This is a genomic window from Nocardia sp. NPDC059195, from assembly GCF_042754695.1.
Taxonomy (GTDB): domain Bacteria; phylum Actinomycetota; class Actinomycetes; order Mycobacteriales; family Mycobacteriaceae; genus Nocardia.
Window position 1 is genome coordinate 1 of sequence record NZ_JBHZBG010000007.1, and the last position, 57,671, is coordinate 57,671.

General features: G+C 66.5%; 50 protein-coding genes (1 of these 50 running past the window's edge). 21 read left to right on the forward strand and 29 right to left on the reverse strand.

What is annotated here, in order from left to right; genetic code table 11:
• Positions 1–150: 150 nt before the first annotated feature.
• Positions 151–1,473 carry an FHA domain-containing protein gene (locus tag ACFXKN_RS11665; protein ID WP_379432935.1) on the reverse strand — a complete coding sequence of 441 codons (1,323 nt, stop codon included), beginning with the start codon at positions 1,471–1,473 and terminating at the stop codon, positions 151–153.
• Positions 1,474–1,684: 211 nt separating this feature from the next.
• Here ACFXKN_RS11665 and ACFXKN_RS11670 point away from each other — a divergent pair, with 211 nt between their 5' ends.
• Positions 1,685–2,233 (forward strand): hypothetical protein, encoded by a 549-nt coding sequence (locus tag ACFXKN_RS11670; protein ID WP_379432936.1) that lies wholly within the window; start codon positions 1,685–1,687, stop codon positions 2,231–2,233.
• 20 nt (positions 2,234–2,253) lie between these two features.
• Here the strand turns inward: ACFXKN_RS11670 and ACFXKN_RS11675 are convergent, their stop codons facing one another.
• From ACFXKN_RS11675 to ACFXKN_RS11685, 3 genes are all read right to left on the reverse strand, one after another.
• A complete protein-coding gene (locus ACFXKN_RS11675) occupies positions 2,254–2,421 on the reverse strand; it encodes a hypothetical protein (RefSeq protein WP_378954156.1) in 168 nt (55 codons plus the stop codon).
• Positions 2,422–2,607: 186 nt separating this feature from the next.
• A complete protein-coding gene (tnpB, locus tag ACFXKN_RS11680) occupies positions 2,608–3,936 on the reverse strand; it encodes an IS607 family element RNA-guided endonuclease TnpB (protein ID WP_379432937.1) in 1,329 nt (442 codons plus the stop codon).
• Positions 3,933–4,508, reverse strand: a complete 576-nt coding sequence (locus ACFXKN_RS11685; protein WP_378954284.1) for an IS607 family transposase — start codon at positions 4,506–4,508, stop codon at positions 3,933–3,935. The genes tnpB and ACFXKN_RS11685 overlap by 4 nt, the downstream gene beginning before the upstream one ends.
• Before the next feature lie 143 nt (positions 4,509–4,651).
• On the opposite strand from ACFXKN_RS11685, the gene ACFXKN_RS11690 reads away from it, so the two are divergent.
• The 7 genes from ACFXKN_RS11690 (at position 4,652) to ACFXKN_RS11720 (ending at position 12,258) form a co-directional block, all read left to right on the forward strand.
• Positions 4,652–5,851: a hypothetical protein gene (locus ACFXKN_RS11690; protein WP_379432938.1), complete on the forward strand. Its 1,200-nt coding sequence runs from the start codon at positions 4,652–4,654 to the stop codon at positions 5,849–5,851.
• Positions 5,848–7,080, forward strand: a complete 1,233-nt coding sequence (locus tag ACFXKN_RS11695; RefSeq protein ID WP_379432939.1) for a hypothetical protein — start codon at positions 5,848–5,850, stop codon at positions 7,078–7,080. The genes ACFXKN_RS11690 and ACFXKN_RS11695 overlap by 4 nt, the downstream gene beginning before the upstream one ends.
• 93 nt (positions 7,081–7,173) lie before the next feature.
• Positions 7,174–8,712, forward strand: coding sequence for a serine/threonine-protein kinase (locus tag ACFXKN_RS11700; protein WP_379432940.1), 1,539 nt, complete (start codon positions 7,174–7,176; stop codon positions 8,710–8,712).
• Between the two features lie 16 nt (positions 8,713–8,728).
• A complete protein-coding gene (locus ACFXKN_RS11705; RefSeq protein WP_378954138.1) occupies positions 8,729–10,000 on the forward strand; it encodes a hypothetical protein in 1,272 nt (423 codons plus the stop codon).
• Positions 10,001–10,026: 26 nt separating this feature from the next.
• The gene (locus ACFXKN_RS11710; protein ID WP_378954135.1) at positions 10,027–11,256 is read left to right on the forward strand and encodes a hypothetical protein; all 1,230 of its coding nucleotides are present in this window, start codon (positions 10,027–10,029) and stop codon (positions 11,254–11,256) included.
• Between the two features lie 342 nt (positions 11,257–11,598).
• Complete coding sequence (locus ACFXKN_RS11715; RefSeq protein WP_378954132.1) at positions 11,599–11,922, forward strand: WXG100 family type VII secretion target; 324 nt, start codon at positions 11,599–11,601, stop codon at positions 11,920–11,922.
• Between the two features lie 33 nt (positions 11,923–11,955).
• A complete protein-coding gene (locus tag ACFXKN_RS11720) occupies positions 11,956–12,258 on the forward strand; it encodes a WXG100 family type VII secretion target (RefSeq protein WP_378954125.1) in 303 nt (100 codons plus the stop codon).
• Between the two features lie 125 nt (positions 12,259–12,383).
• Here ACFXKN_RS11720 and ACFXKN_RS11725 read toward each other — a convergent pair whose 3' ends face one another.
• Positions 12,384–13,235 (reverse strand): hypothetical protein, encoded by an 852-nt coding sequence (locus ACFXKN_RS11725; RefSeq protein WP_378954123.1) that lies wholly within the window; start codon positions 13,233–13,235, stop codon positions 12,384–12,386.
• Between the two features lie 839 nt (positions 13,236–14,074).
• Between ACFXKN_RS11725 and ACFXKN_RS11730 the strand changes: the two genes are divergently transcribed.
• Positions 14,075–14,326, forward strand: a complete 252-nt coding sequence (locus ACFXKN_RS11730; RefSeq protein WP_378954118.1) for a hypothetical protein — start codon at positions 14,075–14,077, stop codon at positions 14,324–14,326.
• Positions 14,323–14,736, forward strand: coding sequence for a type II toxin-antitoxin system VapC family toxin (locus ACFXKN_RS11735; RefSeq protein WP_378919013.1), 414 nt, complete (start codon positions 14,323–14,325; stop codon positions 14,734–14,736). The genes ACFXKN_RS11730 and ACFXKN_RS11735 overlap by 4 nt, the downstream gene beginning before the upstream one ends.
• A gap of 15 nt (positions 14,737–14,751) precedes the next feature.
• Here the strand turns inward: ACFXKN_RS11735 and ACFXKN_RS11740 are convergent, their stop codons facing one another.
• Both ACFXKN_RS11740 and eccCa (ACFXKN_RS11745) read right to left on the reverse strand, forming a co-directional pair.
• Positions 14,752–16,182 carry a type VII secretion-associated protein gene (locus tag ACFXKN_RS11740; protein WP_379432941.1) on the reverse strand — a complete coding sequence of 477 codons (1,431 nt, stop codon included), beginning with the start codon at positions 16,180–16,182 and terminating at the stop codon, positions 14,752–14,754.
• A complete protein-coding gene (gene eccCa, locus ACFXKN_RS11745; protein ID WP_378954110.1) occupies positions 16,179–20,219 on the reverse strand; it encodes a type VII secretion protein EccCa in 4,041 nt (1,346 codons plus the stop codon). Before eccCa (ACFXKN_RS11745) ends, ACFXKN_RS11740 begins: the two co-directional genes overlap by 4 nt.
• 210 nt (positions 20,220–20,429) lie before the next feature.
• Between eccCa (ACFXKN_RS11745) and eccD (ACFXKN_RS11750) the strand changes: the two genes are divergently transcribed.
• The 3 genes from eccD (ACFXKN_RS11750) (at position 20,430) to ACFXKN_RS11760 (ending at position 24,111) form a co-directional block, all read left to right on the forward strand.
• On the forward strand, positions 20,430–21,872 hold the full coding sequence (gene eccD / locus ACFXKN_RS11750) for a type VII secretion integral membrane protein EccD (RefSeq protein ID WP_378954281.1): 1,443 nt from the start codon (positions 20,430–20,432) through the stop codon (positions 21,870–21,872).
• Between the two features lie 59 nt (positions 21,873–21,931).
• Complete coding sequence (gene mycP / locus ACFXKN_RS11755; protein ID WP_379432942.1) at positions 21,932–23,287, forward strand: type VII secretion-associated serine protease mycosin; 1,356 nt, start codon at positions 21,932–21,934, stop codon at positions 23,285–23,287.
• 62 nt (positions 23,288–23,349) lie between these two features.
• Positions 23,350–24,111, forward strand: a complete 762-nt coding sequence (locus ACFXKN_RS11760; RefSeq protein ID WP_378954100.1) for a potassium channel family protein — start codon at positions 23,350–23,352, stop codon at positions 24,109–24,111.
• On the opposite strand, the gene eccB (ACFXKN_RS11765) is transcribed toward ACFXKN_RS11760, so the two are convergent.
• Positions 24,108–25,589 carry a type VII secretion protein EccB gene (gene eccB / locus ACFXKN_RS11765; protein WP_378954094.1) on the reverse strand — a complete coding sequence of 494 codons (1,482 nt, stop codon included), beginning with the start codon at positions 25,587–25,589 and terminating at the stop codon, positions 24,108–24,110. The genes ACFXKN_RS11760 and eccB (ACFXKN_RS11765) overlap by 4 nt on opposite strands.
• Positions 25,590–25,703: 114 nt before the next feature.
• Between eccB (ACFXKN_RS11765) and eccE (ACFXKN_RS11770) the strand changes: the two genes are divergently transcribed.
• A complete protein-coding gene (eccE, locus tag ACFXKN_RS11770; protein WP_378954088.1) occupies positions 25,704–27,347 on the forward strand; it encodes a type VII secretion protein EccE in 1,644 nt (547 codons plus the stop codon).
• 36 nt (positions 27,348–27,383) lie between these two features.
• Here eccE (ACFXKN_RS11770) and ACFXKN_RS11775 read toward each other — a convergent pair whose 3' ends face one another.
• Positions 27,384–27,944 (reverse strand): NADPH-dependent FMN reductase, encoded by a 561-nt coding sequence (locus ACFXKN_RS11775; RefSeq protein WP_378954085.1) that lies wholly within the window; start codon positions 27,942–27,944, stop codon positions 27,384–27,386.
• 103 nt (positions 27,945–28,047) lie between these two features.
• Between ACFXKN_RS11775 and ACFXKN_RS11780 the strand changes: the two genes are divergently transcribed.
• Positions 28,048–29,031 carry a GAF domain-containing protein gene (locus ACFXKN_RS11780; RefSeq protein ID WP_379432943.1) on the forward strand — a complete coding sequence of 328 codons (984 nt, stop codon included), beginning with the start codon at positions 28,048–28,050 and terminating at the stop codon, positions 29,029–29,031.
• On the opposite strand, the gene ACFXKN_RS11785 is transcribed toward ACFXKN_RS11780, so the two are convergent.
• Complete coding sequence (locus ACFXKN_RS11785; RefSeq protein WP_379432944.1) at positions 29,032–29,838, reverse strand: S-methyl-5'-thioadenosine phosphorylase; 807 nt, start codon at positions 29,836–29,838, stop codon at positions 29,032–29,034.
• A gap of 134 nt (positions 29,839–29,972) precedes the next feature.
• On the opposite strand from ACFXKN_RS11785, the gene ACFXKN_RS11790 reads away from it, so the two are divergent.
• On the forward strand, positions 29,973–30,308 hold the full coding sequence (locus tag ACFXKN_RS11790; protein ID WP_379432945.1) for a metal-sensitive transcriptional regulator: 336 nt from the start codon (positions 29,973–29,975) through the stop codon (positions 30,306–30,308).
• Between the two features lie 31 nt (positions 30,309–30,339).
• On the opposite strand, the gene ACFXKN_RS11795 is transcribed toward ACFXKN_RS11790, so the two are convergent.
• From ACFXKN_RS11795 to infA, 14 genes are all read right to left on the reverse strand, one after another.
• Positions 30,340–31,215 (reverse strand): nitrilase-related carbon-nitrogen hydrolase, encoded by an 876-nt coding sequence (locus ACFXKN_RS11795; RefSeq protein ID WP_378954070.1) that lies wholly within the window; start codon positions 31,213–31,215, stop codon positions 30,340–30,342.
• Between the two features lie 110 nt (positions 31,216–31,325).
• A complete protein-coding gene (locus tag ACFXKN_RS11800) occupies positions 31,326–32,291 on the reverse strand; it encodes a helix-turn-helix domain-containing protein (RefSeq protein ID WP_379432946.1) in 966 nt (321 codons plus the stop codon).
• 217 nt (positions 32,292–32,508) lie between these two features.
• Entirely contained in the window at positions 32,509–33,459 is a 951-nt protein-coding gene (locus ACFXKN_RS11805; RefSeq protein ID WP_378954061.1) for a nitrilase-related carbon-nitrogen hydrolase, read from the reverse strand.
• Positions 33,460–33,779: 320 nt separating this feature from the next.
• A complete protein-coding gene (locus ACFXKN_RS11810) occupies positions 33,780–34,727 on the reverse strand; it encodes a helix-turn-helix domain-containing protein (protein WP_378954057.1) in 948 nt (315 codons plus the stop codon).
• A 245-nt stretch (positions 34,728–34,972) separates the two neighbouring features.
• Complete coding sequence (locus ACFXKN_RS11815; RefSeq protein WP_378954053.1) at positions 34,973–35,950, reverse strand: helix-turn-helix domain-containing protein; 978 nt, start codon at positions 35,948–35,950, stop codon at positions 34,973–34,975.
• A 10-nt stretch (positions 35,951–35,960) separates the two neighbouring features.
• The gene (locus ACFXKN_RS11820; protein ID WP_378954050.1) at positions 35,961–36,116 is read right to left on the reverse strand and encodes a hypothetical protein; all 156 of its coding nucleotides are present in this window, start codon (positions 36,114–36,116) and stop codon (positions 35,961–35,963) included.
• 222 nt (positions 36,117–36,338) lie between these two features.
• Positions 36,339–37,151 (reverse strand): tRNA pseudouridine(38-40) synthase TruA, encoded by an 813-nt coding sequence (gene truA / locus ACFXKN_RS11825; protein ID WP_378954278.1) that lies wholly within the window; start codon positions 37,149–37,151, stop codon positions 36,339–36,341.
• 102 nt (positions 37,152–37,253) lie between these two features.
• Positions 37,254–37,769: a 50S ribosomal protein L17 gene (rplQ, locus tag ACFXKN_RS11830; protein ID WP_378954046.1), complete on the reverse strand. Its 516-nt coding sequence runs from the start codon at positions 37,767–37,769 to the stop codon at positions 37,254–37,256.
• A 21-nt stretch (positions 37,770–37,790) separates the two neighbouring features.
• On the reverse strand, positions 37,791–38,849 hold the full coding sequence (locus ACFXKN_RS11835) for a DNA-directed RNA polymerase subunit alpha (RefSeq protein ID WP_056818293.1): 1,059 nt from the start codon (positions 38,847–38,849) through the stop codon (positions 37,791–37,793).
• A gap of 91 nt (positions 38,850–38,940) precedes the next feature.
• The gene (gene rpsD, locus ACFXKN_RS11840) at positions 38,941–39,546 is read right to left on the reverse strand and encodes a 30S ribosomal protein S4 (protein WP_067448178.1); all 606 of its coding nucleotides are present in this window, start codon (positions 39,544–39,546) and stop codon (positions 38,941–38,943) included.
• A 24-nt stretch (positions 39,547–39,570) separates the two neighbouring features.
• Positions 39,571–39,984, reverse strand: a complete 414-nt coding sequence (rpsK, locus tag ACFXKN_RS11845) for a 30S ribosomal protein S11 (RefSeq protein ID WP_019045110.1) — start codon at positions 39,982–39,984, stop codon at positions 39,571–39,573.
• 9 nt (positions 39,985–39,993) lie between these two features.
• Positions 39,994–40,365 carry a 30S ribosomal protein S13 gene (rpsM, locus tag ACFXKN_RS11850; RefSeq protein ID WP_378954032.1) on the reverse strand — a complete coding sequence of 124 codons (372 nt, stop codon included), beginning with the start codon at positions 40,363–40,365 and terminating at the stop codon, positions 39,994–39,996.
• 180 nt (positions 40,366–40,545) lie between these two features.
• The gene (gene rpmJ, locus ACFXKN_RS11855) at positions 40,546–40,659 is read right to left on the reverse strand and encodes a 50S ribosomal protein L36 (RefSeq protein WP_056818299.1); all 114 of its coding nucleotides are present in this window, start codon (positions 40,657–40,659) and stop codon (positions 40,546–40,548) included.
• 145 nt (positions 40,660–40,804) lie between these two features.
• Positions 40,805–41,026 (reverse strand): translation initiation factor IF-1, encoded by a 222-nt coding sequence (infA, locus tag ACFXKN_RS11860; protein WP_003418601.1) that lies wholly within the window; start codon positions 41,024–41,026, stop codon positions 40,805–40,807.
• A 367-nt stretch (positions 41,027–41,393) separates the two neighbouring features.
• Between infA and ACFXKN_RS11865 the strand changes: the two genes are divergently transcribed.
• Complete coding sequence (locus tag ACFXKN_RS11865; RefSeq protein WP_379432947.1) at positions 41,394–45,005, forward strand: AAA family ATPase; 3,612 nt, start codon at positions 41,394–41,396, stop codon at positions 45,003–45,005.
• Between the two features lie 42 nt (positions 45,006–45,047).
• Here the strand turns inward: ACFXKN_RS11865 and ACFXKN_RS11870 are convergent, their stop codons facing one another.
• On the reverse strand, positions 45,048–45,548 hold the full coding sequence (locus ACFXKN_RS11870; protein ID WP_378954019.1) for a DUF4254 domain-containing protein: 501 nt from the start codon (positions 45,546–45,548) through the stop codon (positions 45,048–45,050).
• 173 nt (positions 45,549–45,721) lie between these two features.
• Between ACFXKN_RS11870 and ACFXKN_RS11875 the strand changes: the two genes are divergently transcribed.
• Positions 45,722–46,531: a GntR family transcriptional regulator gene (locus tag ACFXKN_RS11875; protein WP_378954015.1), complete on the forward strand. Its 810-nt coding sequence runs from the start codon at positions 45,722–45,724 to the stop codon at positions 46,529–46,531.
• Positions 46,528–47,115: a GNAT family N-acetyltransferase gene (locus tag ACFXKN_RS11880; protein WP_378954010.1), complete on the forward strand. Its 588-nt coding sequence runs from the start codon at positions 46,528–46,530 to the stop codon at positions 47,113–47,115. Before ACFXKN_RS11875 ends, ACFXKN_RS11880 begins: the two co-directional genes overlap by 4 nt.
• Position 47,116: 1 nt before the next feature.
• Here ACFXKN_RS11880 and eccCa (ACFXKN_RS11885) read toward each other — a convergent pair whose 3' ends face one another.
• The 3 genes from eccCa (ACFXKN_RS11885) to eccD (ACFXKN_RS11895) are packed head-to-tail and all read right to left on the reverse strand — an operon-like array spanning position 47,117 to position 54,056.
• Positions 47,117–51,178: a type VII secretion protein EccCa gene (eccCa, locus tag ACFXKN_RS11885; protein ID WP_378954004.1), complete on the reverse strand. Its 4,062-nt coding sequence runs from the start codon at positions 51,176–51,178 to the stop codon at positions 47,117–47,119.
• Positions 51,179–51,189: 11 nt separating this feature from the next.
• Positions 51,190–52,599 carry a type VII secretion-associated serine protease mycosin gene (mycP, locus tag ACFXKN_RS11890; RefSeq protein WP_378953996.1) on the reverse strand — a complete coding sequence of 470 codons (1,410 nt, stop codon included), beginning with the start codon at positions 52,597–52,599 and terminating at the stop codon, positions 51,190–51,192.
• The gene (eccD, locus tag ACFXKN_RS11895; RefSeq protein WP_378953991.1) at positions 52,596–54,056 is read right to left on the reverse strand and encodes a type VII secretion integral membrane protein EccD; all 1,461 of its coding nucleotides are present in this window, start codon (positions 54,054–54,056) and stop codon (positions 52,596–52,598) included. The genes mycP (ACFXKN_RS11890) and eccD (ACFXKN_RS11895) overlap by 4 nt, the downstream gene beginning before the upstream one ends.
• Before the next feature lie 157 nt (positions 54,057–54,213).
• On the opposite strand from eccD (ACFXKN_RS11895), the gene eccA reads away from it, so the two are divergent.
• On the forward strand, positions 54,214–56,040 hold the full coding sequence (gene eccA, locus ACFXKN_RS11900) for a type VII secretion AAA-ATPase EccA (protein WP_378953985.1): 1,827 nt from the start codon (positions 54,214–54,216) through the stop codon (positions 56,038–56,040).
• 7 nt (positions 56,041–56,047) lie between these two features.
• Here the strand turns inward: eccA and eccB (ACFXKN_RS11905) are convergent, their stop codons facing one another.
• Positions 56,048–57,547, reverse strand: a complete 1,500-nt coding sequence (gene eccB / locus ACFXKN_RS11905; protein WP_378953979.1) for a type VII secretion protein EccB — start codon at positions 57,545–57,547, stop codon at positions 56,048–56,050.
• Positions 57,548–57,664: 117 nt separating this feature from the next.
• On the opposite strand from eccB (ACFXKN_RS11905), the gene eccE (ACFXKN_RS11910) reads away from it, so the two are divergent.
• Positions 57,665–57,671, forward strand: partial view of a type VII secretion protein EccE gene (gene eccE, locus ACFXKN_RS11910; RefSeq protein WP_378953971.1) — the beginning only. 1,820 nt of this gene lie beyond the right edge of the window; only the first 7 of its 1,827 coding nucleotides appear in the window; its start codon is at positions 57,665–57,667; its stop codon lies off the right edge, out of view.

Consider the following 57,671-nt stretch of genomic DNA (forward strand, 5'->3'; position numbering starts at 1 on the left):
CGCGGCCCCCTGGGGGCCGCGAGTTAGCCACCGTTGCTGGCGGCTGCGCCGCGGACGCAACGGCGGCTAACTCGCGGCCGGGCCGCTACGCCGCTTCGCGGCGGACCCTCCTCGAGGTCGGGTCGTACGGGGTTGGGAATGCGGTAGGTGTCAGCCGAAGGGGGGTGGGGCGGCCGGTTCGTAGCGCAGCACCCGGTTGCCGATCATGACTTCTGTGCCGGGGACGAGCACCATCGGCTGATTCGGCGTGAGGCGGATCCAGTCGCGGTAGCCGGGGTGCCTGCTGCGAGTTCCGTTGGTGGAACCGCGATCGATGAGCTGCACATCCCAATTCACCAGGTGCACTTCGGCATGCGCGCGTGACATGCCACCGGAGGTGTCGTCGATGCGCAGCGGGATGAGTCCGCGCAGGGCGGCGTCGGAGTTCTCCGGGTCACGCCCGATCACCGCGTCGGCGGCCATCAGGTAGGTCATGCCGTCGTCGAGCACGAGCATGCCCAGCGGTGGGCGAACCACCTCGGCGAGCGCTTGAGTCTGGTCGACCGGCATGCCGCACACCGTGCAGAACGCCGAGCGAGGATCGCTGGGATGCGCACGCGCGCACTTGAATCCCATCACCCGCACCGCCAGCACCGTCGACTTGGCCGTTGCCTCCAGCCTGCGCTGCAGGTCGGGATCGGGTTCGGGCGCGGGATTGGTTCCGGAGTGCCGGGTTTCGGCGGTGTGCGGGTCGACGACAGGTGTGTCGACGGTGCCGTACGCGGTGCCGGTGACAGCGTCCAGCATCGACGTAGCCGGTTGCATCCCGGTCGCCGGCTGCTCGACAGGTCGTGAATCCGGTTGCGGCGCACGTGGTTCCCGGTCGATGCGCGCGGTAGGCGGTGGTGGCCTGCGGGTCTGACCCGCCGGTTCCGCGGTCCGCACCCGGCTGCGCACATCGTTGGACCACATCACGGCACCGCCCGCCTGCGCGATTCCCTCGACAAGCCAACCGATTCCGCGTTCCGGCGGCAGATCCGGGATGCGCCCCTTGGCATCGTCGACGAACAGCGCGACCGCCTTCGCCGGCTCCGAGGCCACCCGGTCGACGGTGAACGCCGCGTCACTACCGCGGTAGTACTCCGGGCCCCGATCGTCGGTGAGGACAGCAGTCACCGAACCGTGCAGGAAGATCGCCACGCCACCGTTGTCCGCGGCCGAGAGCACCCCGAAATCGATCGGCACACCCGGCGAGATCTGCTCGGCGTACTTCATGAGCCATCGGGTTGCCTCACGCGCCACCACCGAACCCGGCCCCGACGGCGCTTGCTCGTGCGCGTCACGCACCAACTCCGCCAGCGATTCCAGCGCGATCGCCGCGGTATCACCGGGCGTGATCTTGCCCTGCCCCCGATGGGCGACCACGATCACCGCGCCCGCGACCCGCGCGACAGCGTGACTTCCGAGCACCACTTCGACCTGCCGATCCCTCACAGGTATCGGCCTCTACCGGAACTGCGCAGCAGGGGGGTCGCCATGTCATCCAGAGTATGGCAAGCACCCCACATCGGTCCCCCTGGGCGGGTTCGGTCCGGTAACTTCATACCTAGTGGGCGCAGCCGCGAAGCGTTCCTCACCCCTCTTGCGCATAGCCGCAGCGATGGCGAAGGGACGCATATCGCGGGAGGACATCAAGGGGCTTGTGATGATCGATTCGACCAAAATTCGCATCGCGCTCGCCTTGGGTGGCGCCCTGATCACCCTCACCGGCTGTGCCGTCAGCGGCACACCGGTCGCCGGTGAGCCCGATGTGCGTGGTCTGGAGACCGGCACCTTCGCCACCGACCGGCACACCTACCCCGACACCGCGGGCAACAAGGGCGCGCTCGTCGAGGGTGCGCGGATGTCGGCTGCGGTAGTGCCCGCGGTGGGGATCGATCCAACGCTCTCGCACGGACGAGGCGGTGTTGTCGTTCCCGATGTCGAACGCGCGCTGGATTTCGTCGCCAATGTCTCCAAACCTGTTCTGGAGAACCGCGAATTCATCACCGGCTACGTCGCGCTCGGCGCCGATAAAGCCGATCCCGACGGCGAAACCCGCCCCGGCCCCGACGCCACGGCCCTGACCACCGCCCTGTTCCGGTTCCCCACCGCGGCCGCCGCGACGCTCGCCGCGCGCGAACTCGAGGACGTCGACCTGGCCGTCTCCCCCGAAAACCGCAAACTCGCCTCCGCCGAATACCCCGACGCCTAACTCCTTCGCCTCCTACCCCCTCACAACACCTCGTCAACAAGGCAGCCGACCTCACCGCGCGCCAAAATCTGGTCCACGCAACAGGAGTCGAAGCCCACGCGGTCGTCGACGGCGGCGCCGTCACCCTGGTAGGCGACCAGTTCGTCGGCCAATCCCGCATGCGGGGGCTCATCGATTCGGCTGGCCATTACGACCCAATCACCGCCCCAGCCGTCGTTCCCACCGCGACCTGCCTGAGACAACGACAACGACAACAAAGACGACTACGTCTACCGCTGCTACGTCGCCTACAAGCGCTACCTGGCGATGGTCACAGCGCCGACGGTGACCCGCGGTCCGCCAGAAGAGAAGAAGATCACCGCCCAGTACGCCGTTCACGAAACGAGTAATTCTGTCTCGTGATCCATGCTCTTGCGAACATGGCCTTGGCCGCTTCGCGGCCTTCCCGTGGCAGTCTCACTGCCCGGCGCGGAGCCAGGTCTGACATGAGTTCCAGCGGGCTGCTCCCGAAGCAACTCTCCGGGGGTTCCGCCAGCGAGGGCGGCGAGGTTCTGCGCGGCGTTGTGGTCCCGGTCGAGCACCAGGCCACACGCCGTGCAGGCGTACATCCGTTCGGAGAGAGCCAGCTTGGCTTTCGCTGTGCCACACCCGGAACAGGTCTTGCTGGAAGCGAACCATCGGTCCGCGACGACAACACCGACACCCGCAGCGTCCGCCTTGTAGGTCAGTTGGCGCCGGAACTCGGCCCACCCGGCGTCCGTAATGTGCCGTGCGAGACGACGGTTACGCACCATGCCAGCGACGTGCAAGTCCTCGATTCCGATGACATCGAACTCGCGCACCAGTCGCGTGGTGATCTTGTGCAGGCTGTCCCGACGTTGGTTCCCGACACGGGCGTGCAGCCGGGTGACCCACGCCTGTGCCTTGCCCCATCGATTCGACGGTGTTTGCCCTGTGCGCCTGTCCGGCCCCTGCCGGCGGGCTGTGACTCGCTGCGCCCGCCGCAGCGCCTGCTGCGCCTTGTCGAGGTGGCGAGGGTTGGCGATCTTCTCGCCGGTCGACAAGGTTGCGAGCGCCGAGATGCCGAGGTCGACACCAACCACCCGTTGCCCGCCACGCGGGGCAGCATCGGTGTCGGGCAGCTCGACCGAAAACGAGATGTGCCAGCGCCCCCGCTGGTGCGAGAGCGTCGCCGACATGATCCGGGCGGTACCGGTCTCGATCCTTCGGGAGAGCTTGCGGGTCGACTCGTGCGTGCGGATCTCACCGATCCGCGGCAGCTTCACATGTCGACGGTCGCGGCCGATCCCGAACGCTCCGGTGGTGAACCGGCACGACTGGCGGGCGTGTTTCGACTTGAACCGCGGCATCCGAGCGCGACCGTCGCGGCGGTTGCCGAGCGCGGTCGACAAGTTCGCGCAGCCGGAGGCGTAGGCCTCCTTGCTGTTCTCCGCCCACCACGGCGCAACCTCACCCTTCGCCTGGTTCCAGGCTTTGCGCAGGCTGTACGCGGAGGTGTTGATCCACGGCGTGCGGTCCGCGTCGGCGATCCCGTAGGACTCCTCGGCCTTGCGCTGGTTCCAGTTCGCTTTCACCTGCGCAAGCGCCCAGTTGTAGGTGTACCGCTGTGCCCCGCAGTGCGAACGAAACTGATGTTGCTGCTCGGCCGTGGGGTCCAGCGCGAACAGATACGCCCGGATCACTCAGTATCCCGGTGGGCTTCGGTCGCGGCGATCGCCGCCTCGGCTCGGCGTCGGGCGGACCTGCGGCCATATAGCCTGGCACACATGGACGTGAGCACGTCAACCATGTCCTGTACCAGGTCGTCGGGCAGTTCGGCCTCGTCGAGGACGACGAGAGTGCGCCCGGACGCAGCCAGGGCTTGCTCGACGTACTCGACCCCGAATCGTGCGAGCCGTTCGCGGTGCTCGACCACGATTGTTTCGACGGTCGGGTCGGCCAGCAGCTTCGCCAGCTTGGGGCGGTGCCCGTTCAGTCCCGAACCGATTTCTGAGACAACACGATCCAGGACGAGCCCCCGCTGCGAACACTCGACCGCCACCCGGCCGACCTGTCGTTCGAGGTCTTCGGTCTGGTCACTGCTCGGCACGCGGCAGTACGCGACCGTCAGCCCGGTCGAGGCTTGCGGCGGCTCGACCAGGATCGTCCCGGTCGGCAGTTGACGGGCAGGAACCGGCAACGTGCCAGCGTGGAACCATTTCAACGCTGTCCGATAGGAGATGCCTTGCACCTCCGCCCATGCCCGCAATTTCATGTCGTCATTTTTACATAGAAGAACATAGAACGACACATATTGACCTACAGCATCGAGCCCTGCTGGCCAGCTTGTGAGTTCGCTCAGCCCCACTCCTCGGAAGCGGTGAAGTAGGATTCCGCCGATAATCGTTTCGGGGAGGAATGATCGCGTTGCGAGCCACGAAAGTCGTCGGAGTCCTGGCGACCGCACTGTTGACCGCTGTCGTCACCGCCTGCGGTGGTCCCGACGAGATCGTCGCCACCGACGTTCCCGTGGACCTCGCCACCCTCGATGTCGGCAACTATCCGACCCAGCCCCGCCAGATCGGCACGGTCGCGAACATCGACCAGGGCCGCTTCATCGAGGCCGAACGCCTCGGCGACTTCGTGCCGACGCCCGCCGATATCGATCCCCGGTTCGTGCACACCAATCCGTCGATCGCGTCGGTCTTCCTCGATGCCGAAGCCTCGCTCGGCAAGATCATGGCCGTCGACCGCTTCGCCGAGATCGCCCCCGATTTCATCGGCGGATTCGTGAGCTCAGCGGAGACCGAGCCCAACAATATGGGACTCGACATGGTGAACGCGGTCATGATCTTCCCCGACGCGCAGAAAGCCACCAACGCCGCCATCGAGCTGGAGAAGCTCGACTTCGGCTACGCCCCGAACAATCAGCGCATCGAGATCCCCGGTTATCCCGCGGCGATCGCGCATTGGCAGCCCGACCAGCAGTCGATCGGATCCTGGTTCGCCACCGGTCATTTGGTGATCTACACCTGGTTCTACGACTACCTGAAGATCTGGCTGGAGAAGGTCGACAAACAGGCCATGCTCGATCTCACCCGCAAGAGCCTCGACACGATCGTCCCCTCGGTCGCGAAGTTCACTCCCACCACCGGCGACCTGATGACCTTGCAGCGCGATCGCGACGGCATGCTCGGCCGCACCGCACCCCGCCCCCGCGAGGATTCCTGGATCAACCCGCCGGGTGTCTACGCGGGCCGCACCGCCCGCCATTTCGTCTCCAACCCGGTGAGCGCCGCGAAAATGATCGACGACTACGGCATCGACCTCTACGCCAACGACGGCGCCGAGGTGTACCGCGCCCGCGACATCGCAAGCGCCCAGGGTGTCCGTGACGAGCTCGGCGGCGTCACCCGCAAATTCACCGCCTCCGCGGCACCGAAGAACCTGCCCAGCGCCCAGTGCAAGGAATACATCGGCAGGCAACAACGGATCGCGATCCGCTTCTATTGCGCGGTGTCCTACGACCGCTACGCCGCCTACGTCTGGTCGAATCAACTCCTCGACGCTCAGCAGCGAATCTCCGCCCAGTACGCATTGTTGGTGAACGCCCGATGAGAATCAGATACGTCTTGCTCGCCGCCGCCCTGGCCACCGTCCTGACCGCGTGCGGCTCAACTCTGTCGGGGCAGGCGCTGCCCGGCGAGTTGGATGTCCGCACCCTCGACGTCGGCTCGTACCCCACCGAGCCGCTCAATGCGCACGACGACGATCCCGTTCCCCCTTTCTACGAGATGTACGAGGTCGCGGCGATGCGGATCGCCGACTACGTGATCAACTCCGGCGACGTCGACGCCCAGATGATCTACGGCAAACGCGCGACCACCCTCTCCGCCGGCCTGATGCCGTCAGCCCTCGGTGACGAGCCAACGATGTCGGACATCGCGAAGAAGCACAAAATGCTGTACGGCTTCGAATCCAGCGGTGCCGCGAAGGATTCACTCGTCACAACTTCTGGCGACTGGCCGACGAAGAAGGCAGATAACAGGCTGACCGCCACCACCATGGTCATGCAGTTCCCGGACGTGGACCGCGCGGCCGCCGCGGCGAAAGAGTTCTATGACGCCGACTTCGGTAGGCAGGAAGGCCGCAACCAACCAGTCGCGCTCCCCGCACACCCCGCGGCACTGTCACATTGGCGTCCTGACTCACCGTTCCTGCGCACAGTCCTCCCCCACGGCCCCTATGTGATCGCCTTTCTGCTGTCGGTGCCCACCCCTGACCAACAGGAGCTCGCCGCCCTCGCCTCGAACGCCTACACCGAGCAGATCGAGGCACTCGCCAAAACCACTCCGTTGACCGACGAACAGGTCATGGCCCTGCCCTGGGACCCCGACCACCTGCTGATGCGCACCCTCAACCCGGACCAACTGGCCGGCCCCGATGGCTCGGGCTACTACGTGGTCACCGGCAAACACGGCATCCTGCACTATTCCGGCGACCAACTCCCGACCGATCGCCACTACGTCGACGAACAGCTCACCAAGATGAGCGCCCAACAGGTAGCCCTCGTCTGGCGCTCGATCGCCATCCGTACCCCCGACGAGCAGACAGCCCGCCGCGCGGTCACCGAGAAGATGTTCCCGTGGAAGGCGGAAGGCGAAGCCGCCAGCCCACCCAACCTCCCCGATTCCGCCTGCGTGGAGAACAAACGCCCAAGCGCCTACAAACGCTTCAGCTGCATCCTCGCCTACAACGAATACGTCGGAATAGTAAGCGGCAACCAGCTTTTGGATGCCCATCAACGTGCGGCCGCGCAATATGCGCTATTCGCCAACAGCCGATAATCCCACACCGGCCGACCCCTACGGAGTCCTATATGCTCCAGCCGGGAAAGCGGCAGTGTGCGGCATTGAGTCAGGAGATCGTAAAAGATGGTGATGAGCCACGGCACCATCGTCGGCGGGTACCGCGTGCAGCGGGTGCTCGGCGCCGGCGGCATGGGCACGGTTTACCTGGCCAAGCACCCCAGCTTGCCACGGATGGACGCACTGAAGGTGCTCAGCGCCGAACTCAGCCGCGACCCCGAGTTCCGTGCCCGCTTCGAACGCGAGGCCAACCTCGCCGCGGGCCTGGACCACAACAACATCGTCTCGGTCTACAACCGCGGTGAGGAACACGGCCAGCTGTGGATCGCCATGCAGTACGTCGACGGCACCGACGCCGCCGCCGAACTCGCCCGCGACCCGCACGCCATGACCCCGCTGCGCGCCCTGCGCATCACCACCGAGGTCGGCAAGGGCCTGGACTACGCCCACCGCCGCGGCCTGCTGCACCGCGACGTGAAGCCCGCCAACTTCCTGCTGTCGAACAGCGACGAAGACGAAGAACGCGTCTTCCTCACCGACTTCGGTGTCGCGAAGTCCACCGACGACGCCACCGAACTCACCCAAACCGGCAGCTTCCTGGCCACCATCGCCTACGCCCCACCGGAACAGCTCAGCGGCGCCGCCCTCGACCACCGCGCCGACATCTACAGCCTCGCCTGCGCCTTCTACAAACTCCTGACCGGCCAAAACCCTTACCCCGCAGCACAACCCGCCATGGTCATGATGGGCCACCTCCACGAGCCCCCACCCCAGGCCACCCGAATCCGCCCCGGCCTCCCCCACGCCATCGACCACATCTTCGCCCGCGCGATGGCCAAAAACCCGGCCGAGCGTTTCGCCACCTGCCGCGAATTCACCGACGCGGCCGCGAACGCGCTCACCCCCGGTTTCAACCCGACCGGACATCACACGTCGCCGACGTATCCGATCCAGGTGATGCCGCCCCGCGAGCACACCGATCCGCGGGCGGCAGCGTCGTTGCCTGGTCTGACAGCTTCCACACCGAACGCCCGCAGCACGACCAAGCGCGCGGCAGTGATCGGCGCAGCGCTCGTACTCGTCGTCGGAATCGGCACCGGCGTTGGCATTTGGGCCGCCGGCGGATCCGATCCAACGACCGGCACCACGACCAGTACATCGGCTTCGGCGCTGCCGCCGATCGAGCAGGAACGCAAGGACAATCCCCAATTTCTGGGCAAGACTGTCACGCTCCTCAACGTCACGCAGCAACCCCACAAATTCGGAATCTATTTGACCGGCAGCCCGCAGACGCAGTTCCTGGAGAAACTCGGTTTCGTTTACAACTTCAAGTACACGAATACCGAAGGGGTTCCGTCACCCAAAGAGGTATCGGACAGCTCGAGCGCACTCGAAGCACCGGACGATAGCTACGTCATCGTGCTGCGTAGCGACGAGAAAGCCGGCGGTGGCGGGCTCCTCGGTCTCCCGTACGGAATAACCAGTTCGCGCGCAATTGTCATCCCTATCGACGATCCTAGTACGGTATCTGCCATGCAGAATTGGTCGCCCGAATCCGAGGAACTGATGATCAGCAAGCTGGTTCCCGTGCTTAAAACAAAGATCAGATAGAATTTCAATAACCACAATGGGGGATGCTTTGCGTTCTGAACTGAAATCATCAACCGCGCCGAGAAAGCGAGCATATAGAGCTGCAGTAGGTGCTACAGTTTCTGTCGTATGCCTGCTGGCGACAGGTTGCGGGGGCAGCGAAGCGATCCCGGTGGCCGCCCCAGAGGTGCAGGTCGACCTGAGTCGGCTCGACGTGGGAAACTACCCGAGCAAACCAGTTCCTTTGGGAATGGCCAAAACCGACGACGAGGCAGCCTTGGTCGAAGCGCGACGCATCGCCGAGGTTATGCCCCTACCAATAGACATCGATCCAGCGCTGAATTTTACGAACAGATTCAATCAGAGTCGCACCTTCACAGATGTATCGCAGTATCCATTGTCGCGTGATCTACTCATGAGCCGCGAAGATTTCAACACTTTCGCACCTGGATTCATTTCCGGCTATTACACCGAGGGAAGAACGAATTTCAACACAAATCTCTCGTGGTCGTTGAATAACTACACGCTTCTGTTCACGGACGCCGAGGCAGCAAAGAAGGCCGTGGGCGCCTTGGGCGCCAAGCACCAGGAAATTCTCGGGGTGAACTATGAAGGCACTCGACTCGCACGATTTCCGGAATCTCATGCCGTATGGACGCCGCGAGCTGATGCAATCTACGTATGGCATTCAGTAGATAAATTCTTGGTACTGACTATCATCAGAGACACCCTCAGTGATCAGATCGGATCCGACGACCTGCCCGGGATGCAAGCCAGAGCCGAGAAGGTCATCGCGGCTATTCAACCGCGTTTGTCGAAGTTCACGCCGACTCCACGCGACAAATGGGGGACACTGGACCGTGATGTCGACGGAATGCTCGCGATAACAGTCCCTGCCACTAACGACTCCGTGACCAATAGCGCCACGATACCTACTGCATATCAGAAGTACGGCGCATTGCAGGTATCGCTCAACATCACCGAAGACCAGAAATTGTTCGACGAAACAGGCGTTGACGTGGCCGCTTTCAATGGCGGGGAGCTATACCGAACCAAGAATGCAGATTCCGCGCAACTTTTCGAGAAGCGACGGGGTGAACGCGGCCGGATGTTCATTGTTGCACCGAGCCCCCCCGGGCTGCCGTCGGCCAAGTGTCACGAAAATCGTGAGAAATTCCGCGGCACCAATCCCCGATACTACTGCACAATTAGTTTCGGTCGATATGCAGCCGAGATTTCCGCAAATCAACTTACCGATGCACATCAGCGCATTTCGGCCCAGTACTCACTATTGGCGAACTCCAAATAGAAGCCAGGCGGAAGCTAGGACAGGCTATGCATAAACACATTGCTAAAGCGGCAGCCGTGGCTATTATTTCGTCACTTTTTGCGTCAGGCTGCGGATCTCACGTCGGCGGAACAGCGGTTGCTGGCGAAATCGATGTCCGAACCCTGGATGTTGGCAAATACCAGACACTCCCGGTTAGCGCCTACTACGAGTACAGGCACGGCTACAAGAACGGCCAGGAACTCGCAGCTATGCGACTCGCCGACCATCTCGTGCTCGGCACGGAAGTTGATCCGAGTTTGAAATACGGATCTTGGGGTTCATTTACATCCGAAAGCTTATTGAGCGAGTTCAGCGACACGGTGAAACCTACGCTCAAGCAGCACCGGTTGCTATACGGATTCAGCACCGGTAGCACCGATAAGGAGCACTTCGATCTGTTCACACTGTCGCCCGGCGATGATGTCCTCGCAGATTATCAGCGCTCGCTCAACCCGACATATTTTGGGATGCGTGTCATGCAGTTTCCCGACGAGGACGCTGCACGGCGTGCGGCCGAATCGGTCGAGCTCCTCGACTTCCAGGTAGCCCCTGACCAGAACCAGAAGCTGACTATCGACAAGTACCCAACAGCACATGCACACTGGCGGCCCGGGGTCCCCAGCATGGCCGCGATTATCGCGCGAGGCAGCTACGTAGTCAGTCTGCAGGTTGGCCTGCCGTCTCCCGATCTGTCACAAATGAAGGATCTCGCCAGTCGAGTCCTGGATGCCCAGTTGCCGCGGCTCGACAAATTGCCGCCGCTCACGCCGATGGAAATACTGATGCTCGAAAACGATCCAGCCCACGTGCTGGAACGCGCATTGAACCGCGAACAGTTGGGCGGGCCGGAAGACACTCGGTCAGCATCCTATGGCCTCCAAGGCTTCCTCCAGGTCCAACGTGCGGAACAGGAACATCAGGCCCTCTACCAAGAGACCGGCGTAGAGCACATCGGGATCGGTTGGGACGCAACCGTTTTCAAGGCACGCGACGCCTCAGCTGCGGAGAAGTTCCAGGCTGGGATGTTCGAGGGCCCACGCTTCGGTCCAGCGAACTCGCCTTCGGCGGTGCCCGCTACCACCTGCATCGAGAACAAGGTCACCTCCAGTGACATCAAGCGGTTCTCCTGCTCGGTGCGTTACCGGCAGTACGTCGGGGTTGTCAGCAGCCACCAGATCAACGACGCGCACCAGCGCTCGGCTGCGCAGTACGCCGTCTTCGCCAATGCCCAGTAGCTGACGTTGCATACCTGCTCCTGTCCAACAATGACGGCGGGAGCGGGGTGTGCAGACGGCGTCGCGATCGGTATGGTGATACGCGAAGTGCCGCTGGCCTTGTGACTCGGGCTGTGGCAGGGGAAGGAGGGGGACAGATTCGCGGACATGTAGGCCTCGTGTCGCCGAGCGACGGCGGGGCCTGTATCCGCAGGTACAGCAGGGCGGACATCAACGTCATCCCGGGGGCCGAAAAAATCTCGGAAGATGTGGGAACCGATTCGCCCTGGCTCGCGTCCAATCATATGAACGGGTCGACCGGAGCAGTTGCTCTCGACTCCCAGCAACCGGAAGGAACACACCATGGCGGGTCAGCTCAGTGCCAGTGCAACCGAAATTGACAATTTCGTGAAGACCTCCGAGTCGAAGCACCAGGATCTGCTTACCGCGATCACGGCGCTGAAGGCGCTGGAGGACCAGACCACCGCAACGTGGAGTGGTGGCGCCCGCGCGGCGTTCGACTCCTTCATGGAGCGTTACTACTTCCAGGCCGACAAGCTCAACGACAAGCTCCTCGAGACCTGTGAGAGCCTGCGAAATGCTGGCAAGACGTACGACGAGCAGGACCAGGACTTCGCCTCGCAGGTGAAGGCTCAGGTCAGCTCGCTCGACCTGCCCGCACTCTGATCCGATCCCACCACACTTAGTAAGGAGCTATCGATGGCAGGCAACGACGTCACGCGGATTTCCGCTAACTTCGGCGAGGTCGAGGCCGGTGCTCAGCGCATCGTCTCCGATGCCCGCGGCATCATGACCCAGCTGGAAGACTTCCACAAGCAGGTCACCGACTTCGTCACGAACAACTGGGCTGGTGACGCGAACGATGCGTTCACCCAGCTGCAGGCGCAGTGGAACACCCACGTGCAGCAGCTCAACACCACCCTTGAAGGCGCGGGCACGCTCGTCCAGAGCGGCAACTCGGACCTCAAGGGCACCGACACCGCCCTCGCGGGTCTGTTCTGAGCCAAGCACCATGCAAGTCAGGCCCCGGCTCAGCCGGGGCCTGACTTGTTTCAACAGCAGCCGCGACTTCGAGTTGGCCCTCTTCAGACAGACAGTGTTGCTCACCGTCGCGTGATTCTGCGTTCTTAGAATCCTGCGCGCTCGACGTACTTCAAGGCGGATTCCTTGTCCTTGAATCCCGACAACAACGTGTACAGCTTCGTCGTCGTGTTGAAGGTCTCCACCGTGGCTCCACCACCGGGGATCGTGTCCTCGATGCGGAACTTCTTCTCGCCCTTGTCGATCAGCCACTCCGGGTGCTGACTGCTCCACTGACGGAGCAGTTTGTCCGGGTTGGTGTCGATCCAGGCGATCGGGTAGCGGTCGATGTCGACGGCGGTCCTCAGGAGCCCTACTGTCAGGCTGTTCTTGGCCGGCACCGTGAACACCACTCGCACTGCGTACGGGTCGTTGCCGATCGGGGCCTTCTCGGTGATGTTGTTGACGGCGACGACTTCACGCAGGGGTGCGGGCAATGCTTCGAGGACGGTCTTGGCGTCGGCCGAAACAGGTTGCGGGGCTGCCTTGCTCGTCGTTGGCGCAGGCTTGGAGGTGCTCTTTGCTGAGGTGGGGGCCGAGGGTGCTTCCTGGACTGCGGATGGGGGCGCTGCGACTGTTCCCGCTTCGTCGTCGCCTCCGCTCGAGACAGCGACAACCCCAACTACCAGTGCGCCGACCACCACAACAGCGCCACCGACCAACACGAGCGGCGATTTCCACCACGGGTTCTGCTGCGGCGGCTGGGGCGACCACCCCTGCTGCGGCTGCTGACCCCAACCTTGTTGCGGGTGGAGCTGACCACCCTGCTGCGCACCGTACTGCGGCTGCATGCCCTGCTGCGGCTGCATCGGCGGATACGGCTGCTGTCCGGCGTACTGCTGCGGCGCACCCTGCCCCGACGCCCAACCCGGACCTTGCTGCCGCGGTGGATAAGTCATGGTTTCCCCTCCCAATTTCACAGGCCGCACCCGACGAACACGCGACCCGCAGCGAGCGTACTTGCGCACGCCTCCGAACCCGAATCGAGCGGTCTCCCAGCGATCAATGAACCTGTGGGCACGGAAGGCCCTGGGAAAATCATTGCAAGAAATTTGACATGTCCGCGCAACATGCAAAGAAATCGCCGAAAACTTTACATATCAGCGCGGTCGGAGTCCCAACCGAGGGCGAGCCCGACGGGGCGAGGACCACGTTCGTCCAGCCGACGGCCAGTGTCTCCCCCGCTGTCCACCAGCCATAGGTCCGCCCCGGCGGGCCCGTCCCTACGCAGGAGGGTTCGCATGACAAACCAGCGGCCCGGAGTTGCGGAAAATATTGACCGAAATTGCGGAATCCAGAGTCCGAAATCGCGGAATCTACGTGACATAACCCCAGCATGGAAGGAATATTGACTGGTCTGGCTCCGAGGCGCATTACGGATGTCGTCTCTGATCGACGAGTATCAGCATGTGCCAGATCCTCACCGCGTCAACTCTCGAAGAGACCATCGCTCAACCCGGTTCTGGAGTATGAAACCCTCGACCTGAGCCTTCGGGTTTTGGCGATTTGGGCGGTGAGGACTCCCAAAGTGTCACCGCAGCCGGTTACCGAATTATTCACAACAGTTTCCGGCCCGGCCCGCCCGGAGGGTCTGCGGAGCATCCTCCAGTGTGTCTTCGAGCGCGGCGTTCCGAGCCTCGACCTCAGCAATGTGCTGGCCCCAGGTTTGGGTGCGGGTTCTGGAGGTCGATACATGGCTCTGGCCTGCAAGTTCGCGTGTGACGGCTAGAATCGAGGCATGACTGCAGCGCACGACTACGAAGACCTGCACGGGTTGGTAGATCGGCTCACGCCGAGCCAGGCTCGTGCGCTCCGCGCTGTCGCATTGCAGTTAGTGGTTGCAGACGGACCTCAACCGAATGCAGCCGCCGAGCCTGCTGGCGGTCGTCGACGCCGCCTGTCGTTCGCCGGTCTCATGCACGCCGAGCCCGATCTCGCTGAGAGGTCAGAGGACTACCTTCGGGAAGAGCGCGGCGAGCAGACAAAGTGATTGTCTGTGATACGGGCCCCCTGGTAGCGGTACTCAACGCCAACGACGCTGCGCACGACCGTTGTTTGGCGTTTCTCGAGCATCATCCCGGGCCTGTGCTCATCCCTGGGCCTGTGCTCGGCGAGGTCTGCTACTTCCTCGAGACACGAGTAGGCCCCAGCGCTGAGGCACGTTTCTTGGAGTCGGTCGCAGCCGGGGAAATTGAGCTGGTCGGCCTCACCGATGTAGACCTGGCTCGGATGGCAGAGCTCGTCCGGCAGTACGCGGACTTCCCTTTGGGCGCAGTTGACGCGTCGGTCATCGCAGTCGCTGAACGACTTGGGGTGACCGAGATTGCCACCCTGGACCGCAGACATTTTCATGCCGTACGCACTCGGCATCGTGATCCGGTGCGACTTCTACCAGACTGACGCTGGTCGCCAACCTTACGGCCCGACGTGGACCGCTCCGACTACCTGCTCGCAGGCGGACATCACACCATCCCAGCCGTTTTCGGCGTACTGACACCCGATGCTGACCTGGACGCCGCGTTCGACAAGCACCTGCCAGCGGACGGTGGATCCGTCGGCGGGGCGTTCTTCGTAGGAGAGGCCGGGGCGGCCGGCGAAGACTACGTCTTGGCGGACGGGGGTGACTGTGCCTGCGGGTTTCTTGGCGATCTGGGCGGTGAGGTCGGCGGCGACCTCGTCGTAGCCCGCACCGGGGGTGACCGGTTTCTGGGTGATGGTGATGCGGTGGCGGGCGGCGTTGTCGGCGACGAGGTCGGCGCGGGCATCGGTGGCGGTGGTGCGATGCCAGCCCGCGGGGACTTCTACGACGACTCGGCCGACTTTTTCGGTGGAAGGTTTCGGCTTCGGCTTCGATGACGTGGGCAGTGGCGCGGAACTGATGATTGTCGGCGTGGTGGTGTGTGCGACGGCGGCGGTTGCCTCCTGGTCACCGGAGCCGAACAGGAAGAAGCCGCCGATGGCAGCCGCGGCGACGACAGCGACCAAGGCCGCGGCGCCGATGTAGAGGGGACGACGATCGACCGGGTTGGTGGCCGCGGCGCGCTCGCGCAGGGGTTGCATCCACTCGGCCGCGGGCGGGATGGTCGGCGTGTAGGCCGGGGTCTTCTGGGTGGGGCGGGCGAGGTCGGTGCCCGTCAGCGTGCTCACGGGTACCCCTGCGCCGCATACGCTTTCGATGACAGCGGTCACCGAGGCGAGTACCGCGGGATCGGTGGTGCCGAACACCTGGACGACGTCGGCGGGGCGATCGGCCAGCAGGCGGCCGAGAAGTGCCGTGAGGTGGCCGAAGCCGTCCTCGTCGGCGAGTTCGGCGGCCGCGAGGTTGGGTTCGACCTCGACCGCCTCGACATGGGAGCCGTTCGTGTCGTAGATGACCGACGACGCCGAGGTCGACAGCATGCCGAACTCGATGATCGCGGTGCGCCGACTGCGGCTGGCGGTGACGTCGACCGCCGAAGCGCGCAGGGCACAGGTCTCGAACACGACCTCGTGGGTGAATTGCCCTGCGGCAGTACCGAACAGGTCCAGCTCCGGCTGCCCCCACGAGGTGGGGTGCACGACGACTATCCGCTCACACAGCGGCGTCACCCGCAGGGTGTCCATGATCGCCCCGAGCACCGCGGACAGCGCCTGGCCCACCGTCGGCATCCGAGGCGGCAACGCGATCACACCGCCGGCCAGGTACTGCACCGCTGACACCGCCTGGGTGGGCGGGGTCAGCGGCTCACCGACGACGAGATCGGAACCGTTGCTACCCAACACAACCGACGGCGCGACATCCCAGTGGGTGGTGGCGCCACGCGCCCACACTTTGGCTTCGCTGACAACGAGCTCGACGACGGTCATTCCGGTTGCGGCATCCAGGCGGTCTGGACCAGGCCCTCGGTATTACGCGTGACGAACGTGCCACGACCGGCAGGCTTGGGGCCGGGGCGCGTGGTGCCGACCATGACGCCTTCGTCCTTGTTGCAACTCATCACCAGTGCGGCCGAACCGAGGTCCTTCATCCGCGCCAGTGTCGCCTCGTACATGGCGCGGCTGGCGCCACCGGAGCGGCGGGCGATGATCAGGTGGAAGCCGAGATCGCGGGCATGCGGCAGATGCTCGACGAGCGCGGCGACCGGGTTGCCCGACGAGGTGGCGACCAGGTCGTAGTCGTCGACGAGCACATACAGCTCGGGGCCGGTCCACCACGAACGCTCACGCAGCTGCTGTGGCGTCACCTCGGGACCGGGGGTCCGCTTGGCCACATATGCCGCGAGATCGGCCATGTTCTGCGTGAATTGTGGTGCGGTGGAACCGTATCCGGCCTGGTAGCCCTCGGGGATGATGCCCAGCATCGAGCGGCGGTAGTCACCGACGATGAAGCGCGCCTCGTTCGGGGTGTTCGACGCCGCGATGCCCTCGATGATCGAGCGCAGCAGCGTGGTCTTACCGGACTCGGAGTCACCGATGATGATGAAGTGCGGGCTCTCCGCGAAATCGATGTAGACCGGGGCGAGCTCGGCCTCGTTGATACCGATCGGGATGCGCATGCACTTGGTCGAAGGATCGACGCGTGATGGCCAGTTCCCGGCCAGGTACAGCAGCTGTTCGCGGGGCAGGTTGTCGGGCAGCATGCGGACCTGCGGTGCGGGACGTCCCGGTGTCATCCGGGCGATCGTCTCCACGGCGCTCGCCACCGCCTGACCGAGGTTCGACGGATCGGCGGAACCGTCGATCCGCGGCAACGCGGTGAGCATGTGCAGGCACTCGGCGGTCATACCGCGACCCGGCCGACCCTGCGGAACCAGCGACGCGAACTTACGGCCGAGGTCGGAATCCATCGGGTCACCGAGGCGGAGCTCGATGCGGGTGCCGATCTGGTCCTTGAGCGCGGGGCGGGCTTCCGCCCAGCGCGCGAGCGCGATCACCACGTGCACGCCATACGAAAGACCCTGCACCGCAAGGTTCATGATGACCTGCTCGAGCGCGTCGAAGTCCTGGCGGATCGAGCCGTAGCCGTCGATCACCAGGAACACATCGCCGAACGGATCCTCGTGCGCGCCGGCCGCGGCCGGGCTGGAGGCCGGGTCCATCGAACGCAGCCGACGGAACTCGACCATCGACTCGATGCCGAGCTGACGGAACTTCGCCTCACGAGTACGGACGATCGTGGTCATCTCGGCGACGGTGCGCCGGACCTGATCCTCGTCGAGGCGGCTGGCCACCGAACCGACATGCGGCAGGCCGAGCAGGCTGGCCATCGTGCCACCACCGAAGTCGAGGCAGTAGAACTGCACCTGCTCAGCGGTGTGGGTGAGCGCCATCGCCATGATCATCGAACGCAGAGCGGTCGACTTGCCCGACTGCGGACCACCGACGATCGCGACGTTGCCTCGCGAACCCGACAGGTCGACGACGAACGGGTCGCGACGCTGGTCGTAGGGGCGGTCGACGATGCCCATCGGGGCGCGCAGGGTCGCGATCGCGGAGAACTCGCCGGTGAGGATCGAGCGCGGCACGAGCTGATCCATGGTCGGCGCCTCCTCGAGCGGCGGCAGCCAGATCTCGTGGGCGGGACGGCCGTGGCCCGCGATGCGCGAGACCAGCATGTTCAGGTTCGACATCTGTTCGTTCTCATCGCCGACCGGCTCCGGCACGAACTCGGCTTCCACCGGCACCGGAACCCGGTCGGCCGCACGGAATCCGACGTGGGTCGCGTTGAACGGGCGGGCGTTGATATCGATCTCGCCGCCGACGATGCCGGCACTGGTGACCTCGCGGGCCGAACCACCACCGACATACGTACCCGACACATACGAGGCCTGGAAGCGCTGGATCTCGCCCGAGTCGGACTTCAGGTAACCGCCACCGGGGGTGCTCGGCAGGTTGTAGGCGTCGGGGACACCGAGGACCTGACGGGACTCGTTGGCGGAGAAGGTCTTCAGGCCGATCCGGTAGGACAGGTGCGACTCCAGGCCCTTGAGCTTGCCTTCCTCCAGACGCTGCGAAGCGAGCAGGAGGTGGACCTGCAGCGAGCGGCCGAGGCGGCCGATCATCACGAACAGTTCCGCGAAGTCGGGGTGCTGGGTGAGCAGTTCGGAGAACTCGTCGAGCACGACGAACAGCGCGGGCAGCGGGTCCAGGTCGGCACCTGCCGCACGGGCCTTCTCGTATTCGGAGACGTTGGCGAAGTTGCCCGCCTGCCGCAGGACTTCCTGGCGGCGGTTCATCTCGCCCGCCAGTGCGTCCTTCATGCGGTCGACGAGGTCGGCTTCGTCCTCGAGGTTGGTGATGACCGCGGCGACGTGGGGGACGCCGTCGAGGCCGAGGAACGTCGCGCCACCCTTGAAGTCGACCAGGACCAGGTTGAGCTGGTCGGGCGAGTGGGTGGCGAGCAGGCTGAGCACCAGGGTGCGCAGGAATTCCGACTTACCCGAACCGGTCGCGCCGATGCACAGGCCGTGCGGGCCCATGCCGTTCTCGGCGGCTTCCTTGATGTCGAGTTCCACCGGGGCACCGTCGGCGCCGATGCCGAACGGCACGCGCAGACGCTCGCGGCCGTAGCGGGGACGCCAGGCGCTGGCCGGGTTGAAGTTACCGATATCACCCAGGCTCATCAGCTGCGACCAGGTGGAGATCGTCTCGGTCTCGTCGGTCTCGACGTCGCTGCTGCGCTGGGTGGCCGCGCGGTAGGGCGCGAGCCTGCGGGCGAGCTGCTGGGCCTGCTCGGCGCTGACCCGGTCGATGGTGGCGAAGCGTTCCTGGTTGCCGGTGGCGCCGCGACCGAGGCACTCGCCGTCTTCGACGACCATCTTGATGCCGCGCGAAACAGCAAGGCGCGGTGCGTAATTGCACAGGTCGATGATGGTGACACCCTCGTACCCGGACTCGCGCAGCTGGTCGTCCTCGGCCTCGAGCAGACCGCCGTCGACGACGATCACCACGTGCACCATGTTCGGGTTGTTCGGCTGGTTACGCGAGTAACGCACCCGGTTGCCGAGCAGCGGATGCAGGCCGCTCATGGCCTCGCGGATGGAGCCGTAGAACATGCGCTGGGTGCCGATGCCGTCCTGCACCTCGGGGTGCTGGGTGTGGGGCAGCCACTTGGTCCACTCCCACTCGCGGGCGGTGTCCGGGCCACAGACCACCGCGACGAGCACCTGGTCGGGCGCCTGGAACATGCACAGCTGCAACAACATCGCGCGCGTCATGTCGCGCGCCTGGGCGCGGTCGCCGTCCAGGGCGACGGTGCCGAAGCCCTTCACCGCGATAGCGGTCGGCAGGTCGGGAACCGTGGAATGCGCGCGCACGAAACGGCGCAGCGACACCGCGGCGATGGGCTCGAGTTCTTCGACAGGGCCGGTTTCCGGAGCCACCAGCCTGGTCGCCAGACGCTGACCACCGAGGCCGATGCGCGCGTGGCAGAAGTCTTTGTCGCCGGAGCGGCGCTCCCACATCCGGCTGGTGCCGGCGAGCATCCAGATCAGGCCGGGCTCGGGGTGGCTCCACTCGACGGCGGCGCGCTGCTGCTTGGCGGTCTCGTCGACATCTTTACGGACCTGATCGAGGTAGCGCAGGTAGTCCTTGCGGTCCTCGTTGGCCTCGGCGGCCTTGGCGCCCTTGCCACCACCCTGTCCGAACATGGTGACCATCGACATGATCATCATCATCGGGAACATCATCGACATCGGGTTCGACATCATGTTCTTGCCGCCGGTGGTGAACATCAGCGCCATCATGCCGACCATGCCGACCACCATCACGACGGGCATCAGCTTCATCAAAAGGCTGCCCGGGGTGATCCGCGGGATCTCCGGCGGCGGCTGCAAGGTGACCTCGCCACCTGGGGTGCGCGGCATCTCGCGCCGGGCACGGCGCTGGAACCTGACGGTGCTCATGGTCGAAGACTCCCCCTGCTTGACTACTCGCTCATCTGTCGTCGCGACGGGCTCAGTGTAGAGGTCGCGGCTGACATGTCGTATGGTTCGTCAGGCATTCTGCTGTCCGAACGGTGGGTTCCGCAAACTGTCGACCGTTTGAGCGGTCGAGCGGAAACACGAGGTTAAGACGGAACTGGGGGAGTTTTGACGCACGCGCGACTCGATCATGTGGAAGAGGACTCCGCACGCGGCATCGTACGCGCGCCGGACCTTGCCCGAGTAACCATTCTGGCCAAGCACACGCAGGTAGACATGGCTATTCCGGTCGATGTACCGGTTGCCCTTGTCATTCCCAGCGTGGTCGACATGGTCGCGCAGCACAGCCGCTCGAATGAGTTCGACAACGACGGCGAACGCTACGAGCCGGCCGAATGGGTGCTCGCGCGCATCGGCCACCCCCCGTTCTCGAACTCGCTGAGCCTCGGCGAACAGGGTGTGCGCGACGGCGAGCTGCTCATGCTGGAGAGCGCCTCGCACGCGGCGCCGACGCCACTGTTCGACGACATCATGTACAACGTCGCGGTCGCCGACGCCGAGCACTACCGCAGCTGGACGCCGAAGACGGCCCGCATTACCGGTTCGGTGCTCGCCGCGCTCACCATGCTGGTCGGTTGCTTCGGACTGCTGGCCGCGCCGGATGCGTTGCCGTTCTGGGTTTCCGGGTCGCTGGCGTTGTTCGTCTCGATCCTCTGCGTGGTGGCTGGCACGGTGCTGAGCCGCATGTATCGCGACGCCTCGGCCGCGCTGGTGCTCGCGGGCTGTGCGCTGCCGACCGCGTTCACCGGCGGCATGCTGCTGGTCCCCGATCATTACGGCGCGGCGCATCTGCTGCTCGGATTCGCGCTGCTCGGCGCCATCGCGGTGCTCGCTTGGCGGGTCACCGGCATCGGCCTCGCGCTGTTCATCGGAGCGGCGACCGTCGCGGTGTTCGGCGTGCCCGCCGCGCTGGTGGGGCTGCTCACCGATCAGTCGGCCAAGGGGATCGGCGCGGTCGTCGCCGCGCTCGGTTTGGCCGCGCTGTCACTCTCGCCACGCGTTTCGATGCTGCTGGCCAAACTGCCGTTGCCGCCGGTCCCCTCCCCCGGCACCCCGATCGATCCGACCGAGGACGACCCCGACGACCACCGCGCCCTGCCGACCCTCGATGCACTGCGCGCGCGGTCGGAGCGGGCCCGCAACTACCTCGCCGGCCTGGTCAGCGCGACCACCCTGGTCACCGTCGCCGGCGCGCTGCTGTCGACCAACGCCGGTGCCGAGGATCCGTACTGGCCCGGTATCTCGCTGGCCCTGGTGTGCGCGGTGGTGCTGATGTTCCGCAGCCGCACCTACGCGGGCGCCGAGCAGGCCATTGTGCTGATCGCGGGTGGCTCGGCGATTGTGCTGATCATGCTGATCGGCGTCGCGCTCGAAATGCGCCAGCCCCTGGTCGTTTTCGGTGCCGCGCTGGTGATCCTGATCTCGGCGCTGGTGATGGGCCTGATCGTGCCGAACCAGTCCGCGACACCGCCGATGCGCCGGGCCGTCGAGCTGCTCGAGTACGCGTTCGTCGCCGCGGTGCTGCCGCTGGTGTTCTGGGTCGCCGATCTCTACTCGCTGGTTCGCGGGCTGTGAGGCTCGGCTTTCGACTGACGGCCGTTGCTCTTGTCGTCGGGCTTAACGCCGGATTCGGTGTGAGCGGAACGGCTTTCGCTGATCGGCCGCCCGCTATCGACCCCGGAATGTTGCCCGCGGGAGATCCCGCCGCGCCGCCGGACAAGACCGAGCGCGGCAGTGGTACCAACGGACTGTGCTTCCGAACCCAGGCGAGCACGGCGACGGCAGTGATCCCGCCCAGCCAACGTTCGCTCGACCTGGAACGGGCGTGGCAATTCTCCCGTGGCGCAGGGCAACTCGTCGCGGTGATCGACACCGGTGTGCAACCGCATCCCCGGCTGCCCGACCTGTGGGCAGGCGGCGACTACGTGGCCGCCGGTGGCGACGGCACCGAAGACTGTGATGTACACGGCACTGTTGTCGCCGGAATCATCGGCGCGACCAAGGTCGAAGGCCAGGGCTTCTCCGGTGTCGCGCCGGAGGCCCGCATCCTCAGCATTCGCCAGACCAGCTCGCTCTACCAGTCCGAGGGCGCCGGGCGGAACAAGGGACCCGACGACTTCCCCGAGGGCTACGGCAAGGTCTCCTCGCTCGCGAGCGCGATCAGGCGGGCCGCCGACTTCGGCGCTAGTGTGATCAATATCTCTCTCGTCGCCTGCAACAGCAGTTCCCCGGCCAACGAGGCGGCGTTCGGCGCACTCGGTGCGGCTGTGCGATATGCGGCGCTGGAGAAGGACGTGGTGATCGTCAGCTCGGCGGGTAACTCCGACAATGCCTGCAAGTCAGGCAATCCCGGGCCCGACCCACTCAAGCCCGCACAGGATCTGTGGAGCACGATCCGCACCTACGTGAACCCAGCCTGGTACGACGAGTACGTGCTCTCGGTGGGCTCGATCGGCGCCAACGGCGCACCGTCATCGTTCACCGTGCCGGGTCCGTGGGTCGGCATCGCCGCACCGGGAGAAGGCATTACGTCCCTCGATGCCAGGACCACCGGCATCTCCGACGGCAAGTACGACAACCAGGGCAAGTACATGGCTTACAGCGGAACGAGTTTCGCTTCGCCGTATGTCGCCGGTGTCGCAGCGCTGGTGCGCGACAGGTTCCCGGATCTGACCGCGAAGCAGGTCATCGAGCGGCTGCAGGCCACTGCCCACGCACCGGCCGAGGGCTGGAATCCGTACATCGGTTACGGCGCCGTCGATCCCGTCGCCGCGCTGACGAATGAAGTGCCCAAAGAGCTTCCGCCGAAGCAGGCCAGCCCGGCCCGCAGCCAGCAGCTCGCGGTGCCCGCACCCGAGCCGCCCGCGGACAACACCGCGCGCAATGTGGCCCTGATCGGTTCCGGTGCCATCGGCCTCATCCTGGTACTCGGTGTGCTGGCGTCGTTCCCGATCCGGCGCAAGTTCGGGATGTCGGCCGACGATCTCTGACCTGCTCGACCACAGAGCAAGGTACGGTCGGCGGGCCCGACCCCGTCGATCCAGGTAGCCGCATGAATTCGTCAACGACCGAACGCCCACTCACGCGCCGACAGCGGTGGGAGCGCGCGACCAATCTGCCGTTGATGGTGCTCGCGGTGGTGTTCGTCATCATGTACGCGTGGCGGGTGCTCGACACCGATGTGTCGCCCCGCCTCGACACCGGTCTTCTCCTGGCGGATATCGCGATCTGGGCGGTGTTCTTCGTCGATTTCGCGGTGAGGTTGTGGCTGTCGGGCGAGCGCCTGCGCTTCATCCGCAAGCACCCGCTCGACCTGCTGGTCGTGCTCGTGCCGCCGTTTCGGCCGCTGCGCCTGCTCCGGGCTTCCCTGCTGTTGCTCGATGCCCTCAACCGCGCGACGCACCCGCGCACCCGCCTGGTGACCTTCGTCGCCACCAGTTCCGTGCTGATCCTGCTGCTGTCGAGTCTGGCCTTCTTCGACGCCGAGTACGGCGCTCCCGACTCCAAGATCGAGACCTTCGGTGACGCACTGTGGTGGTCGGCGGTCTCGGTGACAACGGTGGGCTACGGCGACGTCTACCCGGTGACCACCGAGGGCCGCCTGGTCTCGCTGGTCCTGATGACCTTGGGCATCGGCCTGATCTCGTTCGCCATCGGCACCATGACCAGCTGGGTTGTCGAACAACTCAAGACCGTCGACGACGCCGCCGACCGCGCGGAGAGCATGCTCCGCGAACTGGTCGAGGAGGTCAAAGCCTTGCGGACCGAGGTCGCCGAGCTCCGTTCCGGCAGCACGACGACCCCGCCCGACTAATTCACCGCGGCGACAGGCTTCTTGGCGGGTGAGGGATCCGGTGCGACACCGTCGTGCGCGACCATCGCCTCTTCCCGGCCCATCGTCGGCCCACCCGCGAGCAGCCCGATGATCGGCCATGGCGCCGGTTCGGCGGTGACTTCCTCGAGGCCGAGCGCCTTGACCGCGTCGGCGTTCTTGATGCCGAAGCGGACGCCGGTGTCGGCGATGTAGAACAGGCTGTCCTTGCGGCGGCTGTTCGGTTCGATCCCGGTGGACTGCACGTAGGCGCCCGAAGCGGGCGGGATGAAGACCGTGTCCGCGTTGGGGCCCGCACCGTCGGCCTGCGCGAGATCGACCATCTTCGCGCTGTCCGGGATCGGCAGGTCGATACCGGTGAGCAAGGTCAGTTCGGCGCGAGCGGTGGCGTCGGCGTTGTCGGTGGCGCCCGCGATCGGCTTCCACGACATGCAGCTGACGGGCTGGTCCTTGGCGGTGATCAGCGTCGGCCGGTCACGCGGGTAGTCCTGCACCTTCAGCGGATGCTGCACCGTCGGCGCGAAGGTTCGGTCGGTGGACTGAATAGTGGTGCCCGCCATGACCGTTGGATAGAAATTGCGGATGATCTGGGCGGTCACTGCCGAAATCGGTTGCAGCCCGTCCTGGAGCACCACAAAGTTCTGGTTGGACTCGTTGAAGATCTGGACCACGTCACCGATCTTGTGGCCGCTCACGTTGTAAGACGGTGTGGCGCCGGGGTTGTCGATGACCGGCGTGATCAGCGGCAGCACTTCGGGAATCGCGTTGAGCAGACCCTCGCCGATCGGACGCGGAGTCAGGCCGGTGATGCCGAGGGCGTGCGTAACGGCCGGATCGTCCATCTTCACGCGGGCGCGCTTGCCGTCGTAGACCAGGTAGACCGAATCCTTGCCCTTCACGAGCAACGCCTTGCCTTCGTCCACCTTCGACGCCTTATCACCCAGACTCGGGTCACCGGCCAGCACCGACGTCGTCAGATCGGCGCTGCCGTCGGACTTGAGCCGATCGCACACCGTCCACGCCCGGCCCTTGCCATTTTTGTCGTAGAGGATCGACGACGGAGCGCCGGGAATGCCGATCAGCTGACCGCGCGGCTTCTTGCCGAGCTCGGATTCCTTGACGATCGACGCCTTGGACGCCTCACCGGCCGCCAACCGGGCCGAGGCCAGGTTCAGCGCGGGGTGCACGACATTGTCGACGACCACGTAGACGCCGCCGGATTCCTTGGCGATCAGGATCTTGCTGTCGCCGATCTTGTCCTGCGGCTTGATCAGCGCGAGTACGCCGCAACCGGCGAGGACCACGATGCCGAGCACCAGTCCGACCACGTAGGCACGGGTCTGCGCGCGCATCGGGTCGTGCAACATCCGCACATCCCGGCGCACCAGGGCGTGCTCCATTCGCCGCACCAGGAAGCGGTATCCGCTGACCTGCCAGCGCGTTGTGGGTTTTGAAGGCATTGGTTCCTCCCCCGAACAGTGCTCTCGTCCGGGCAACACAGTACAGTTCCCGGCAGCAGTTGTTCGCATTCGGCCATCGGTCGATCGACAATCGGGTACCTGGGGGAGGAACGAATGGCTGAGTTCACCGGGGCGGGACCGCGCCCGCTGTTCGGTCGGATTTCGCTGCCGCACCTACTCATTGCGCAGGTCCTCGGCCTGATCGCGGGGGTTGTTGCGCTGATCTGCGGGCTCGACCCACTGCCGGCGCTCGGCATCGCCATCGCGGTGGCAGCCGTGCCGCTGATCCCGTTCGGCAAGCGCACGATCCTCGACTGGATCTCGACCATGCGCCGCTATTCCGGCAAGCGCGAATACACGCTCGGCGACACCGTCGACTTCCGTGACACCGACGGCCGTTCGCTCGGTCTGTACTGGGACGGCAGTCGCGTGGTCACCGTCGTCGAGGTGCTGCCGCCGCGTGGCGGGCTGACCAGAATCGCCCGCACGGCCGTGCACGCCTCGCACCTGTTGCCGCTGCCCGAACTGGCCGCGTGCCTCAACCAGCACGACATCCTGCTCAGCGGGATCGACATCATCAGCCACGGTCACCGCAGCCGGTCCGGCACGCCCGCGGGCGCGATCTACGAATCGCTGCTGGGCCCGCTGCCCGCGACCGCGCACCGCACGGTGTGGCTCGCGATCAGTTTCGACGCGGTGAACTGCCCGGATGCGACGGCCCGTCGCGGTGGTGGCACCGACGGCGCGTCCCGCTCGGTGACCATCGCCACCCAGCGGATCATGCGCACGCTCGAAGACGCCGATTGCAACGCGCGCATCCTCACCGCGCCGGAGATCCGCAAGGCCGTACAGCAGATCACCGCAGGTCTCGATCCGCGCACGCTGAGTCAACGGTGGAAGTACGCCGAGATCGGCAACGCGGTGAATATCGGCAGTGCGGTGGATCCCAAGCAGTTGGGTTCGGATCTGCTCGCGCAGCTGTGGGTGGCGCCGTCCCGGGGTACCACGGTCGCCGTGCGGCTGCGTCCCGGTAGCGATGCCGAATCCGTCAGCGTCGGTGCCGCATGGCGACTGACCGCGCGCGAACTTCCCGAGAAGACCAAGGCCAAGGGCATGGTGTCGATGAGCGGTCGGCATCGCGACGCGCTGCTGGCGCACCTGCCGATCGCGGTTCCCGGTGTCGACGACACGATCCCGACCATCGAGTACCCGATCGATGTCATCGGCGCGCTGCATCTTCCGTCGTCGGGCTGCGGGCAGCTGCTCGGCTCCGATGACGAGGGCAACGGTGTGGCCACCAGGATCGTCGGTGTCGGTATCTCCACCGTGTATGTGGCCGGTGAGCTGTATCTGGCCCAGCAGTTGGTGTTCCGCGCGCTTGCCGTCGGCGAGCGGGTACTGGTGCGCACCGATCGGGCGCAGGCTTGGGAGCAGTTGGTGACCACCGTCGGCAATCCGGAGCGGCTCACCATCGCGGTCGAAACACACCAGTCCGACGCGGGTTTCACCGCGACGGTCGTCGACGGTGTGCTCGCGCCTGCCCCGCACGCCGGTGTCACCACGATCTACCTCACCGGTGATCCGAACGGCTGGCCCGCTTCTCGCCCCGATCTGGAGATCTTCCAGCCGGGCGCGATCGGCAACCGCGTCGTTCTGCGCACGGGAACGACCAGGGTGAACCTCACGCTGGTGTCGATCCCCCGCGAGTCGACCTATATCGGCCAGCCGCGCGGTCAGCGCACGATGGCCTCGGCCTGATCAATCCACCCGGCGACGGAGATCCTGCTCAGCGGATCAGCCCGGATAGGGCTCCACGGTGCGGGCGGCGCGCAAAGTTGTACCCCACCAGGCCAATTGGTTCAGCATGCGATCGCACGCGTCGATCGCGGCGTCGTCGGTGGTCATGCCGGTCTTGTCGAAGCGGCGTTTGGCCTGGGCGAAGCTCACCGATTCGCGCACCGACACCATGTGCAGTTCCGCGACCACCTGACGCAACTGCTCGACCGCGCGCAACCCACCCGACAGGCCGCCGTAGGACACGAACCCGATCGGCTTGGCCCGCCACTCGTGCTTGGCGCTGTCGAGCGCGGTCTTCAGCGAAGCCGGGTACCCGTGGTTGTACTCGGAGGTGACAGCGACAAACGCGTCCGCCACGGCCAACCTGGCCCGGAACGCCGCGACCTCCGGCGTCTCGGTGAGGTCGACGGGCAGCGCCAGATCGCGCAGATCGAGCACCCCCACCTCGAATTCCGGCCGCTCGCCCAGCGCGGTGACCAGCCAACCGGCCACCACGGGCGCGAATCGCTCGGGTCGGGTACTGGCGACGATGATCTCCAACCGCAGCGGTGCGTTCATGCCGCCGAGCTTATCGACACGCCAATGCCCCGGTCCCGGAGCCGCTCGTCGACTCGTGCACGATAGGGGCGGTCGGTTTCGTTCATGGGGCGCAGGGGGTCGCGTGATTGTCGGACGTTGGCAGTTGGTGGAGACATTGGGGACACCGCAGACTTGGTCGATGTTGACCGCGGGCACCACGCCGCGCGAGTGGGCGTCGTATCAGCGGGCGATTCCGGCGCGGCTGCAGCCGTTGATCGCGGCCGCGCACGATACCGGCGCACCGGTGGATGAGGTGCTGCCGAAGTCGCGTAATCCGTGGTCGGAGTTGCGGTTTCGCGCTGTGCCGGTGCTGTGGCCCGGATCCCCCGCGCATGCGGTGAAGGTGTGGGTTGGGCCGGAGGTGCCGACGGACGAACTGCGCGTCGCCCCGTTCCAGGTCGACGCGCACGCCCGCGTCATGCGCACCCATCCCGCCGGGCTCGGACCCCATTTCGGTTCCGCACCAGTCGACTACAGCGGTGCCGAGCCGTTCCAGCGTGTTGAGCGGTTCGATCGCGCCCTGGAATTCGTTGCCGCGCTGTACCGTTCGGAACCCCGGAGCCGATGGTCGGGAGTCGCCACCGTGCATTCGGGGATCGGCCCGCGCTCACTGTTGGTGGCCGCGCGCAACGGCAGCGGCGATCAGCAGCGGTTCGCGTGGCGTGGGGTCGCCGTCGATGTCACCGACAGTATTGCCCCACAACACAAGTCGTTCGAGGCCACGACGCTCGAGTTGCTGCGCGAATCGCGGCCCGGCCTGTATCTGGTCATCCTCGATACCGCGCAGGTCCGCGCGGTGCGGTGGGTCACCGAGCCGATGCCGGGGCTCACGTGGCGCGGGGTCGACGAGCGAACCGTCCCGCACCCCGACGACCGCCCCAGGATCGCCGCGCTGCGCGCCGAGGTACTGGCCGGTGCCACGCACGCCGGGCTGAGCGGGTTGCGGCTGGCGGCCGAGGCGGGCGGCTGGCTCACCGTCGACGTCGAGGTGTCACCGCTGCCCAGCGGCGGCGCGGCCCCTGCCTTCATGCTCGCCCAGTTGCAGGTCACCGCGCCGCCGGGATGATCAGGGCAGTTCGAAGGGCAGCGATACCCCGGCATGCACCTGGCAGCGCTCGCAGGTGTCGGTGCCGTCGACCGCGGTGATCGCGCGCCGCATGAGCTCCTTGAACGGTCCGAGGTTCTTCTTGAACTCGGCGAACACGTCGACCGCGTGCACGCCGGCACCCTCTTCGAGGCCGGCATCCAAGTCGGTGACGAGAGCGACTGCGGCGTAGCACATTTCGAGTTCACGGGCGAGGACGGCTTCTGGATGTCCGGTCATATTGACCAGGTCCCAGCCCTGCGCGGCGAACCAGCGGCTCTCGGCGCGGGTGGAGAAGCGCGGGCCAGCCACCACGACCATCGTGCCGGAATCCTCGACTCGGAGCCCACCCGCCGACTTCACCGCCGCGGCGCGCAGGTCGTCGCAGTAGGGATCGGCGAAGGAGACATGGACGCCGCCACCGTCGAAGTAGGTCTGCGGACGACCCGAGGTCCGGTCGACGAGCTGATCCGGCACCGCCACGGTGCCCGGACCCCAATCGGCGCGCAAGCTGCCGACCGCGCACGGCGCGAACACCCGGCGTACCCCGAGTGCCCGCAGCGCCCACATATTCGCCTGGTAGGGCAGGGTGTGCGGGGCGAACTCGTGCTGCTTGCCGTGCCGCGGCAGGAAGGCGACGGCGCGGCCTTCGACCTCCCCGATCGCGACCGGCGCACTCGGCGCGCCATACGGTGTGTCGACCTCGACGTGCACCGCGTCGTGGTCGAAGAAGTCATAGAAACCGCTGCCGCCGATGACGGCGAGTGCGGGCCGGGGAAGCGAACTCATAGCGCCGATTCTTCCGTCCGGGCCGAGCGCGCGCAGCACCGGGGACCTGTCATCTGACAATTCCACCGCGAAACTGTACCCTAGGGGGGTATTAGTTCGCCACGCGAGCTACCAGGCAGGCGAGGAGACCTACGGTGACAACACCCACCCCCGACACCGCGACCGGCGACGAGCACGCGGGCCACGCAGGCCACGGCTACATCACCGCCAAGGACGACTACCTCAAGCGATTGCGCCGCATCGAGGGCCAATCGCGCGGGCTCCAGCGGATGGTCGAAGAGGAGAAATACTGCATCGACATCCTCACCCAGGTCTCCGCCATGACCAAGGCGCTGCAGGCCGTCGCGATGGGGCTGCTCGAGGACCACATCTCGCACTGCGTGGTCGATGCCGCGGTGGCCGGTGGACCCGAGGCCGACGCCAAGATCAAAGAGGCCACCGACGCGATCGCACGGTTGGTCAGGTCCTGAAGCCGGGTAGCACCGAACGCGGGGCGAATCGCTAGCCCGCACGCAGGCAATCCTGTCCGTCGGTCCACGGATTGGCCGCCTCGTCGATGACGAAGTCGGCGAACAGCAGCCCCGACTTGCCCGGCGGCAACGGCCGCACCAGGTCACGGCCGTCCGGGCCGAGGATCCTGGCCACCCCACCGCCGCCGCTGAGCAGCAGATGTTGCGGCGAACGCGCGTCGACGACCGACCAGCCCGTCATCGGAACGAGCGCCGTCGGCGCGATCACCACGACCCCACTGTCGCGCGCGTACTGTTCGGCGACCTTGCTGTTCACCGCGAGCACGATGTCGTCGCTGACCTCGTGATACACAGTGAATCCAGAGAACGCGGCAACGTGGACCTGCTCCCGCCACAGGTCCACGCGCCGGTCCGGGCACAGATGATCGGCTCCCCCCAGGACGCCGACCCGGCCCAGTTCAGTGTGGTAAACCTCCGACGGCGCCACACCGTCGGCGAAGACTTCACGTTCCAGTGGCGTCGGCCATTGCTTGCGCGCCACCTGCACCTGCCCCTCCGGGCTCACCATCGCCTGCGACATATAGATTTCGTCGCCGGCCCGCTCGGCGAACCCGAGCACCACCCGCACCTGGGCCCACTGTGCCGCGTCCGCGATGGCAGCCATCTCGGCGCCATCTCTGGTCATCGAGTTGGCGAGATACCGCGACTGGAACTCCGACCCCCAGTCCACCGAGTTCAGCCACAGCCACCAGGGATACCCCGGCAGAAAGACCTCGGGAAACGCGATGAGCTGCGCCCCACCGGCGCCCGCGTCCTCGATGAACCCGATCGTCTGCGCGACACCGGCAGGCAGATGCAGCCACGCAGGTTCGGCCTGCACTGCTGCCGCCCTGATCCGAATCGACATCGTGGATCGCCCCTCACACCGCACTGTTCCAACGAAATCCAGTGTGATGCAACAACGATCGTGCTTACAGCCCTACTGCGCCAAGCCGCTGACAATCGGTGCCACGTTGATCACCCGAAGCGCGACTGCCGATAGGCACCGGGCGTCATTCCGGTTTCCCGCTGGAACACGCGATAGAAGTGCCGTTCGGAGGCGAATCCCGAGGCGAAAGCGACCGCCGCGGGCGGGTGGCTTCTGTTGCGGGCCAGCAGTTTCTGCGCATGCGCGACGCGCAGTCTGCGCAGGGTAGTGCTGAGGCTGTCGCCGGTGCCGTCGAAGATCCGAAACAGTGTGCGGCGCGAGATGTGGCAGGCTGCCGCAACCTCGTCGACGGTCAATTCCGGTTCGGTGCAATGCTTTCGGAGGTAGACCATGACGTGTTCGCGACTGAGCGCGTCGGCGGGGGCCTCGGTAGGTTCGCTCCCCGAAGCGAGCAGCACCGCCGAGCCGAGGAGGTCGAGCGCGCTTCTGGCCAGGATGTCGGCCTGCGCGGGCGATTGCGCGCGGACCCGGGCGAGCTCACGAAAGTAGGTGGCCACCACACCCGCCGGGCTGTCCGGAGCAATCACGGTGGCGGTCGGTATGCGCACCTCGCCGAGCCCCGGCTGCAGGCGGAGCAGCCGTGTCGGCACTCGCACGCACACCTGCTCGTAGGACACGCTGTCGTGCCAGAGCGAGGGTCGCGCGGTGTCGAGGAACGTCATCTGGCCCGGCTTCAGCAGCACCGAGCGGCCGTCCTGCGTGAGCCTGGCCTGACCGGCGACCTGAATGCTGACCAGCAGGTATTCCTCATCCGCACATGCCACATGGGTCTTGGTGCGCCGGAATTCCTGATTCCCACCCGCGAGCGCGGTCAGCGAGAAGTCGGCGACACCGGGCAGCGCACTGCTGGTGAGCCTGCCGAACGTGGGTGCGTCCAAGGTGGGGTCGAGTGCGAGCGGGAAATAGGTCTGCGTCATCAACGCTTCCCATTGCTCGAACTCCACGCTCCGGGGCGTCGTCGCCGAGAACTCGAGCGTCGTCGGTTCGTTCGCCATCGGCAGCCAACCTCCGCCAGCTCAGACATAGCCGCCTCTACGACATCGGCCAACAATAGCCCCTTCGGCACACCCTCTCAATGGGAACATTTGATGCACGCCACCAGCGAAGATACTTCTGCGAAAGCCCCTTCAGTAACCTGCGATTCGCAGCGATCACGGCGAATATGCCGCTGCGAAACAACCATCGACAATGCGGTACGCCGCGGCCATCGCCTTATGCCCCGGCCAGTCCGGCGCGCACCGGCTCGCGCCGCACGACCCGACCGCTCGACACCCGCATAGGCTGCAAGCGCTCGCCGCGCGGCGCAGCCGCGGTGGCCTTGCGAAGGGCGCGACCGAGATCGAGATCGGCGTAGAGCAGCCCCTCCTCGCCTTCCGCGAGTGGCGTGGCGAGTTCGAGCCCTCCGGGTCCGAAGATCCGCGAGACCCCGCCACCGCCACGGAGCAGGCGCCGCTCGGGCGTGCGCGCGTCGACAACCTCCCAGCCCGCCACCGGCACGACCGCGACGGGCGCGATGACATGGGTTGACCCGTCCATCGCGTAGCGGACACTGGCGGCGGTATTGAGATCGGGCCCCCACTCCTTGCCCTCGCCGTAGTACACGGTGAAGCCCGACCACGCCGACACGTGGATCTGCTCGCGCTGATCGTGCATCTGTCCGCGCAGGTCCGCGCGGAGATGATCGGCGCCGCCGAGCACACCGATCCGGCCGTGCACGGTGTCGCGGACCAGCGGTCCCCCGCCTGGGGAAACGCTGAAGACAGTGCGCTCGAGCCCGGTCGGTTCAGCCTTGCGAGCGACGGCGATGGTGCCGTCGGCATCGATCAAGGCCTGAGACATGAAGACCTCACGGCCGGCCCGCTCGGCGAAGCCGATCGAGACGTGCAGGCCCTTACGGCGGGCCGCGTAGGCGATGGCACGCAGTTCCGGGCCGTCGGCGGTCAGCGCGTTGGCCAGGTATCTGGCCAGGAATTCCTCACCCCAGTCGACCGAATTGAGCCACATCCACCACGGAAATCCGGGCAGGAAGGTCTCCGGAAAAGCGATCAGTTGCGCGCCGCCCCGTTCGGCCGACTCGATATATTCGATTGTCTGTTCGACTCCTGCGGACAGATTCAACCACTTCGGCTCGGCTTGCACCGCTGCCACGCGTACCCGACTCATCGTGCCCCCTTGTCGCTCAACCAGTGAAGATTGTTCAATTCACTCTCTCGCAGAATGGCGCCACACAAACTGTCATCCTGTGCCAGGCAACTGACCGTCTGTGCCAATCCGCCGTTTACGGCCGGAAATCGGTTTCGGCGCACGCCATTGGGTTCGATGCAAACCTCGACATGAGTCTTGCTAAGAGCTTGCCGAAGCGCCGACCATTATTCAAGGGTGCTCGACACCAGCGGACAGTCGAATACCCCTCGCGGCCCGTCGAACCCGTCGACGGAAAGGGCGTGGCGATGGCCAGACGGTCTTGTGAGGAAAAGGCGCGATCAGATAAGCGCACTCGTCGCGATCATGCGGAATTCGCCGGGCGTCATCCCGGTCTCCAGCCGGAAGGCACGGAAGAAGTGGCGTTCGGACGCAAAGCCTGACGCGAGCGCGACGGTCGCTGTCGCCCGGCTGGGATAGCGGGCGAGCAGCGTGCGCGCGCATTCCACCCGCATACGCCGCAGCACGGCGCTGAGCCCGTCCTCCACGTCACCGAACAGCCGGTACAGCGTTCGTCGCGACACCAGACAGGCTCGGGCGATGTCGTCGATCGTCAGGCTCGGATCGGCGCATCTGGTTCGCATGAAAGCGAGCACCTGCTCGCGGGACAACGCCTGCGCGGGCTCACCCGACGGAATGTCCCCCGAGGCCAGCCGGACCGCGGAGGCGAGCAGTTTGACACCGCTGTCGGCCAGCACGGTCGCGTGGCCAGGGGCGCTCTGCTGGACGCGGGCCAGATCGCGGAAGAAGCCGGCGACCACCCCGCCCGCGCTGTCGGCGGTAACCGTCACCGCGGTCGGCAACGGGGAATTGCCGGAGCCCAGTTGCTGGCGCAGGACCTCGAGCGGTGTCTGCACCACGACCTGCGACCACGGTCCGCCGAGATCCCAGTGATACGGGCGAGAGGTGTCATAGAAGACCATGTCGCCGGGCCGCACCAACGCCACCCGATCGTCCTGGTGCAGCAGGCCGGAACCTTCGGTCAGGATGGAGACCAGGAGGAATTCGCCCTCGGTCTTCGCGATTCCGCGAGGGGTGCGGCGGATGCGCTGGGCGCCCGCGCTGACCGTCGACAGATCGAAGCCAGGCTGGCTGGTGCGTTCGATCCGGCCGTGGAAGCCGCCCTCACCTCTCGGGTCGACCATCAGCGGGACATAGCTCTCCGAGAGCAGCGACTCCCATTCGGCAAACGATTCGCTTCCCCCGGCGCGGGTCTCCGCAACCGCCATGCCAACCACCTCGCTCCCTATCCGAACCGAACAGCAAACAGTTGGCGTCGCACAATCGGCGAGCTCGCCCTGAACAGAGCCTGCCAGATCGACCGACTCGTTTCCATCGAAAGTTTCCGAACGGGATGGTTGGACGTCACCCTAAAGGCGTCTATCACTGGCAATTCCAGCGGGTATCCAGTGCGAGTCTTTCAAGGTAAATACTCCATGTGAGGCATGTCACTATACCGGGCGTGGCGCCAGTGTCAGCCGATGTGAGTGCCGGAACGGGCAACTATTCGGTATTCGCCCGGCGTCATGCCCGTCTCCGCCTGGAACGCTCGATAGAACTGTCGCTCGGTGGCGAATCCCGACGCGGTTGCCACTGCCGCCACCGACCGGAAATCGGCGGCCGCGAGTAACACCCGAGCCCGTTCGAGCCGCAAGCCGCGCAGCACAGCCCCGAGTCCGCCCTCGAACTCCGCGACCACCCGATAGAGCGTGCGCCGCGACACCCCACAGGCGTCCGCGATCCGCTCGATCGTCAAACCTGGGTCGGTGAAGTTGGCCCGCAAGAAGTCCAGCACGTGCTGTTCGTTCACCGCCGCGGTCTGCGCCCGGCCGGGTCGCCCGCCCGCCGCGATGGTGGCCGCCGCACCGAGGAGATCGATGCCGCTGCCCGCGAGCACTGCCGCCGCCGCCGGGTCCGTGCTGTGCAACTGTGCGACCCGCTGGAAGAATCTGGCCAGCATGAGCCCGACGCCACCCTCCCCGAGAACCATCCCGGCAGGCAGTACGTCGGCACGAACCCCCAGATAGTCGACGACCTGCTGCCGGGGCACCCGGACGGTGAGATCCTCGATCAGGCCGTCCGAGCGCCACCGGATCGGCTGCGCAGTGTCGTAGAAGATCATCGCGCCCGGCGTCAGCTCGACGCGGTGTCCCGCGTGCTCCACCTGGGCGCGCCCGGCGAGGACGACGCTACCGATGACATGGAAATCGTCGGCCCTGGCGATGTGCCGTCGCGTCCGGCGCAATTCGTGCCCCTCGGCGAGCACTGTGCCCACCGCGACATCACCGAAATCGGCCGACCTGATCCGCCCCTCGAACGCGCGCGGCACGGTTGGCGCGATCGACACCTCGGTGAGCGCGCCGGCAACCAGCTGTTCCCAGTACCCGAACGCGTCCGGCTCGGCGATCTGCGCAGTCGAGCAGATCTCGGGAAAACCCTCGAACGCCGTCATCGCCCGATCGCTATTCCACCGCGACAGGGCGCAGGCTCGCCCGGAGGCGCCTACCGTCGACGAATACGATTTCGCCCGGCCGCAATTCGGCCATTCGGCTGCCCTGCGTGATCCGCCCGCTGCCCGACAGACAGATACCGACGTACAGCACTTCGACACTCGCCATTACCGTTTCCCATTCATCGAATGACGCGGCCGAGGAGGTATCCATCGTCTGAGAGAAACCTAGCATCGCCACCATTCACCACACCGATAAGGTGAGCGCCACCACCGAAGACCAACACAGTTGCAAAGAAGCCGCCTTCTTTCTATCGGCCGGAATTGTAGTGAATAACAATCGAATCGCCACTCGGCCGATGCGATGTCACTGCGAGAACGGATACGGCAATCAATCGCCGCAGCAGCCGCCTTCGGGTGCCGGCACAGTTCTGGTTTCGCGGGTTTGGATGTTGCGGGCGGCGAGGTCGGCGTCGGCGGGGTAGTCGACGGCGATCAGGCTCAGCCCGTGGGCGGGGGCGACGGTGACCGAGCTGGATCGTTCGGTCTCGGCGAGCAGGGCCTTCGTCCATTCAGGCGTTCGGCGGCCTTCGCCGACCGCGAGGACCGCGCCGACGAGGCTGCGAACCATCGACCAGCAGAAGGCGTCGGCGCTGACGTAGGCGGTGAGCAGGTCGCCGTCGCGTTCCCAGTCGAAGCGCTGGAGTTCACGGATGGTGGTCGCGCCCTCGCGGCGGCGGCAGAAAGCGGCGAAGTTGTGCAGGCCCAACAGGTTTCGGGATGCGGCGCGCATGGCCTCGAGGTCTACGCCGGGCTTGCACGGCACCACCCCGCGCGCCTGCAACGGCTGCGCGCCGTAGGGGGCAGCGGTGAGCCGGTAGGCGTAGTGGCGGCGCATCGCGGAGAAGCGCGCGTCGAATTCGGGAGGGGCGGTGCGGATTTCGGTGATCCGCACGTCCTTGGGCAGGAACTTGGCCATGCGGTACATCAACTTGTCGGCGTCGAATTCGGCCACCGTGTCGAAGTGCGCGACCTGACCTTCGGCGTGCACGCCCGCGTCGGTACGTCCGGCGACCGTCAGCGCAAGTGGCTCACGCAACACCTTCGACAGCGACTCCTCGAGCACACCTTGCACCGTGCGCAACCCCGGCTGACGTGCCCAGCCGGTGAAATCGGTGCCGTCGTAACTGATCCCGAGCCGCACCCGAGTCGACGTCTCATCCATGGCATTCTCCTGAATTCGCGCACAGAAAGAACCGAGCCCGCCACCCACGAAGGGTGACGGGCTCGGCAGAACTCCTGAGAATCAGGCGTCCTTCTTGTCCTCGGTGGCCTCGTCGGCGGCCGGGGCATCAGCCACGGTCTCGTCGGCGACGGTCTCCTCGACGACCTCAGCGGCCGGAGCCTCTTCGGTCTTCTGCGAAGCGGCGACACGACGAGCCCGATCGGCCTCGTTGGTCACGGTCTTCTCGCGGACGAGCTCGATGATGGCCATCGGCGCGTTGTCACCCTTGCGCGGCAGCGCCTTGGTGATACGCGTGTAGCCACCCTCGCGACCCTCGAACGAGGGACCGATCTCCGCGAACAGCACGTGGACGATGTCCTTGCTGCGGATGTCCTTCATGACCTCACGACGGTCGGCGAGAGTGCCGCCCTTCGCCTTGGTGATGATCTTCTCGGCATAGGGACGAACCGCCTTGGCCTTGGCCTCGGTGGTCGTGATCCGACCGTGCTCGAAAAGCGCCGTGGCCAGGTTGGCGAAGATCGCCTTCTGGTGCGACGCCGAGCCGCCGAACCGGCGGCCCTTCTTGGGCTTGGGCATTGTGGGTTTCTCCTGGGCGTATTAAAGCTGTTCGGTTTCGGCGTAGTCCTGCTCGCCGCCGTCGGTATCACTGAACGTGCCGCTGTCGCTCCACGTTCCGGTGCTCGCGTCGTAACCCACCACGGAGGACGGGTCGAACGACGCCGGGCTGTCCTTGAGCGAGAGGCCCAGCGTGTGCAGCTTGACCTTCACCTCGTCGATGGACTTCTGGCCGAAGTTGCGGATGTCGAGCAGGTCCGACTCGGTACGGGCGACAAGCTCGCCCACCGTGTGCACACCCTCGCGCTTGAGGCAGTTGTAGGACCGGACGGTGAGGTCCAGGTCCTCGATCGGCAGGCCGAACGAGGCGATGTGATCTGCCTCGGCCGGGCTGGGGCCGATCTCGATGCCCTCGGCTTCGACGTTGAGCTCACGGGCCAGGCCGAAGAGCTCGACCAGGGTCTTACCCGCCGAAGCGAGCGCGTCCCGGGCCGTGATGGAGTTCTTGGTCTCCACGTCGAGGATGAGACGGTCGAAGTCGGTGCGCTGCTCGACACGGGTGGCCTCGACCTTGTAGGTCACCTTGAGCACCGGGGAGTAGATCGAATCCACCGGGATCCGGCCGATTTCCGCGCCGGTCGCCTTGTTCTGCACGGCGGGCACGTAACCGCGACCCCGCTCGACGACGAGCTCGATCTCGAGCTTGCCCTTGTCGTTGAGGGTGGCGATGTGCATGTCCGGGTTGTGCACGATGACGCCGGCAGGCGGGACGATGTCACCAGCGGTGACGGTGCCCGGGCCCTGCTTGCGCACGTACATGGTGACCGGCTCGTCCTCTTCGGAGGACACGACCAGACCCTTGAGGTTCAGGATGATGTCGGTGACATCTTCCTTCACGCCGGGGACGGTGGTGAACTCGTGCAGGACGCCGTCGATGCGGATGCTCGTGACCGCGGCCCCCGGGATGGAGGACAGCAGGGTACGACGCAGCGAGTTGCCGAGGGTGTAACCGAAGCCCGGCTCGAGGGGTTCGATGGTGAACTTCGAGCGGTTCTCCGCCACAACCTCTTCGGTCAGTGTCGGACGCTGGGAAATCAGCATGAGGATCTACTTCCTGTTCAGGGCATCCGCTATTTGATGCCTCGTCAGTGATTGCGGGGGCCGCCGCGTGACGGCCCCCACCGTTAAGCGATTACTTCGAGTAGTACTCGACGATGAGCTGTTCCTGCAGCGGCACATCGATCTGCGCGCGCTCGGGCAGCTGGTGCACCAGGATGCGCAGGCGGCCGGGGACGACCTGCAGCCAACCGGGAACCGGACGGTCGCCGACGGTCTCGCGAGCCACCTGGAACGGCAGCGTCGGGAGCGACTTCTCCTTGACATCGATGATGTCGTACTGGGAGACCTGGTAGCTGGGGACGTTCACCTTGACACCGTTGACGATGAAGTGACCGTGGCTGACCAGCTGACGGGCCTGACGACGGGTACGGGCCAGACCGGCGCGGTACACGACGTTGTCCAGACGAGCCTCGAGCAGACGGAGCAGGTTGTCGCCGGTCTTACCCTTGAGGCGGTTGGCCTCTTCGTAGTAACGACGGAACTGCTTCTCCATGACGCCGTACGAGAAGCGAGCCTTCTGCTTCTCCTGCAGCTGCATGAGGTACTCGGATTCCTTGATCCGCGCGCGGCCGTGCTGGCCGGGCGGGTAAGGACGACGCTCGAACGCCTGGTCGCCTCCGACGAGGTCGACGCGCAGACGACGCGACTTGCGGGTGATGGGGCCTGTATAACGTGCCATTTTAAGCTTTTTCCTTTCCCGCTGTTAGACGCGACGCCGCTTGGGCGGACGGCAGCCGTTGTGCGGCTGGGGAGTGACATCGGAGATCGAGCCGACCTCCAGGCCAGCGGCCTGCAGCGAACGGATCGCGGTCTCGCGGCCCGAACCCGGACCCTTCACGAACACGTCGACCTTCTTGACGCCGTTCTCCTGCGCCTTGCGGGCAGCGTTCTCGGCAGCGAGCTGCGCGGCGAACGGGGTGCTCTTACGCGAACCCTTGAAACCGACGTGACCCGACGACGCCCACGAGATGACATTGCCCTCGGGGTCGGTGATCGAGACGATCGTGTTGTTGAACGTGCTCTTGATGTGCGCGTGGCCGTGCGGGATGTTCTTCTTATCCCGGCGACGCGACTTCTGAGTCTTCTTCGGGCCAGCGGCCCGGCTCTTCGGAGGCATACGCTATCCCTACTTCTTCTTGCCGGCGACGGTCTTCTTCGGACCCTTGCGCGTACGCGCGTTGGTCTTGGTGCGCTGACCACGAACGGGCAGGCCACGACGGTGGCGGATGCCCTGGTAGCAGCCGATCTCGATCTTGCGGCGAATATCGGCCTGAACCTCGCGGCGCAGGTCACCTTCGACCTTGTAGTCGGTGCCCTCGATGTAATCGCGGAGCTTCGACAGGTCGTCGTCGCTGAGATCCTTGGAGCGCAGGTCCGGGCTGACGCCCGTCTCGGCCAGGATCTGAGTGGCGCGGGTGCGCCCGATTCCGAAAATGTAGGTCAGCGCGATCTCCATGCGCTTTTCGCGCGGGAGATCAACGCCCATCAGACGTGCCATGTGGCAGGTTCCTTAATGGTTGCGGAGGTCTGCTCCCCGTCCGTCCCCCCGTCTTCACCAAAGTGGGGGCACCGGCCTCCGTGCCGGTGGATGGCGCGCACAAGTACGTGCGTGCTGGAGCTGGGAGTGCTTCTTTCGGTCAGTCCGATCAAACGATCGGTGCCCGGTGGTGAGGCTGGATCAGCCCTGGCGCTGCTTGTGGCGCAGGTTGTCGCAAATCACCATGACCCGACCATGACGGCGGATCACCTTGCACTTCTCGCAGATCTTCTTGACGCTCGGATTAACCTTCACGTCAGTCCAATCTTTTGTTGGTCCACACAGGTGGTGTGAACACAGTTTTTCCCCAGCCAGAGGACTGGGGAAGTCTGGGGTGCGTCCCGGTGCCGGGACACTGTGCGACGCCGCGCGCCGGTAGGGCTCGCGACGCCGTCAGGCATCACTTGTAGCGGTAGACAATCCGGCCGCGTGAGAGGTCGTACGGCGACAGCTCGACGACCACGCGGTCTTCCGGAAGGATACGAATGTAGTGCTGCCGCATCTTTCCGCTGATGTGCGCGAGAACCTTGTGACCGTTCTCGAGCTCGATCCGGAACATCGCATTGGGCAGCGGCTCGACAACTCGACCCTCGACCTCGATGGCCCCGTCTTTCTTCGCCATATCCTCCGCGATCCCGGTTACGCTCAACCTGAGTTTGGATTACTCGTGCTGTTCACACACGAGGCGTCGACGACGAACGGTCGACATGCATGCGAACAGGCGGCGCATAGGTGCACCGCCGCTCAAGCTTACCGGGCCGGGCGGCCAGAGGCAAAAGTGCCCCGCACGGTACACCCCGATCGGGCCTTACACCGCGCTATCGGGCTGGCTTGTCCCCCCAGAGATCTGGGGGTTGACGGTGGGCGATCAGAGGTTCGGCCACAGAGATGAGGCGCCCACCACGGTGTCGGGGTTGTCGCGTAAACTCCACGGCGTCGGAGAAGTGGGTCGATCAGAATCGGGGGACCCTGGTGAGCGAGGCGTGCCGGTGAGCCGCAACAACGACAGCCTCCCCATGCTGCCGCCGTGGCTGTCGGAGAGCGACGTCACACAGGTCGGTTACGAGGCTCCGGTCGAGAACCTGCCCCAGGACGACGAGATCGATGAGGCACCCAAACGCCGCCGCTTCATGGGCCGTGGTGACGATGCTCCGCGTAAGGACAAGGGCAGGCGCCGCCGTAAGGACCGTGAGTCCGAGGAAGAGGCCCCCGCCCAGCAGTCCGCCCGGCCGGCCGAACCCCACGACCAGCGACGCCCTGCCGAGCCGACTCATCAGTCCGGTTCCGGCTGGTCCACCGCCCAGCAGCCCGCGAACCCACTGATTCCCGGCCCGTCCCATCAGCAGCCGCGCGGCGAAGAACAGCCGCGTCAGCAGCCCACCTACGACCAGCCGCCGCACCAGGCAGGCCGCGACTATCCGCAGTCGCCGAGCCGCGAGCAGCAGGCCGCACAGGCGCAGGGCTCTTACCAGCCCACCCAGGCGCAGGAGTCGTACCAGCAGCCCGCTCAGGGGTCGTACCAGCAGCCCGCGCAGGGGCAGGGGTCGTACCAGCAGCCCGCGCAGGGGCAGGCGCCATCCCCGCAGCCAACCCGCGAGCAGCCCCCACACCAGCAGGCAAGCCGCGAGCCGCAGGCGGGCCGCGATGGGTCGCAGTATCAGCAGCCACACCAGCAGGCTGTGCCCGAGCAGCCGAACACCGGCTGGCAGGCTGCGCCGAACCCGCTGACGCCGCCGACCAGCGCACCGCCGGCATCGACCGATCCTGCGCCGCGGCCGGACGCCCACGGTTCGTCGCCCATCCCGGGGCCTTCGGCTGCGGACCCGGCCCCGTGGGCCGGCGGCCAGGCGTCGTCGACCAGCTCGGCTCCTTGGCCGACGGCGCAGCCACCAGCCGATCCCGCGCTGTCCTCCACCGGCGCGCCTCCTTCGCTCCCGTCTTCGCCGACCAGCGGGCATCCGCACGCGGGCCCGGCCACACCCGCGCCGAACACCGAGGCGGCCGATCACGCCGCGAACGCACTCCCGACGCGTACGCCCGCAGCGCCGTCGACCGGCTTCACCCCGCTCGGCCCGAACCAGCAGCGCCCCGACCTCCCGCCGCCCCCTCCCCTGCCGGACCCGCCTGCGCGGCCGACCCAGGCCCCACCACGCCTGACCGTCCCGCCACAGCCGACCACCGCCGAGCAGCTGCCGGTCGCCGCGGACCGGGAAGTCGAGCAGGCAGGCCACGCGGCACCCCAACCGGTGCCGCCACGCGAGGAAGCCCGACAACCCACCACCGACTCGCAGTCGACCTCCGCGCGAGCGGCCGAGCGGGAAACACGACCGGCGCCGTCGTTCCAGGAGGCCGAGCAGGCCACGCCGTCTCGCCAGGCTGGCAACGATGCGCCCGAATCAGCCACGGCGACAACACCATCGCCCGCCGCGGAGTCGCTGGCATCGCAGACGACCGGTGCGCCTCATGCGTCCGGCGGATGGGCGATGCCCGGCGAGGACGCACCAGCGAACACCGTCGCCGCCGAAAGCGCCGCGCAGCCGACCGCGGCCGAACCGCAGGCAGCCTGGGACTCGTTCGCCGATCACACGCAGTCGCCGACAACGGCAGACCGTGTCGCGTCCGAGCCTCGGCCCCACGGACCGTCGACGACCTCCGCGACTCCCGATCCGCTAGCGGAAGCCGCGCAGGCAGGCTCCCGATCCCCGCAGGCTGCAAGCGATTCCGCAGCGCAGCGCCACGCGGCGCAGACGCCGCCGGACTACTCGGCTCCCGAAACATCCTCGGAAGCCGGGCGTTCGGATGCCCGATCCCCGCACGCCGCAAGCGAATCCGCGCCGCAGCACGGATCGCCGTACAGCTCCGGTGAATCCGTGGCTCCGCAGCGGCCACCGGCTACCGAGCAGCGGTCACCGTATGCGTCGGGCGAGAACGTGCCGCCTCCGGCTTATCCTGCGACGCAATACAATTCGGTTCCCGGTGATCCCACGCCGGTCGTACCGACGCATGCGCCAGATGGGCGGACCGAGGTCTTCCGATCCGATGATCCTCGACTACAGACCCGTCCGCCTGGCGTCGATGCGAGCGGGCAGGGTGGCGCGAACGCGGCGGAACAGGCACGCGCCGCGCAAACCGGTTATCGCTCGGGTGAATTCGTGCAGGCGGCCGATACCGCGTCGCCGTATCCCCGCCCGGACGGCACCCCGGCCCAGCACCAGCAGCCCGACGGTCTGCCCACCTACGGTCCCGATGGCGTCGCCCAGCGACCCGACGGCGCGGCACCGCAGTATCGGCCCGATGCCGCTCCGGCGCAGCACCAGCACCCCGACGGCACTCCCGCGCCGCAGTATCGGCCCGACGGCTCCCCGGCTCCGCAGTACCAACAGCCGAATCAGGGGACGCAGCAACAGTTCCCCCCGAACGGCCCGGCCCAGCAGTTCCAGCCGGATGGCTCTCCTGCGCAGCAATACAACCAGCCCAACGGCCCCGGCCAGCAGTACCAGCCAGACGGCACGCCCGCGCAGCAGTTCCAGCCCAACGGACCCGGCCAGCAGTACCAGCCCGACGGCACGCCCGCGCAGTACCAGCAGCCCAATGCGGCCCCGCAGCAGTACCAGCAGCCCGGCCAGGGCCAGCAGCCCCACGGCCAACCTGGTTGGGGCGCACAGCCACAGGGCTACCAGCCCTCGCTCGACAACGTCCCGGTCAAGCGGGCCAAGAAGGCCCCGGGCAGTGGTTGGCGCAAGGCGGTGCATCACGCGTCCGGTGGCGCGATCAATCCCGGCATGTCCGCCGAGGAACTGCGCCTGCAGGAACTCGTTGCCCGTATCCGCCAACCCGTGCGCGGCGACTACCGGATCGCGGTCCTCTCGCTCAAGGGTGGCGTCGGCAAGACGACCACAACGACCGGTATCGGCTCGATCTTCGCCTCGATCCGCGGTGACCGAGTCATCGCCGTCGACGCCAATCCCGACTTCGGCACCCTGTCGCAGCGAGTAGCCATCCAAACCCGCTCGACAGTGCGCGACCTGCTGCTCGACCCGTCTATCCAGCGGTACTCCGATGTTCGCAGGCACACCTCTCAGGGCTCGAGCCGCCTGGAAGTCCTTGCCAGCGAACGTGATCCCGCCGCATCGGAAGCGTTCAACGACGAGGAGTACCGGGCCGTAGCCCGGATCCTGCAGCGCTTCTACAACATCATCCTCACCGACTGCGGCACCGGTCTGATGCACTCGGCGATGAGCGGCGTCCTCGACCTGGCCCACTCCCTGGTGCTGATCTCCTCCGCCGCCATCGACGGTGCCCGCAGCGCCGCCGCGACCCTGGACTGGCTGTCGCTGCACGGCCACGACCACCTGGTCCGCAACGCGGTGGTCGTGATCAACCTGCCCCGCGAGGGCTCACCCAACGTCGGCATCCAGCAGCTGCGCGAGTACTTCCTCTCCCGCTGCCGCGCCGTCCACATCATCCCCTTCGACGAACACCTCTCCGAGGGCGCCGAAATCGACCTACACCGCCTCCACAAATCAACCAAGCGCGCCTACGTGGAACTGGCGGCCACGGTGGCCGACGAGTTCGGCGTCGACCATCGCCGCATCGGCTGAGCTCGCGCGCTGCGGCGGTGCGACCGCCACGGCGGAGCTAGCTCACCACTCCGGCAACCTGCGCCGCCCGGCCAGCACGTCGCGCACCAGATCGTCGTAGGCGTCGGCCAGTTCGGCCAGATGGTGCCACGCGCAGTGCAGCATCTCGTCGTGTGCGGCCAGGGTCATCAGCGCATGGTGCGCTCGCACGGAAGCCTCGGCCATGCGGTCGATGACCGAGCCGACGGTCTCCGTGTGCAGTGTCGCGCCGAGGCGGTGCTGCGGTATTGCTCGCAGCACCCAGTCATCGATCGCCAGCACCAGTTCACTACGGCGACAGTCTATTTCGCGCAGGACCACCGGATCGGTGTCGACCCGTCCGCCGCGCCCGACAATGCGTTTCTCGTGCAGCACCGCCAGATCGCGCGCGAACCACAACAGCGGCCCACCGACCACCCGATGTCCGCGACACGCCCGGACGAGAATGTCGGAGAGGGGTAACAGACCGGTAGCAGCCGGGGGCCCGGCGGTATCGACACACCGCATGGTGTCGGGGAAAGCCATTACAACTGTTGAACTCTCCGAACCAGCCACGTTGCCTCGCCGTCATCGCCGCAGAGCACCGGATCAGGACGTTCATTACAATAAACCTCGCAAGCTCTCTGTCAAGCATTACTCGGCCGTAGGTAACCGATACGAGTACACTTCGTTACCTGCACGACCTACCGAGGAGCATGATGGCGGACGGTCCGACCTATCTCCGGATCGCGAACCTTCTCCGTGAGGAGATCCGTGCGGGCACTTGGAAACCGGGCGATCGACTGCCGAGTCACTCCGAGCTCGCCACCCAGATGCAGGTCTCGATCACCACCTCGCGCAACGCGATTCAGGTGCTCGTCGCTGAAAATCTTGTCTACACAGCGACTTCCCGCGGCACCATCGTGCGAAACCAGGAAGTACTGGAATCGGTGGTCACCGACCACATCCGTCGCGATCGGCCCAAGTCGGCGCACGACATCTTCTCCGAAATCGCGCGCGCGGCCAACCGCGAACCGTCCAAGCAATTCAGCACCAGGATGGAACCCGCGAGCGCCGAGGTCGCGCGCTGGCTCGGTGTCACCGCCGACTCCTGGGTGCTTGCCCGCACGGTCGTGCAGTACCTCGACCACGAACCGTGGTCGTGGGAGGTGAGCTTCTACCCCCGCGACCTCGCCGAAGCCGCCGGCATCGACTCCCCCCGCGATATCCCCGAGGGCACCACCCGGCGTCTGGCCGACCGCGGCTACGGCGAGACCGCCCACCGCGATACCGTGCTGGCCCGTGCCGCCACCGCCGAAGAAGCGGCGGTACTCGGCGTCGCCACCGGCACCGTCCTGCTCGACCACCTGCGCATCGGCGCCAACCACGAACGCGTCACCCGCGCCACCCGCCACCGGTCTCTGGCTGGCCGCAATCAGCTGGCCTACCAGCTCGGCGACACCACGGGCACCGACGTGATCGCCCGCACCCTCGGCATCGCACCCGGGTTGGCCGTCGCGGTGCCATGACGGTGCGCCTGCGCCCGGCCACCCTGGGCGATCTGCCGCTGATCTGCCGCCTGCGCGTCCAGCGCACGTCGTGGCTGACGGCACGCGGGTCGGATCAGTGGACGGTGGCCGGACGCGGCAGGCCGATCGAGATCTTCGCCGGGGCGGTGGGGCGGGCGCTGGACCGGGGCGAGACGTGGATCGCGGAGGTTGACGGTGAGTCCGCGGGGACGATCACGGTCAACCATCGTTCGGATCCGGGTCTGTGGTCGGCATGGGAGCTGGCCGAGTCGGTGATCGTGCATTTCATGATCGTCGATCTGCGGTTCGCGGGGCGACGAGTGGGCGATCACATGTTGGCCCATGCGGCGCAGCTCGCCGACTGTGAACACCGGCCGTGGGTCCGCTTGGATGCGTGGACGACCAACGCCGGACTCCACAACTATTACCGCCGTGCGGGTTTCGCCCTGGCGCGGATCGCGGGTCCGGTGGCCTCCGGTCCGTCGACGGCCCTGTTCGAACGACAAACGTGCACCTGGCCACCCCGGCTGCCGCCGAGATTCACCGCACAGCGGAGATTCTCGGCGGCTTCGATCCGGGACTGACTCACACCGGCGGCAGGTCGGCGATGTGGACCATCTCGACACCGCGACTGCGCGAGATCAAGGTGCCGCGACCGGGCGGCAGCTTGCTCGGGCGGACCTCGCCGATGAGCTTGCCCTCGTCGCGCGAACCGCTCATGATCAGCGTCTGCACCGACAGGTTCTTCATCGCGCCGAGGATCGGGTCGTAGAGCGCCCTGGACGCGCCGCCGATGCGTCGCGCGGCCACCACGTGCAGACCGATGTCCCTGGCCTGCGGCAGATACTCGATCAGTGGCGCGAACGGGTTGATCGAGCTGGTGGCGACCATGTCGTAGTCGTCGATGACGACATAGATCTCCGGACCCGACCACCAGCTGCGTTCGCGGAGCTGCTGCTGGGTGATGTCGGCGCCGGGGATCCGCTTGGACAGGTAGGTGGCGACCTCGGAGATCATCGGCCCGCAGGTCTGCGACGAGGTGGAGTAGCCTGCCAGCTGTTTGCCGTCGAGCACGCCGAGCATGGTGCGCCGGTAGTCGATGAGGATCACCCGCGCCTCGTCGGAGTTCGACTGCTCGGTGATGCCCATGACGATATTGCGCAGCAGCGTCGTCTTGCCGGATTCCACGTCCGCGAAGGCCATGAAGTGCGGCTCGATCCCGAAATCGAGGACGAGGGGCTGCAGTTCGGACTCGTCGAGACCGACCACGACCTTGGTGCCGTTGAGCACGGTGCCCTGCTCGCGGGCCGTAGCCAGCACCTGCTCGCGCGGGAACCGCAGCGGCAGCATGCGCACCTCGGGCGCGCGGCGACCCTGGTAGAGCTCGGCGAGGCCCTCTTTGGCGCGGGTGACGCCGTCGGCGATGGAGGCCGGGTCGGAGTCGGAATCCAAGCGCGGCAACGCGATCAGCAGATGCAGATGTTCGGCGTTGAGGCCACGGCCCGGCCTGCCGACCGGAACCTGGTGCGCGACCCGGCGACCCATCTCGGAGTCGGACGGGTCACCGAGGCGGAGCTCGATCTTCGTACCGATCTGGTCCTTCACCACCGGCCTGATCTCGGCCCAGCGCGACGCGCCGATCATCAGGTGGATGCCGAACGACAGACCCTGGGTGGCGATGGCGTTGATCTGCGCTTCGAGCATGTCGAATTCCTCGCGGATCGCCGACCACCCGTCGATCACCAGGAACACATCGCCGAACCGATCGGCGGCCAGCGGGTCGCCGGGGGCCGCGGTGGTGCCGTTGATCTGCCGCGCTTCGAACGCGGAGAACTTGCGCCTGCGGAACTCGATCATCGATTCGATGCCGAGCTCGGCGAAGCGTTCCTCGCGCTGTCGCATCAGCGTGGTCAGTTCGGCGACCGTGCGGCGCACCCGGTCGCCGTCGAGGCGACCGGCGACCGAACCGACATGCGGGATGCCGACCATGCCCGCCATGCTGCCGCCACCGAAATCGAGGCAGTAGAACTGCACCTGTTCGGGGGTGTGGGTGGCGGCCGCGGCCATGATGATGGTGCGCAGGGTGGTCGACTTGCCCGACTGCGGACCGCCGACCACGGCGGTATTGCCCAGCGCGCCCGCGAGATTGATCGTGAGCACATCGCGGCGCTGCTCGTAGGGCTTGTCGATGACGCCGATCGGCATCCAGAGCTGACCGTGCCGGTTGACGGGCGAGCGCCAGTCCGGATCCGGGAGCAGCATGTCGGCGGTCGGCGATTCCTCCAGTGGCGGCAACCACACCTCGTGTGCCGGCCTGCCGTGGCCGTTGAGCCGCTTCACGACGACATCGAGCAGCGAGTCCGGAACGCCCTCTTCGACAACGGGTCCGGTGGGCGGCGGCGGTGGCAGCTCCGGCCTGCCGCGCACGGCGGTGTCCTCGACCGGAGCCTGCTCCGGTTCGGTGACCTCCACCGGTGCCGCGGTGAAGACCAGCGGCCGCTGCCCCGCGACGGGCGCGCCGTCGTCATCGATGACGGTGCCCGCGGGTGCCACGTACGGCCCCGACACATAGCTGGCGTTGAACCGCAACGGTTCGGAGGCATCGCTTTTCAGGTAGCCGGCGCCGGGGACGCTGGGCAGGTGGTACGCGTCGGTGATACCGAGCACGGCACGGGATTCGTTGGCGGAGAAGGTCCGCAGACCGATGCGGTAGGACAGGTGCGATTCCAGACCGCGCAGCTTGTTCTCCTCCAGGCGCTGCGAGGCGAGCAACAGGTGGACGTGCAGCGACCGGCCGAGGCGGCCGATCATCACGAACAGTTCGGCGAAATCTGGCTTCTGCGAGAGCAATTCGGAGAACTCGTCGACCACGACGAACAACGCCGGTAGCGGATCGAGCGGAACGCCGGCGGCCCTGGCCTTCTCGTAGTCGGTGACATTGGCGTAGTTGCCCGACGAGCGCAGCAGTTCCTGGCGCCGGTTCATCTCGCCCGCCAGCGCGTCCTTCATGCGGTCGACGAGCGAGAGCTCCTCCTCCAGGTTGGTGATCACGGCCGCGACGTGCGGCAGCGAATCCAGACCGAGGAAGGTCGCGCCACCCTTGAAGTCGACGAGCACCAGGTTCAAGGCGTCCGGCGAATGCGTGGTGACCATGGAAAGCACCAGGGTGCGCAGGAATTCGGACTTGCCGGAACCGGTGGCACCGATGCACAGCCCGTGCGGGCCCATGCCGTTCTCGGCCGATTCCTTGATGTCGATGTCGACGGGGGTGCCGTCGGGAGTGACGCCGATCGGCACCCGCAGGCGTTCACGCGCGGTGCGCGGGCGCCACACGCGGGCCGGATCGATCTGTGCCGCATCGGGAATGCGCAGCAGCGCCATCAGCCCCGGATCGGTGGTGGTGCCCTCCCCCAGGCTGACGATCTGCGCGGCCGTCGCCAGCCGATACCGTGCCAGGTCGCGGGCGAAGGACTCCGCCTCGGCCAGGCTGACCTCGTCGGCGGTGGCGAATCGCTCCACCCCGGCCGCGCTGCGCGCCGACACCGCGCCGTCGCTGACCACCAGTTGCAGCCCGCGCCGAGCCGCCAGACCGTCGGCGGGGGCGGTGAGGTCGAGCACGGTGACCGAGTCGAGGCCGGATTCGCTGATGATGCGCTCGTTGCCGCTGATGTAACCGTCGTCGATCACCACCACCAGGTGCAGACGCCCCTGGGTCGGCTGCGGATTGCGCATGAAGCGACCGCGTTCGAGCAGTTCGACCTGCAGGGCCGATTCGAGCTCACCGAGAGAGGTGTACAGCATCCTGGCGGTGCCGAGGCCGTCGCGCTGGCTCGGATGCTGCAGGTGCGGAAGCCATTTGGTCCAGGCCCAGTGCGCGTCGGGGTCGGCGCACACGATCGCGACCGCGAGGTGGTCGGGCCCGTGGAAGGTGGCCAGCTCCATCACCATGCCGCGAACGAGCTCGCGGGACTGCTCGATGTCGCCGCCGATATTGATCGCCGGGAACGCGCGCGCCGAGACCGCGGTCGGCAGTTCGTGCACGACCGAATGGGTGCGAACGAAGCGGCGCAGTGCGACGGTAGAGACCGGTTCGAGGTCCTCCAGCGGACCGGTCTCGGGCCTGGCCAGCTTGGTGGCGAGGCGATGGCTGCCGATGCCGACGCGCACGTGCCCGAAGTCGGGATCGTTCGGGCGACGCTCCCACATCCGCCTGCTGCCGATCAGCGAGGCCAGGTCGGCCGGCTCGGGATGGCTCCAGCGCAACGTCTCCAGTTGCTTGATGCCGGTGCCGCGCACATCTTTTCGCACCTGGTCCAGGTAGCGGAAGTAGTCCTTGCGTTCCTCGTTGAGCTCGACGGCGCGCTTGGGGCCACCGCCGCGCATGCCCGCCATCATGCCGACCATCGACATCAGCATCATCATCGGGAACATCATCGACATCGGGTTCGACAGCAGGTTGCGGCCCATCGTCGCCATCATCGCGATCATGCCGACCACCGCCACGACCATGATCACCGGCATGATCTTCATCATCAGCGGTGCCGGAATCGCGCGGTCGATCTCCGGCGGCGGGGTGAGCGCGACTTCACCGCCGGGGGCGCGCGGTGGCGCGATCCGGGGACGTCGGACGAAACCTTCGGTAGCCATCGTTGCCTCTACTACTCGAATTCCGAATTCAGGTCAGCCCGCCGTGCGCGGAACGGAAAGCCTAGTGCGGCACCGACTCCGAGCACGGTGAGCAAGGTCAAGGAGCCGATGATCGCCACCTGTCGTGGGCGTGGATCCGGTTCGGCGGGTGCCGCTGGCGCCGCGATCGGGTGACCGCTGTCCGCGCCGGTGCTCACCGGATCGGTGGGCAGCGGTGCGGTGAGCGCGGCCAGCGGATCGATCAGGCCCGCGCCGATCGCGTCGTCGCGGCCACGGCCCGGCGCGTGTGCGGTGCGGGTGATCCGGTCGATCACCTGCTGGGCATTGAGCTCGGGGAACTCGGCGCGCACCAGCGCGGCCAGACCCGCCACATACGGTGCGGCGAAACTGGTTCCGTCGACCGGTTGCACGCCCTGCGCGGTCTGCACGCCGTCGACCAGTCCGCTCCCGCCCGGCTTGCTGTCGAGCGAGACGATATTGCGCCCGATCGCGGCCACCCCGATCCACGGCCCGCGCAACGACAGCGCCGACGGTGCGCCGTTGGCGTCCACCGAGGCCACCGACAGCACGTACGGGGTGAACCACGCCGGAGTCGGGACGGTCGCCACCGCACCCCACCCGGAACCCTCGTTCTGGGTCTGGCACGCGCCACCCTGCTCGACATTGCCCGCGGCGGCGACCACCACCACATTGCGTTCGTAGGCGTACTTCACCGCGGCGCCGAGCGCGCTGTCGGCGGTGTCCGAACCGGCGGTGGTGCAGGCGACTTCGGAGATGTTGATGACCGTGGCACCCATGTCGACCGCGCGCACCACGGCCGCGGCGAGGGTGAGCACGCTGCCGTAACCGTCGCTGCGCAGCTCGCCAACGGGCTTCTCCGCGCCCTTACGGTCCTTCGGTTCGTAGGCGAGGCTGAGCTGGCGGATCGAGAGGATCTCGGCCTCCGGCGCCACCCCGACGAAGGCATCGTCGGGCGACGGCCTGGCGGCGATGATGCCTGCCACCAGGGTGCCGTGCCCGTCACAGTCGACGGTGCCGTCGGTGTCGCTGACGTAATCACCGCCCGGCTGCAGATCGGGCAGGCGATGGTGGCGGTTCACGCCGGTGTCGATGACGGCGACCTTCTGCCCCGCACCGCGATTGAACTGCCACGCCGAGGGCAGATCGAGCACCTGCTGGGCCATCGGCGGCTCGCTCGGCGCGCTCCCGCGCAACACCGGCTCGGCGCACAGCTCTCGCTGCTCGGTGGGTTCCAACGGGGCCGGTCGGGTGCTGAGCACCACTGCCGCCTCGAGCGCACCCGAGTCCACCTTGGGTGGGGCGATCGCGACCGCGGGCACGGGCACCCCCGCCACGGCCGCGAGGATCGCCGCCGCGCAGGCCGATCGGATCACGGTGTGCCGCCGGGATATCCGGCTCATATGTTGCGAGCGGTCGCGTACACGTCCATTACCCACAGCGCCAGCGGGATCAGGGCGATGATCAGCAGGTACTCGAAGATCTCGACCATCCGCCTCGTCACCGGTGTCACCTCGACGTGCGGGCCGACCACCCCGAAACCGACCACCCCGAGCGCGATCACCAACAGCATCGCGATCGCACCGAATTCGAGCGATCCGTGCCCGAGACCCAATCCGAGGACCACGGTGATCAGCGTCAGCGCACCGCCTGCGATCAGGGTCGCGGCCTGTCCGAGATCGGCGTACGAGCGCCCGCGCAGGCACAGGATGATCGCCGTGACCACCGCCAGCGCGACCCCGCCCGAATGGATCGGGCCGAACGGGTTCGCCGCACCGAATGCCCCGAGGCCGGCGGTCACCGCGCAGGCGGCGACCAGGCCGGTCTGGATCTGGTTCGCCACCCGCGCCCGTTCACCGAGGCCGGCGGCCGAGGGCAGGGCGATCGCACCGATCGCACCGATCCCCTCGATGGTCGGACGCTGTTCGTGGTCGGCCGGGTCGATCGCACCGCCCGCGGTGGGCACCGGTGGAATGGGCAGGCGCGCGGTCACCGCCGCCAAGCGCGGCACCGAGGACAACAGTATGATCCCGATGACCAGCACCCCGGCGAACAGCTTCGGCAGCGCGGGCTCCCAGATCAGCGACACCGTCGCCGATCCGGCCGCGATCACGCTCATCGCGATCGCCCCGGCGAACAACCCGGCCCCGATCCCGGTGAGCCGAAAGCCCGCGATCGCGGCGACGAGCACCACCACGCTGCCGAGCAGCACATGCGCGGCACCGAGCGAGCCGGGCACCAGCAAGGCGCCGCCCCCGAACAACAGCAGCAGCGCGTCGAGCGACAACCAGTTCCCGGTGATCTGGTCGAGGTATTTGCGGGCCGCGATCGCCGCCGCGGCCGAACAGACGATCCCGGTTCCGAGCAGTACGAACGCGGGGGCGAGCGGGTCACCCGTCGCGCGCGAGACAACGAGCAGCGCGAGCGCGGCGACGATGGCGACGGTGGCGAGCACCAGGCCGGTCCAGCGCGCGGCGGAACCCGACCAACCGCGGAACTCACCTGCGGTGAGCCGGGATACGGCGTCGATCACATCGTCGAACAGCGCGGGCGATTCCTTGCGCGTCACCGGGCTCAGTACCAGCAACTCGCCGTCGTAGACCTCGGCCTCGGTGAGCGTGCGGCTCGGCGCGAGCGGATCCTGTCCGAGCCGGGCCAGCGTCCAGTGCTGGGCCCGCACCGGCGTCGAATCCTCGTCGCCGTCGGGCAGTCGCGGAGCACGCGAGCGGATCAGCGAGACCAGATCGCCGATGAAGCCGGCGATCGGCACGGTGGCGGGCAGTCCGATGTCGAGCTGCGTATCCCCCCCGATCACCGAAACACGGCATAGTTCGGGTTCATTGCCTAACAACGTCGACACCAGTGATGAACTCTCAGTCGTAGCTGACTACTTCCGTTGCAACCACCCGGCAGCGTTACCTAATCTAACGGACAGGGCAAGCCGGCGCGATCGAAGCTTCGTCGCCAGGGTTGAACGTAATGCACACACCAGACGAAGATTTCGGGGTTCGCACCATATGCCAGACATTCGCCAAGCCCAGCGTGCCTTCGACGCAGGTGTTCTGTCGCTCGGCCTGTCCATCGACGGCCAGGAGTCCGCGCGCGACAGCGAGTACGCCAAACTCGCCTTTCAACGCGCCACCGAATGGGATCCGTCGATGTGCGACGCGTGGCTCGGCCGCGCGGCCGCTGGCGAGGTAACCAACGAGGTGCTGTTCAATCTGCACCGGACCAGCCTGGACTCGCTCGGGCGTGAACAGCGCAGGCTCGGCCTCGCCCCGCGTGCGATGGCGGGCCGGTTCCTGCCCGGTCTCTACATCGACTACCCGCTCGCCGGGCTCACCGAGATCTGGTTGGCCTGGGCCGCGCGCCAGATCGAGGACAAGAACTACGAGCAGGCCGAGCAGCTGCTCGACGAGCTCGCCGCCCTGCGCAGGGCCCGATCCGAGGACCCGGACAAGGAGATCGACGACCGGATCAGCACCTACATTCGCGGTGTCCTGCACTACAACACGCAGCGCTGGTCGGACGTGATGACGGTGCTGGCGGGCTCCGCCGAGTGGAAGGATCCGTTCCTGGCGACCGGCGCCCACGTGATGGTGGGCACAGCCTGCGCTCAGCTCGGCCTGTTCGGCGAGGCGATCCGGCGGATGGAAGCCGCTGAGGCAGGACCGATTCCGTCGGCGCGGTTCACCGCCATGTACAACCGCGGGCTGTGCCTGCGCGAGGCGGGCAACGAGGGCGAGGCCCAGGCGCTGTTCGAGCAGGTCTACTCCCAGCTGCCCGATTTCACCGCCAATACGACAGCGATGCGCGACCGCACTTTCCGAATCCTGGTCACCAGCCGCGAATCCATCGACGCCAGAACGAACAAGTGGGATCCGGCCTCGGCGCCCACGATGGCGCAGATGGACGAGGCCGATGCCGAGGATCGCGCCAAGACCGTGCTCGCGGCGGCCCGCGCCGAACTCGACAAACAGGTCGGCCTCACCTCGGTGAAGACCCAGGTCGCCAAGCTGCAGTCCTCGGCGCAGCTGGCCAAGATCCGCGCCGAGAAGGGGCTGTCGAGCCAATCACGCGGCCAGCACCTGGCTTTCACCGGACCGCCGGGAACGGGCAAGACCACCATCGCCAGGGTGGTCGCCAAGATCTACTGCGGGGTCGGGCTGCTCAAGACCGACAAGGTGGTCGAAGCCAAGCGGGTCGACTTCGTCAGTCAGAACCTCGGTGGCACCGCGATCAAATCCGAGAAGCTGATCGACAGCGCGATGGACGGCGTGCTGTTCATCGACGAGGCCTACACCCTGATCCAGACCGGCCTGTCCGGCGGTGACGCGTTCGGTCGCGAAGCCGTCGACACCTTGCTGGCGAGGATGGAGAACGACCGCGATCGCCTCGTGGTCATCATCGCGGGCTACGACGGCGAGATCGATCGACTGCTCACCGCCAATGACGGTCTGGCATCACGCTTTTCCAAGCGGCTGCAGTTCCCGTCGTACACCCCCGAGGAGCTCGGGCAGATCGGCGAGATCATCGCGGGCAGCCGCGATTCCCAGCTCTCCGAGGCGGCGGTGGCCGCACTGATCGAATCGTGCACCTACCTGTACAACCTGGAGAGCACCGATCAGAGTGGGCAGCCGCGGCGCGGTGTCGACCTCGCGGGCAACGGGCGCTTCATCCGCAATGTCATCGAGGCGGCCGAGGAGGAACGCGAGTTCCGGCTGGCCAACGACATCGACGTCGATCTGTCCGAGATCGACGACGACGTGCTGATGCGGGTCGAGGAATCCGACATGCGGACAGCCCTGGAAGCCATCATCGCGACCCTGAACGTGGGTCGCTAGGCGAGCGCTATTTGACGGCGGGCAGCGAATCGAAGCTGGTGAGAGCGTCCTTGGCCGACAGCGTCGGTCCCGGGACCAGCTGACCGACGATCGCCCACGGTGCCAGCCGCGGCTTGTCGCCCAGACCAAGGACGGCGGCGGTCGCGGCATCCGGCACGCCGTAGCGAACCCCGTTGTCGGCCACATAGAACAGGGATTCGCGGCGCTGGCTTCCCGGCTCGGTACCGGTGACCTGGACCAACTCGCCCGAGCCCGGCGACAGGTACACCGCGTCCATGCGGTCGCCGGTGCCGTCGGCGCTCGACAGCACGACCGGTGCCGCCGACCGCGCCAATGGCAGCTCGGCACCGGTCAGCAGCGTGCGGGCGGCCCGCTCGGCCGGGCCGTCCACCGACTTGCCCTGCGCGACAGCGGCACCCGGCGTCTTCGACCAGCTCACACAGGCCACCGGCGCGTCCTCGGCGCTGACCAGGCGCGGCGTGCGTTCGGGGAAATCGTCGATCGGCAGGACGCGCAGCACCGGCATCCCGGCGAGTGCGTCCGGCGCGACGACGGCGATCTCGCGCATGCCGCGTGAGTCGGCGTTGCGCAGCAACTGCGCGGTGAACTCCGAGACCGGCTGGACGCCGTCCGCCAGCACCACGTACAGGACTTCCTGACGGTCGGTGCCGGGCACCGAGATGATCCCGCCCACCGGCACACTCGACAGCTTGCCCGGACCGGGCGAACCCGCCTGCGGAATCGCCGGCACCACCAGCGGTGGCACCTCGGTGGTGGCGCCGAGGAATCCGGTGCCCATCGGTCGCGGCCTCTGGCTCGACAGCCCCAGGGTCCGCGCGATCACCGAATCGTTGGGGTCGATCTCGGCCCTGGTGCCCTGGTAGACCAGGTAGGTCTTGTCGCCGCGCCGCACCAGCAGCGCGTCGTCGGCGCGCGCGGCCCCGATCCGATCGCTCAGTTCCGGCTTGCCGACCAGCACGGTGGTGAGGCCACCCGTCGCTCCCGACGCGCTGCCGCTCGACGAGAGCTTGGTGGTCTCGCACAGTGTCCAGTCCGAACTCGCACCCTGGCCGGAGCCTGGCAGTGCCAGTGGGGCACCCGGGATTCCGAGCATCGGCCCGCGCGGCAAGGCGCCGAGCTTGGCGTCCTTGACCGAGTTCGGGGACTCGGCGGCGCCCGCGATCAACCGGGCCGACGCCAGATTCAGCACCGGGTGCAGGGTTTTCGTGCCGTCCTTGGCTGCCACGACCACATACATCGCGCCGCTCTGCTTGCCCGTGACGATCAGCGAGTCACCGATCGCGCCCTGCGGCTTCAGGAAACCGAGAATGGCGGCACCGGCGACGACGATCAGGCCGAGTACCGCGCCCACCCACATCGACCGGCTCTGCGAACGCATCGGATCGTGCAACATCCGCACGTCACGGCGGATCAGCGCGTGGTCGAGTCTGCGCAGGAGAAACCGATAACCGTTGACCTGGGCCTTGGTTGTCAGCTGTGCCGGCACGCGTTCTCCATTGCTGCGATGATCACGTTCTCGCTCGACACGGTACCGTAATTCCGGAATTGCCTTTCACCATGATTCGACGTATGCCAGCCAGGGACAACGATTTTGAACAATGGGATGAACG

Bases quoted from the DNA above. Each gene is read 5' to 3' on its own strand.
- ACFXKN_RS11670 (WP_379432936.1), top strand. From the start codon at position 1,685: ATGATCGATTCGACCAAAATTCGCATCGCGCTCGCCTTGGGTGGCGCC.
- ACFXKN_RS11675 (WP_378954156.1), bottom strand. From the start codon at position 2,421: ATGGCCAGCCGAATCGATGAGCCCCCGCATGCGGGATTGGCCGACGAA.
- ACFXKN_RS11685 (WP_378954284.1), bottom strand. From the start codon at position 4,508: ATGAAATTGCGGGCATGGGCGGAGGTGCAAGGCATCTCCTATCGGACA.
- ACFXKN_RS11690 (WP_379432938.1), top strand. From the start codon at position 4,652: ATGATCGCGTTGCGAGCCACGAAAGTCGTCGGAGTCCTGGCGACCGCA.
- ACFXKN_RS11695 (WP_379432939.1), top strand. From the start codon at position 5,848: ATGAGAATCAGATACGTCTTGCTCGCCGCCGCCCTGGCCACCGTCCTG.
- ACFXKN_RS11700 (WP_379432940.1), top strand. From the start codon at position 7,174: ATGAGCCACGGCACCATCGTCGGCGGGTACCGCGTGCAGCGGGTGCTC.
- ACFXKN_RS11705 (WP_378954138.1), top strand. From the start codon at position 8,729: ATGGGGGATGCTTTGCGTTCTGAACTGAAATCATCAACCGCGCCGAGA.
- ACFXKN_RS11710 (WP_378954135.1), top strand. From the start codon at position 10,027: ATGCATAAACACATTGCTAAAGCGGCAGCCGTGGCTATTATTTCGTCA.
- ACFXKN_RS11715 (WP_378954132.1), top strand. From the start codon at position 11,599: ATGGCGGGTCAGCTCAGTGCCAGTGCAACCGAAATTGACAATTTCGTG.
- ACFXKN_RS11720 (WP_378954125.1), top strand. From the start codon at position 11,956: ATGGCAGGCAACGACGTCACGCGGATTTCCGCTAACTTCGGCGAGGTC.
- ACFXKN_RS11725 (WP_378954123.1), bottom strand. From the start codon at position 13,235: ATGACTTATCCACCGCGGCAGCAAGGTCCGGGTTGGGCGTCGGGGCAG.
- ACFXKN_RS11730 (WP_378954118.1), top strand. From the start codon at position 14,075: ATGACTGCAGCGCACGACTACGAAGACCTGCACGGGTTGGTAGATCGG.
- ACFXKN_RS11740 (WP_379432941.1), bottom strand. From the start codon at position 16,182: ATGACCGTCGTCGAGCTCGTTGTCAGCGAAGCCAAAGTGTGGGCGCGT.
- eccCa (WP_378954110.1), bottom strand. From the start codon at position 20,219: ATGAGCACCGTCAGGTTCCAGCGCCGTGCCCGGCGCGAGATGCCGCGC.
- ACFXKN_RS11760 (WP_378954100.1), top strand. From the start codon at position 23,350: ATGAATTCGTCAACGACCGAACGCCCACTCACGCGCCGACAGCGGTGG.
- eccB (WP_378954094.1), bottom strand. From the start codon at position 25,589: ATGCCTTCAAAACCCACAACGCGCTGGCAGGTCAGCGGATACCGCTTC.
- eccE (WP_378954088.1), top strand. From the start codon at position 25,704: ATGGCTGAGTTCACCGGGGCGGGACCGCGCCCGCTGTTCGGTCGGATT.
- ACFXKN_RS11775 (WP_378954085.1), bottom strand. From the start codon at position 27,944: ATGAACGCACCGCTGCGGTTGGAGATCATCGTCGCCAGTACCCGACCC.
- ACFXKN_RS11785 (WP_379432944.1), bottom strand. From the start codon at position 29,838: ATGAGTTCGCTTCCCCGGCCCGCACTCGCCGTCATCGGCGGCAGCGGT.
- ACFXKN_RS11795 (WP_378954070.1), bottom strand. From the start codon at position 31,215: ATGTCGATTCGGATCAGGGCGGCAGCAGTGCAGGCCGAACCTGCGTGG.
- ACFXKN_RS11800 (WP_379432946.1), bottom strand. From the start codon at position 32,291: ATGGCGAACGAACCGACGACGCTCGAGTTCTCGGCGACGACGCCCCGG.
- ACFXKN_RS11805 (WP_378954061.1), bottom strand. From the start codon at position 33,459: ATGAGTCGGGTACGCGTGGCAGCGGTGCAAGCCGAGCCGAAGTGGTTG.
- ACFXKN_RS11810 (WP_378954057.1), bottom strand. From the start codon at position 34,727: ATGGCGGTTGCGGAGACCCGCGCCGGGGGAAGCGAATCGTTTGCCGAA.
- ACFXKN_RS11815 (WP_378954053.1), bottom strand. From the start codon at position 35,950: ATGACGGCGTTCGAGGGTTTTCCCGAGATCTGCTCGACTGCGCAGATC.
- ACFXKN_RS11820 (WP_378954050.1), bottom strand. From the start codon at position 36,116: ATGGCGAGTGTCGAAGTGCTGTACGTCGGTATCTGTCTGTCGGGCAGC.
- rplQ (WP_378954046.1), bottom strand. From the start codon at position 37,769: ATGCCCAAGCCCAAGAAGGGCCGCCGGTTCGGCGGCTCGGCGTCGCAC.
- ACFXKN_RS11835 (WP_056818293.1), bottom strand. From the start codon at position 38,849: ATGCTGATTTCCCAGCGTCCGACACTGACCGAAGAGGTTGTGGCGGAG.
- rpsD (WP_067448178.1), bottom strand. From the start codon at position 39,546: ATGGCACGTTATACAGGCCCCATCACCCGCAAGTCGCGTCGTCTGCGC.
- rpsK (WP_019045110.1), bottom strand. From the start codon at position 39,984: ATGCCTCCGAAGAGCCGGGCCGCTGGCCCGAAGAAGACTCAGAAGTCG.
- rpsM (WP_378954032.1), bottom strand. From the start codon at position 40,365: ATGGCACGTCTGATGGGCGTTGATCTCCCGCGCGAAAAGCGCATGGAG.
- infA (WP_003418601.1), bottom strand. From the start codon at position 41,026: ATGGCGAAGAAAGACGGGGCCATCGAGGTCGAGGGTCGAGTTGTCGAG.
- ACFXKN_RS11870 (WP_378954019.1), bottom strand. From the start codon at position 45,548: ATGGCTTTCCCCGACACCATGCGGTGTGTCGATACCGCCGGGCCCCCG.
- ACFXKN_RS11875 (WP_378954015.1), top strand. From the start codon at position 45,722: ATGGCGGACGGTCCGACCTATCTCCGGATCGCGAACCTTCTCCGTGAG.
- ACFXKN_RS11880 (WP_378954010.1), top strand. From the start codon at position 46,528: ATGACGGTGCGCCTGCGCCCGGCCACCCTGGGCGATCTGCCGCTGATC.
- eccCa (WP_378954004.1), bottom strand. From the start codon at position 51,178: ATGGCTACCGAAGGTTTCGTCCGACGTCCCCGGATCGCGCCACCGCGC.
- mycP (WP_378953996.1), bottom strand. From the start codon at position 52,599: ATGAGCCGGATATCCCGGCGGCACACCGTGATCCGATCGGCCTGCGCG.
- eccA (WP_378953985.1), top strand. From the start codon at position 54,214: ATGCCAGACATTCGCCAAGCCCAGCGTGCCTTCGACGCAGGTGTTCTG.